Annotated in this window: 49 protein-coding genes and 1 pseudogene (2 of these 50 running past the window's edge); 25 read left to right on the forward strand and 25 right to left on the reverse strand. The window is 43.3% G+C overall.

What is annotated here, in order from left to right; all coding sequences use genetic code 11:
- From rnr to BROSI_RS05730, 3 genes and pseudogenes are all read right to left on the reverse strand, one after another.
- A protein-coding gene (gene rnr, locus BROSI_RS05725; protein ID WP_082059067.1) for a ribonuclease R crosses the window boundary here: on the reverse strand, window positions 1-428 show its 5' portion. Its footprint begins 1,765 nt before the window's first position; the window shows 428 of its 2,193 coding nt (coding positions 1-428); its start codon is at window positions 426-428; the stop codon falls past the left edge of the window.
- A gap of 27 nt (window positions 429-455) precedes the next feature.
- Window positions 456-815 (reverse strand): annotated as a pseudogene (locus BROSI_RS20740) (four helix bundle protein).
- 59 nt (window positions 816-874) lie between these two features.
- Window positions 875-1,819 (reverse strand): 3'-5' exoribonuclease YhaM family protein, encoded by a 945-nt coding sequence (locus BROSI_RS05730; protein WP_052562802.1) that lies wholly within the window; start codon window positions 1,817-1,819, stop codon window positions 875-877.
- A gap of 249 nt (window positions 1,820-2,068) precedes the next feature.
- On the opposite strand from BROSI_RS05730, the gene BROSI_RS05740 reads away from it, so the two are divergent.
- The 3 genes from BROSI_RS05740 to BROSI_RS20280 all read left to right on the forward strand — a co-directional run bounded on the left by BROSI_RS05740 (window position 2,069) and on the right by BROSI_RS20280 (window position 5,979).
- A complete protein-coding gene (locus tag BROSI_RS05740; RefSeq protein WP_052562804.1) occupies window positions 2,069-3,367 on the forward strand; it encodes a nucleotide sugar dehydrogenase in 1,299 nt (432 codons plus the stop codon).
- A gap of 1 nt (window position 3,368) precedes the next feature.
- On the forward strand, window positions 3,369-5,504 hold the full coding sequence (gene glyS / locus BROSI_RS05745) for a glycine--tRNA ligase subunit beta (protein ID WP_052562805.1): 2,136 nt from the start codon (window positions 3,369-3,371) through the stop codon (window positions 5,502-5,504).
- Window positions 5,505-5,802: 298 nt separating this feature from the next.
- On the forward strand, window positions 5,803-5,979 hold the full coding sequence (locus BROSI_RS20280) for a hypothetical protein (RefSeq protein WP_164468390.1): 177 nt from the start codon (window positions 5,803-5,805) through the stop codon (window positions 5,977-5,979).
- 121 nt (window positions 5,980-6,100) lie between these two features.
- Here the strand turns inward: BROSI_RS20280 and BROSI_RS05750 are convergent, their stop codons facing one another.
- On the reverse strand, window positions 6,101-7,330 hold the full coding sequence (locus BROSI_RS05750; protein ID WP_052562806.1) for an ISL3 family transposase: 1,230 nt from the start codon (window positions 7,328-7,330) through the stop codon (window positions 6,101-6,103).
- Window positions 7,331-7,712: 382 nt separating this feature from the next.
- Between BROSI_RS05750 and BROSI_RS05755 the strand changes: the two genes are divergently transcribed.
- From BROSI_RS05755 to BROSI_RS05765, 3 genes are all read left to right on the forward strand, one after another.
- On the forward strand, window positions 7,713-8,294 hold the full coding sequence (locus BROSI_RS05755; protein ID WP_200891698.1) for a hypothetical protein: 582 nt from the start codon (window positions 7,713-7,715) through the stop codon (window positions 8,292-8,294).
- On the forward strand, window positions 8,291-9,247 hold the full coding sequence (locus BROSI_RS05760; RefSeq protein ID WP_102046786.1) for a DNA-methyltransferase: 957 nt from the start codon (window positions 8,291-8,293) through the stop codon (window positions 9,245-9,247). Before BROSI_RS05755 ends, BROSI_RS05760 begins: the two co-directional genes overlap by 4 nt.
- A 76-nt stretch (window positions 9,248-9,323) precedes the next feature.
- Window positions 9,324-9,965: a DUF4145 domain-containing protein gene (locus tag BROSI_RS05765; protein WP_200891699.1), complete on the forward strand. Its 642-nt coding sequence runs from the start codon at window positions 9,324-9,326 to the stop codon at window positions 9,963-9,965.
- A 198-nt stretch (window positions 9,966-10,163) separates the two neighbouring features.
- Here the strand turns inward: BROSI_RS05765 and BROSI_RS05770 are convergent, their stop codons facing one another.
- Window positions 10,164-11,150, reverse strand: a complete 987-nt coding sequence (locus BROSI_RS05770) for a glycosyltransferase family 2 protein (protein ID WP_052562807.1) — start codon at window positions 11,148-11,150, stop codon at window positions 10,164-10,166.
- A gap of 334 nt (window positions 11,151-11,484) precedes the next feature.
- Here BROSI_RS05770 and dapF point away from each other — a divergent pair, with 334 nt between their 5' ends.
- From dapF to BROSI_RS05795, 6 genes are all read left to right on the forward strand, one after another.
- Window positions 11,485-12,324, forward strand: coding sequence for a diaminopimelate epimerase (gene dapF / locus BROSI_RS05780; RefSeq protein ID WP_052565673.1), 840 nt, complete (start codon window positions 11,485-11,487; stop codon window positions 12,322-12,324).
- A 79-nt stretch (window positions 12,325-12,403) separates the two neighbouring features.
- Window positions 12,404-15,580 carry a helicase-related protein gene (locus tag BROSI_RS05785; protein ID WP_200891700.1) on the forward strand — a complete coding sequence of 1,059 codons (3,177 nt, stop codon included), beginning with the start codon at window positions 12,404-12,406 and terminating at the stop codon, window positions 15,578-15,580.
- A 22-nt stretch (window positions 15,581-15,602) separates the two neighbouring features.
- Window positions 15,603-15,746 carry a type II toxin-antitoxin system RelE/ParE family toxin gene (locus BROSI_RS21265; RefSeq protein ID WP_420886068.1) on the forward strand — a complete coding sequence of 48 codons (144 nt, stop codon included), beginning with the start codon at window positions 15,603-15,605 and terminating at the stop codon, window positions 15,744-15,746.
- A 19-nt stretch (window positions 15,747-15,765) separates the two neighbouring features.
- Window positions 15,766-16,098 carry a helix-turn-helix domain-containing protein gene (locus BROSI_RS05790; protein ID WP_052562809.1) on the forward strand — a complete coding sequence of 111 codons (333 nt, stop codon included), beginning with the start codon at window positions 15,766-15,768 and terminating at the stop codon, window positions 16,096-16,098.
- 106 nt (window positions 16,099-16,204) lie between these two features.
- Window positions 16,205-16,381, forward strand: coding sequence for a hypothetical protein (locus BROSI_RS18975; RefSeq protein ID WP_200891701.1), 177 nt, complete (start codon window positions 16,205-16,207; stop codon window positions 16,379-16,381).
- 84 nt (window positions 16,382-16,465) lie between these two features.
- Complete coding sequence (locus BROSI_RS05795; protein ID WP_052562810.1) at window positions 16,466-17,773, forward strand: hypothetical protein; 1,308 nt, start codon at window positions 16,466-16,468, stop codon at window positions 17,771-17,773.
- A 32-nt stretch (window positions 17,774-17,805) separates the two neighbouring features.
- On the opposite strand, the gene BROSI_RS05800 is transcribed toward BROSI_RS05795, so the two are convergent.
- On the reverse strand, window positions 17,806-18,201 hold the full coding sequence (locus tag BROSI_RS05800) for a hypothetical protein (RefSeq protein WP_052562811.1): 396 nt from the start codon (window positions 18,199-18,201) through the stop codon (window positions 17,806-17,808).
- Between the two features lie 178 nt (window positions 18,202-18,379).
- Between BROSI_RS05800 and BROSI_RS05805 the strand changes: the two genes are divergently transcribed.
- The 5 genes from BROSI_RS05805 to BROSI_RS05830 all read left to right on the forward strand — a co-directional run bounded on the left by BROSI_RS05805 (window position 18,380) and on the right by BROSI_RS05830 (window position 22,043).
- Window positions 18,380-18,610, forward strand: coding sequence for an EVE domain-containing protein (locus tag BROSI_RS05805; protein ID WP_052562812.1), 231 nt, complete (start codon window positions 18,380-18,382; stop codon window positions 18,608-18,610).
- 212 nt (window positions 18,611-18,822) lie between these two features.
- Window positions 18,823-19,494 (forward strand): TIGR04255 family protein, encoded by a 672-nt coding sequence (locus tag BROSI_RS05810; protein ID WP_052562813.1) that lies wholly within the window; start codon window positions 18,823-18,825, stop codon window positions 19,492-19,494.
- 135 nt (window positions 19,495-19,629) lie between these two features.
- Window positions 19,630-20,310, forward strand: a complete 681-nt coding sequence (locus BROSI_RS05815; protein WP_052562814.1) for a hypothetical protein — start codon at window positions 19,630-19,632, stop codon at window positions 20,308-20,310.
- Window positions 20,307-20,738: a hypothetical protein gene (locus BROSI_RS05820; protein ID WP_052562815.1), complete on the forward strand. Its 432-nt coding sequence runs from the start codon at window positions 20,307-20,309 to the stop codon at window positions 20,736-20,738. Before BROSI_RS05815 ends, BROSI_RS05820 begins: the two co-directional genes overlap by 4 nt.
- Window positions 20,739-21,200: 462 nt before the next feature.
- Window positions 21,201-22,043 carry a LolA family protein gene (locus BROSI_RS05830; RefSeq protein WP_052562817.1) on the forward strand — a complete coding sequence of 281 codons (843 nt, stop codon included), beginning with the start codon at window positions 21,201-21,203 and terminating at the stop codon, window positions 22,041-22,043.
- A gap of 27 nt (window positions 22,044-22,070) precedes the next feature.
- Here the strand turns inward: BROSI_RS05830 and BROSI_RS05835 are convergent, their stop codons facing one another.
- From BROSI_RS05835 to BROSI_RS05860, 6 genes are all read right to left on the reverse strand, one after another.
- The gene (locus tag BROSI_RS05835) at window positions 22,071-22,505 is read right to left on the reverse strand and encodes a hypothetical protein (protein WP_052562818.1); all 435 of its coding nucleotides are present in this window, start codon (window positions 22,503-22,505) and stop codon (window positions 22,071-22,073) included.
- A gap of 15 nt (window positions 22,506-22,520) precedes the next feature.
- Window positions 22,521-22,997 carry a YMGG-like glycine zipper-containing protein gene (locus BROSI_RS05840; protein WP_200891702.1) on the reverse strand — a complete coding sequence of 159 codons (477 nt, stop codon included), beginning with the start codon at window positions 22,995-22,997 and terminating at the stop codon, window positions 22,521-22,523.
- A 60-nt stretch (window positions 22,998-23,057) separates the two neighbouring features.
- The gene (locus BROSI_RS05845) at window positions 23,058-23,669 is read right to left on the reverse strand and encodes a PqiC family protein (RefSeq protein WP_052562819.1); all 612 of its coding nucleotides are present in this window, start codon (window positions 23,667-23,669) and stop codon (window positions 23,058-23,060) included.
- A gap of 111 nt (window positions 23,670-23,780) precedes the next feature.
- Window positions 23,781-24,566, reverse strand: a complete 786-nt coding sequence (locus BROSI_RS05850) for an MlaD family protein (protein ID WP_052562820.1) — start codon at window positions 24,564-24,566, stop codon at window positions 23,781-23,783.
- Window positions 24,563-25,336, reverse strand: coding sequence for an ABC transporter ATP-binding protein (locus tag BROSI_RS05855; protein ID WP_052562821.1), 774 nt, complete (start codon window positions 25,334-25,336; stop codon window positions 24,563-24,565). The genes BROSI_RS05850 and BROSI_RS05855 overlap by 4 nt, the downstream gene beginning before the upstream one ends.
- Window positions 25,337-25,338: 2 nt before the next feature.
- A complete protein-coding gene (locus tag BROSI_RS05860) occupies window positions 25,339-26,484 on the reverse strand; it encodes an ABC transporter permease (RefSeq protein WP_082059346.1) in 1,146 nt (381 codons plus the stop codon).
- 278 nt (window positions 26,485-26,762) lie between these two features.
- Between BROSI_RS05860 and BROSI_RS19765 the strand changes: the two genes are divergently transcribed.
- Complete coding sequence (locus BROSI_RS19765; protein WP_157842404.1) at window positions 26,763-26,903, forward strand: hypothetical protein; 141 nt, start codon at window positions 26,763-26,765, stop codon at window positions 26,901-26,903.
- Between the two features lie 51 nt (window positions 26,904-26,954).
- Here BROSI_RS19765 and BROSI_RS05865 read toward each other — a convergent pair whose 3' ends face one another.
- A complete protein-coding gene (locus BROSI_RS05865; RefSeq protein ID WP_052562822.1) occupies window positions 26,955-28,787 on the reverse strand; it encodes a tetratricopeptide repeat protein in 1,833 nt (610 codons plus the stop codon).
- Window positions 28,788-28,837: 50 nt separating this feature from the next.
- Complete coding sequence (locus BROSI_RS05870) at window positions 28,838-30,283, reverse strand: phospholipase D-like domain-containing protein (RefSeq protein WP_052562823.1); 1,446 nt, start codon at window positions 30,281-30,283, stop codon at window positions 28,838-28,840.
- Between the two features lie 187 nt (window positions 30,284-30,470).
- Between BROSI_RS05870 and BROSI_RS05875 the strand changes: the two genes are divergently transcribed.
- A complete protein-coding gene (locus BROSI_RS05875) occupies window positions 30,471-32,021 on the forward strand; it encodes a DegQ family serine endoprotease (protein ID WP_052562824.1) in 1,551 nt (516 codons plus the stop codon).
- A 135-nt stretch (window positions 32,022-32,156) separates the two neighbouring features.
- Here BROSI_RS05875 and nifS read toward each other — a convergent pair whose 3' ends face one another.
- The 11 genes from nifS to BROSI_RS05930 all read right to left on the reverse strand — a co-directional run bounded on the left by nifS (window position 32,157) and on the right by BROSI_RS05930 (window position 49,033).
- On the reverse strand, window positions 32,157-33,356 hold the full coding sequence (gene nifS / locus BROSI_RS05880) for a cysteine desulfurase NifS (protein ID WP_052562825.1): 1,200 nt from the start codon (window positions 33,354-33,356) through the stop codon (window positions 32,157-32,159).
- Window positions 33,353-34,207, reverse strand: coding sequence for a Fe-S cluster assembly protein NifU (gene nifU / locus BROSI_RS05885; RefSeq protein WP_052562826.1), 855 nt, complete (start codon window positions 34,205-34,207; stop codon window positions 33,353-33,355). Before nifU ends, nifS begins: the two co-directional genes overlap by 4 nt.
- A gap of 313 nt (window positions 34,208-34,520) precedes the next feature.
- Window positions 34,521-35,063, reverse strand: coding sequence for a hypothetical protein (locus BROSI_RS20745; RefSeq protein ID WP_052562827.1), 543 nt, complete (start codon window positions 35,061-35,063; stop codon window positions 34,521-34,523).
- A gap of 17 nt (window positions 35,064-35,080) precedes the next feature.
- The gene (locus BROSI_RS05895; RefSeq protein WP_052562828.1) at window positions 35,081-35,350 is read right to left on the reverse strand and encodes a hypothetical protein; all 270 of its coding nucleotides are present in this window, start codon (window positions 35,348-35,350) and stop codon (window positions 35,081-35,083) included.
- 41 nt (window positions 35,351-35,391) lie between these two features.
- Window positions 35,392-38,202 (reverse strand): excinuclease ABC subunit UvrA, encoded by a 2,811-nt coding sequence (gene uvrA, locus BROSI_RS05900; RefSeq protein ID WP_052562829.1) that lies wholly within the window; start codon window positions 38,200-38,202, stop codon window positions 35,392-35,394.
- A gap of 239 nt (window positions 38,203-38,441) precedes the next feature.
- Window positions 38,442-39,947, reverse strand: a complete 1,506-nt coding sequence (locus BROSI_RS05905; protein ID WP_052562830.1) for a leucyl aminopeptidase — start codon at window positions 39,945-39,947, stop codon at window positions 38,442-38,444.
- A gap of 226 nt (window positions 39,948-40,173) precedes the next feature.
- Window positions 40,174-40,401 (reverse strand): hypothetical protein, encoded by a 228-nt coding sequence (locus BROSI_RS05910; protein ID WP_052562831.1) that lies wholly within the window; start codon window positions 40,399-40,401, stop codon window positions 40,174-40,176.
- A gap of 197 nt (window positions 40,402-40,598) precedes the next feature.
- A complete protein-coding gene (gene gspE, locus BROSI_RS05915) occupies window positions 40,599-42,260 on the reverse strand; it encodes a type II secretion system ATPase GspE (RefSeq protein WP_052562832.1) in 1,662 nt (553 codons plus the stop codon).
- Between the two features lie 156 nt (window positions 42,261-42,416).
- Entirely contained in the window at window positions 42,417-42,854 is a 438-nt protein-coding gene (gene gspG / locus BROSI_RS05920; protein ID WP_052562833.1) for a type II secretion system major pseudopilin GspG, read from the reverse strand.
- 479 nt (window positions 42,855-43,333) lie between these two features.
- On the reverse strand, window positions 43,334-44,005 hold the full coding sequence (locus tag BROSI_RS05925; protein WP_052562834.1) for a pilus assembly FimT family protein: 672 nt from the start codon (window positions 44,003-44,005) through the stop codon (window positions 43,334-43,336).
- 369 nt (window positions 44,006-44,374) lie between these two features.
- The gene (locus BROSI_RS05930) at window positions 44,375-49,033 is read right to left on the reverse strand and encodes a Kustd1514 family S-layer glycoprotein (RefSeq protein WP_052562835.1); all 4,659 of its coding nucleotides are present in this window, start codon (window positions 49,031-49,033) and stop codon (window positions 44,375-44,377) included.
- Window positions 49,034-50,248: 1,215 nt separating this feature from the next.
- On the opposite strand from BROSI_RS05930, the gene dnaA reads away from it, so the two are divergent.
- From dnaA to BROSI_RS05960, 6 genes are all read left to right on the forward strand, one after another.
- A complete protein-coding gene (dnaA, locus tag BROSI_RS05935) occupies window positions 50,249-51,628 on the forward strand; it encodes a chromosomal replication initiator protein DnaA (RefSeq protein WP_052562836.1) in 1,380 nt (459 codons plus the stop codon).
- Window positions 51,629-51,879: 251 nt separating this feature from the next.
- The gene (gene dnaN, locus BROSI_RS05940) at window positions 51,880-52,980 is read left to right on the forward strand and encodes a DNA polymerase III subunit beta (RefSeq protein ID WP_052562837.1); all 1,101 of its coding nucleotides are present in this window, start codon (window positions 51,880-51,882) and stop codon (window positions 52,978-52,980) included.
- Window positions 52,981-53,116: 136 nt separating this feature from the next.
- Window positions 53,117-53,464, forward strand: a complete 348-nt coding sequence (locus BROSI_RS05945) for a DciA family protein (protein ID WP_052562838.1) — start codon at window positions 53,117-53,119, stop codon at window positions 53,462-53,464.
- The gene (gene gyrB, locus BROSI_RS05950) at window positions 53,448-55,907 is read left to right on the forward strand and encodes a DNA topoisomerase (ATP-hydrolyzing) subunit B (RefSeq protein WP_052562839.1); all 2,460 of its coding nucleotides are present in this window, start codon (window positions 53,448-53,450) and stop codon (window positions 55,905-55,907) included. The genes BROSI_RS05945 and gyrB overlap by 17 nt, the downstream gene beginning before the upstream one ends.
- 29 nt (window positions 55,908-55,936) lie before the next feature.
- Window positions 55,937-56,422: a TraR/DksA family transcriptional regulator gene (locus BROSI_RS05955; protein ID WP_052562840.1), complete on the forward strand. Its 486-nt coding sequence runs from the start codon at window positions 55,937-55,939 to the stop codon at window positions 56,420-56,422.
- Window positions 56,406-57,671, forward strand: the 5' portion of a protein-coding gene (locus BROSI_RS05960; RefSeq protein WP_052562841.1) for a class I adenylate-forming enzyme family protein. Its footprint extends 207 nt past the window's final position; 1,266 of the gene's 1,473 nt are visible here — the first part of the coding sequence; its start codon is at window positions 56,406-56,408; its stop codon lies beyond the right edge, outside the window. The genes BROSI_RS05955 and BROSI_RS05960 overlap by 17 nt, the downstream gene beginning before the upstream one ends.

Below are 57,671 nucleotides of genomic sequence, written 5' to 3' on the forward strand. Positions count from 1 at the left end.
TCATTTACGCGTTTTATCACGTTAACGATTTGTCCTGATGCGCTTCGCCTCTTTTCTTTCCATTTTCCGGGGATCTGGACTTTTGTGGGAAGTCGGACAACCACGAGGTCTCCGTGCATGGCGGAACCCATGTCTTCTTCGCTGACATAAATGTCTTCCCCGCTGCCTTCTTTGACCGGGACAACGAAGCCAAATCCCCGCGGATTGCATTCCAGGGCGCCCACCAACAAGTGCACCTTTTCCGGATCAGCATACTGTTTTTGCTTGATCTTTACAATCTCACCGGAAAACTCCAACTCCTGCAAAAGGTTACAGAACTGCCGGTATTCTGCATCACTGATCTCAAAATGCTCTGCCAGTTCAGCGGCCGTCATGGGGCTGTATTTTTTGCTGTGAATGAATCTGAGGATATCGACAGGGTTGATCATGGTAATTTTAGATTTACGATTTATGAATTACGATTTATAATTTGTTTTTGAAGTCTTTACTGCGGCAGTAAAGATAGCTACGAATTCGTTTGCTTCTTTAATTAACCCTTCTAATAATTTTTTATCCATAAGTTCTAAGTCTACGATAAATTCAAGCCAAAAAAGAGACTCGTCTGATTCTTCTTCCACAATTTTCAGTTTATTAATAAAATCTGCTTTTGATTTAGCTCTTCATACTGCTCTGTAATTAGCAGCAATAGAGGTAGATGCTTTTATAAATTGATTCGCAACTACTTCAATTCCTCTTGACCTAGGCAGCTTTTCGACTATTTTAAAAACCCTGATCGCGAAGTTTTTTGTTCTGTTTTGTAATTGAACTTTATCCATGCTCTTTTAATTAACGATCATAAATCGTAATTCATAAATCGTAAATCTAAAATATTCTGCTATTTTTTATACAGCCTCCGTTCAAACATCTTAACGTATTCAGTCCACGAGCTGGTTGTGTCTTTATGCTCGGTTATTGCCTTTGTTGCAGCATGCACCTTTGCATCCAGATTGTCCAGGTGGTGCAGGGCAATAGCCTCGGGTGTGCCTGGCTTTACCGGAGAACCCCATTCATATTCCCCGTGATGGCTTAATATGAGGTGGAAAAGGACATTGAGCAGTTCCGGGGGAAACCCATCTATTTTTTGGACCTTTTCATAGACCATAAGGACACCCGAGATGAGGTGCCCGGTAAGTTGTCCCTCATCGGTATATTGGAAACTACGTTCATAGGACAATTCCCGTGTTTTTCCGATATCATGTAAGATGACACCCGTAAGTAACAAATCTCTTTTTATTGTTGGATACTGATTTGAAAAGCTGATTGCCAACTTGGCAACGGAAAGGATATGCTCCAATAATCCCCCTAAAAAGGCATGGTGGTATTGTGTAGCAGCCGGTGCGGTGGAAAACATCTTACAAAAGGATTCATCTGCAAAAAATGCATACAGGAGTTTTGAAAGATAGGGGTCTTGAACCGTTTTGATAATCTGTTTGAGTTCATTCATCATCACAGAAATATCTTTTTCCGTGCTCGGTATGAATTCTGCCATCTGCACTTGTGCTTCTGCGATAGGGAAAATTTCGTTAATGCGGATTTGCAGGGTGTTGTTGAAGGTCTCGACGACACCTTTTATCTTTATGAACGCATCTTTATTGAAGCTGTCGCAAAGTTGGGGTGCCGCATCCCATTTCCGTGCTTCAATAGAGCCGGATTTGTCGGCCAGTTGCAGGTTGAGATACGGCTTTTTTTCCCTTGTTTCCTTGACTTCTTTTTTCAAGACAAGAAATACGTCTTCCACAACCTCACCGGTTTTTAAGCTGGATATATATTTTCTGGACATTTGTACGGATTTTACGCAAGTAATGAATCAATGTCAAGGAGTATAAGTGGTTATCCTGCATTTTTTTATTGCAATACGATGTTCAACTGATTAATATTTGGTGGAATATTTGCAATCTTTTTAAAGATACTGTTTGCTGATTCATAGCTCAGCACTGCCGCAACCAAAAGCCTCCCTCTCTTTCCCACTTTGCAAAGGGACAGAAAAAGGGTAAAAAAACTTTCCCCATAAGGGTAATACGGTAAATGCATGGGTGATTTACTAGAAAAAATTAAAACAAAGAAGGCGAAAATAGGTGTCATTGGACTCGGTTACGTAGGACTCCCCCTTGCGCTTGAATTTGTGCGAAGCGGATATTGCGTAACAGGGATCGATAAAAACAAAGAGCGTGTCGAGTCCCTTAACAAAGGCGCTTCATATGTAATCGATGTAAAAAGTGAAGATATCGCACAATTTATCGAAAAAGGTCTTTTGTGTGTAACTGACGATGTCAGTGTCTTATCAACCCTTGATGCTATGAGTATCTGTGTTCCGACACCGCTGACAAAGACAAAAGACCCCGACATGTCGTATATCATCAATGTGGGCCAGGAAGTGAAGAATTACATGCATAAGGAACAGCTCTTCATCTTGGAAAGCACCACATATCCGGGTACGACGGAGGAACTGGTATTACCGATGTTAGAGGAAGGGGGTCTAAAGGTCGGTAAAGACTTCTATCTTGCCTTTTCTCCGGAGCGTATCGATCCCGGTAACAAGCGGTATTCAGTAAAAAACATTCCCAAGGTAATCGGGGGTGTAACCCAGCAATGTACGGAATTGGCGAGTTGTTTATATGGCCATATTATTGAGACGATCATACCCGTTTCGTCTCCGAAGGTGGCAGAGATGGTAAAACTCCTTGAAAATACCTTCCGGAATGTCAATATTGCATTAGTCAACGAAATTGCCATCATGTCGGAAAGACTGAGTATCGATGTATGGGAAGTTATCGACGCTGCAAAGACAAAACCCTTTGGTTTTATGTCATTTTACCCGGGTCCCGGTCTGGGGGGACATTGTATCCCCATCGATCCACTCTATCTTTCCTGGGTTGCTAAAAAGAACGGTTTTGAATTGCGATTCATTGCACTTGCAGACCAGATAAACAGCTCTATGCCTGAATTTGTTGTGGAAAAGATTACGGATGCATTAAACGATGTAGAAAAAAGCGTAAAGGGCTCCAATATCCATATCCTGGGTGTTGCGTATAAGAAGGACGTGGATGATCTTCGGGAATCACCTGCCCTTGAAATTATGAATATCTTACGGTCAAAGGGCGCCAGGATAACATATACCGACCCTTATATTCCCGAGATTAATTACCAGAAACTCAGTATCAAGTCAAAACCCCTTTCTAAAGAGGTCTTGTCTAAGGTCGATTGTTCTGTGATCGTGACAGACCACAGCAACTTTGATTATAACCTGATTGTGTCCAACTCTAAACTGATTGTCGATACCCGCAATGCCTTAAAAGGTATTAACAAGAAACATATCGTGCGACTCTAACATGACTGACCTGCTTTTTGAAATCGGCACGGAAGAGATTCCCGCCAGCTACATTACTCCTGCACTTAACCAGATGGAAGCATTGTTTACAGAATATGCAAAAAAACACCGTTTAGAGATGCAGTCTCTTTATTGTACAGGTACGCCCAGGAGATTGACCATGTTTGTAAAGGGTCTGCCACAAAAGCAGGAAAGTGTCACGGAAGAAATCCAGGGACCTGCCGCATCAATTGCCTTTGATAAGGCTGGAAATCCCACAAAGGCAGGTCTGGGTTTTGCCAGGTCTCAGGGTGTGGATATACATAACCTCCAAACAAAAAAGACTGCTAAAGGGGAATATTGTTTTGCGATCAAAAAGGTAGAGGGGCAAGAGACTTTACATATTTTGCCCGAGATTCTTACTGAGATTCTCAAAAACATCTCATTTCCAAAGTCGATGAAATGGAAGGGGAATAATTTGTTCTTTGCCCGTCCCATACGTTCCCTCCTTGCACTCTTTGGGGATAAGGTTGTTCCTATGGAAATCAATGGGATTAAGGCAGACAGATTTGTCTCCGGGCATCCTTTCTTATCCGGCAAAAGAATTGAAGTTTCTCAGGCAGATTGGGACTTATATAAGCGGTTACTAAAGCTGGAGAAGGTTGTAGTCGATATGACTGAGCGGCGTGAGGCGCTGAGGACGAAGATAACTCAACTCATGGTACCCTATGGCACAACCATTGACGATGAAGAGTTGCTGGATGAAGTAACCAACCTGGTGGAATACCCCAATGCCATTGAATGCAATTTTGATAAAGAATTCCTGGATATCCCTGCCAATGTCATAGAAACGGCTATGAAGGAACACCAGAGATATTTCCCCATAAAGAAAAAAGATGGTAAGCTTTTCAATAAATTTATAGCGGCGCTTAACCGCGACGAAAATAATGCCGATACTGCCGTTCAGGGTAATGAACGTGTATTGAGGGCGCGACTCTCTGACGCCCGGTTTTTCTGGAAAGAGGACAGAAAAGTTCCCTTGGGAAAACGGGTGGAAGATTTAAAGAACCTTGCCTTCCTTGAAAAGTTGGGGAATTATCGTGACAGAACAGACAGGATTATTAAACTCTCCGAGTATATATCACACCGATTAATTGCTTTTAATCAGTTACCGATAGAAGCTGATGCGTTAGTGAAACGTGCTGCGCTCTTATGTAAGGCAGACCTCCTCACTCAGATGGTAGGTGAATTCCCGTCGTTACAGGGAATTATGGGAAGGGAGTATGCCGAATGGGACGGCGAAGAACCATCCGTTGCCTTAGCGATTGCCGAGCATTATATGCCCCGCTTTGCTACTGATAATATCCCCAAATCAAAGGTTGGGGCTATTGTGGGTTTGGCCGACAAGTTTGATACGATATCCAGTTGTTTTACCCTGGAATTAACCCCGACCGGTTCACAGGACCCTTATTCCTTACGACGACATGCCTATGGTATTATCCGTATTATAGAAGAGCATGGATTTGCCCTGGAATTCAGGGAAGTGCTTTCCAAGTCATTAAGCTTGCTTCCCATGTTTCCACAAAGAGAATCTCACTATTATCCGGAAATACTCAATAAGTTAATACCGGATATAAAAGAGTTTTTCAGAGACCGATTATTCCACATAAACGTTGAAAGGGGACATCGCTACGACCTGGTAAATGCCGTCTTGAATGCCGATGTTGGATTTGACGACATCTACGATTTTTTCCAAAGGTTAAAGGCCTTATCGAATGTCTCAAAAGAGGAGTGGTGGCCGGATCTGGTTACCGTTGTCGAAAGGACATTTAACATCGGTAAAAAGGCAAATAGCAGTGGATCAGTAAATGAACGCCTGTTTACTGAAGCCGAAGAACACAAATTGTTGGAGATTTTTAAAGGGAATGAGACGGCCATCCGGAAACAGGTAGATGAAAAAAAATACGAAGAAGCCTCCCATACGTACTATGAGGTCTTTGCCAAACCCGTCCATATCTTCTTTGACCGGGTATTCGTAAACGTTGAAGATGAAGCCGTTCGGAACAACCGGTTGTTGCTTATCAAGTCGATCAACGAATTATACTCCGGAAAGATAGCTGACCTTTCTCAAATGGACATGTCCGGAGAAAAATCTTAGGGGAGTTTGATTCCAAAGACATGTTACTGGTAAATTGATTATGACTTTTGTTCTGTTTTGATGATAAAATTTTCAGGTTAAATTTATCGTATAGGAATTTTCATTTTATTCAAACGAGTTTCAGGGTGGCACGGACAAACTTTGTTTGTCCGTGTTCGTGCCCAGCTTGACTGTCAAGAAATTTCAAAGTTGCGATTGTAGAGTAAGCGAACTGAAGTTCGCTCTACTCTGGAAAAGTAGCCGAAGGCCTATTTTATTATAAAACTATTCATTCTTTTAAGAGAGCGAGGTTTCGTATATGAAAAACGTAGAATTTTCTGTAGAAGGAAACATGCTTACCATAAAGATAGACCTATCGAAAGAATTCGGCCCCTCTTCGTCCGGCAAGAACATCATTGTCGCATCAACGGAAGGAAACGTCACCATCCCTAATCGCGAAGAAAAGATCGGTCTGAACGTTTACCGCAAGAAATAGGGGAAATCTCTTGTATAACATACCGTGACGATTTCATTCATTTCAATTAATTCTATCCTTTTGGGTTAATTTTAGCACAAAATTAGTACAAATTATGATACAAATTTTGTGTCTTTCGTATTTAAGTTGAAAGCTTAGGGTCAAGAAGTCCGCAATGTTGATGAATCTTGAGTAAGAAGTATTTGACGTCTCGATAACCGTATGCCATGCGCTTGAACCTCTTTATTTTGTTATTGATTCCTTCTGATATAGCGGACGTTATTTTGCAAACAAAATAGTTCAGAACATAATGCCTCTTCCGGAAAAATTTGTATCCTAGCTCTACAAATGATGCTATCCCAGACCTTATTGCTGTCCCTATCCACGCCCTCAGATTTGCATATGCTACCCTTCGATTACTTGCTACATAAAGAGAAAGAAACTGCTCCTTTAAAAGCATTGCCTTATATACCTTCTCATTGAGCGTTGAGAGTTTATCTAAAATATCCTTCTGCTTATTTGTAACCTTATTTTGCATCAATATAAACCTCTTGTTGCAATGAAGAATTCGACTCAAGTCTTCCTGGTTTTGTTGCCTGGCTTTTCTGAGTTCTTCCTTCCTTACCGCATCTACTGCCTCATTGAGATACTTCTTTACATGAAAATGATCCAATACTATCAAGGCATTCTTCAAATGCTCTTTCGTAGACGTAAGAAAACCCTTTGCTCCATCACTTGCCACTGCCTTTATCCTCTTACAACCTTCCTTGCCTATCTTACGATAAAATTTATCCAGCGTTGTCTTGCCCCGCCCATCGTGATTCCAAATCACCTTGCGCTTTTCCACATCAACAACATTGGTAACATACTTGTGCCACTTCTGCCATGCAACCTCATCCACACTCATATGACGCGGCGCCTTCACTTTCTCAATTCTCTCCAGTGATAACTCCTCTAACATCTCCTTATCTATCCGGTACACCGTCTCATCGTCTATTCCAAGAAACCATCCTGCTTCCTTATTTGTCGTTATTGAGGTCAGTCGATACACCTGTTCCACAAAACGCTTCGTAAATCTCCCCCTTATCCACTCGTGCTCCTCTACCCGAATACTCCCATCTTCAAGGCACATCGATTTCCTCTTCGGTACGTGCAAATATACCCTCCTACCACTCATCGGTAGGTCTTCTACTGTTATTCTTCCCACACTATGCACTGCCGTATTGTGCACTTTACCGCAACCTGAACATACACTCGCTCTTTCTTCCTCTTGCTCCAATAAAAACTCTATACTGCTTTCCGTGCTGGATATCATATGCGTTACTTTAAATCCTGGAATTCGTAATAATTCTGTGATAGTATCTAACCGCATCGAATTTCTCCTCGTGTAGTATGATCTTATCTCTCATAAAACCATATTACATACGGATGAAATTCGATGCTATCCTTTTACTCTCATCTTTTACCCTATCTTCCCTACTTATATTTTCCTGTCTTCAACTTTTTTACGAATGAACCTAAATTTTTTATTCAACTGTATGCTGTATTCAGTGAATAAAGCGGCAGGGATATTGAGCATGAATACTTATCCTGTTTTCTTGATATCACTCAATTTGTAATGTTAACAAGTTAGAATTGTAGTAGTGAGAATTTTATATGTCAATATTTATGTCAATTATTTCTTGACTTACGCTGCACTATTTGTCAAATTGAAGAAAACTTGTTAATAACTTTGTTAGACGAGAAGGAAGACCATGACTGAAGCACAACTGCACGAACTTGAACGGGAGTATGGGCTGTTCAAGGATGAAATCCTGGATGCGATCAACCGTCGCTTCCGAGCGAAGGTAACCCTTGAGGGTGCGGTCGCAGAAGTCCACCTTGGCAAGCATATACAGGCATTAAAGGACGCAGGCATCATCGAGCGCTTCGAGGTTCACGACCAAGACGGATACCCAGACTACTCACTCTGGCTGCCTGGGTGGACCGATGCTCTCCGGGTAGAGTGCAAGAATGTCCGGGATTCCGAGGAGGCCTACCGTCAGGGCGGTGAAGTCACAGCCTACAAGGTCGAAACACAGAAGACACGCGCGTCGAAGGGTGACAGGAGCAGTCGTTTCTACGGGTACGACCAGTTCGAGATACTTGCCGTCTGCATGGGCAAGAAGACCCATGATTGGCACCAGTTCATGTTCATTCAAAGCAAGCACCTGGCTCGCCACTCGAAGCACAAAAACAAGATGGCCGTCATGCACCCTGTCCCCCTTCCGGGAGGCGACGTCCGCCCCCCATGGTATCCCGATCTTGGTTCGCTCTTGGAGGGATTAGCGCGATGAAACCCGCTTACTCCACGGTTTACGGCAACGCCTACTGCGCAGATTCGCTGGCGCTGATGCGGGATATGCCGCCGAACTCCATCGACTTGGTGATCACTTCTCCACCCTATGCGCTACATTTCAAGAAGGAATACGGCAACGCTGACCAAGCGAACTACATCAACTGGTTCTCTCCCTTCGCTGAAGAGATCAGACGGGTACTCAAACCAACGGGCAGTTTCGTTCTGAACATCGGGGGAACGTGGACGCCCGGAAACCCCACTCGGTCTTTATACCACTTCCGACTTCTCCTCCATTTGTGTGACGAAATTGACTTCTCGCTCTGCCAGGAGTTCTTCTGGTACAACCCGGCGAAGATGCCGGCACCCGCCGAATGGGTGAACGTGCGTCGGATACGGGTGAAGGACAGTGTCGAGTACATCTATTGGCTGGGTAAGACGCCCAATCCTAAAGCCAACAACAGACGAGTGCTGCAAGCGTACAGCAAGGACATGCTGAGACTGATAGACCGAGGGGTGAAAGCCACTACTCGGCCTTCCGGACACAACATCAAGGAGTCTTTCGCCCAAGACAAGGGCGGATCGATTCCCGGCAACCTGATCGCCTGCGGCAACAACGAGAGCAACAGCAACTACCTTGCCCTGCTGAAAGAACACGGACGGAGGATTCACCCGGCTAGGTTCCCTGCTGAGTTGCCTAGGTTCTTCATCAACTTCCTGACGGACCCGGACGACCTTGTACTCGATCCGTTCGCTGGGTCCAACACGACAGGATTCGTCGCCGAGTCCATGAAGCGTCGCTGGATTTCGGTCGATGTGTGCCCCGAGTACGTCGAGGATTCGCGGCTGCGATTTGCGGTCACAGAAGTCTCCCCGCAAGCCGCGTACGGCAAACCGGCCGCGAAGCCGGTTCAGGCACAGTTGCCCTTGTTTCTGAAGATCAAGGCGGTCTAACGAGTTGGTAGGCCGACCCTCGTACCTCGGGCGGCACATCATAGCGTTATGCAAATTGAAGAAATCGGAGAGTAAATTGAAAGGAAAGTATATCGCACCAAGTCTGGAAGCTGACGCTTTCAATTGTGTTAACTGCCATGTATATACAAAGCAACATTGGTATTACATGCAAGGTTCAACGCAGCCAGATGGTTTCGGAGGACAAAAGCAAGATGAGCGCTTTATGGTTTCATATTGCGAACACTGTGGCTTTCCAACCATATGGCATGGTGAATCAATTATTTTTCCCCTCAATATGTCAGCAGAGCCTCCAAACCAAGATTTACCCGAAGAGATAGTTGAAGATTATGAAGAAGCAAGAGCGATAGTGAATTTATCTCCAAGAGGTGCGGCTGCATTATTGAGATTAGCTATTCAAAAATTATGTGCTCATCTAGGTCAACCTGGGAAGAACATTAATTCTGATATTAAAGCCCTGGTAGCGGCGGGCTTGCCACCAAAGGTTCAGGAGGCACTTGATAGCGTCCGAGTGATTGGTAACGAAGCCGTGCATCCTGGAACTATAGACCTAAAGGATAACCGTGATACAGCTAATCAGTTATTTCGTCTGGTTAATTTTATTGCTCAAAAGATGCTAACCGAACCACGAGAAATCGATGAAATCTATAATGGATTACCCGCTGATAAACTTAGGGGTATTGAGGAACGAGACAAATAATGCACAACAGCACATCCAGCCGATCCACAAAAGCGCCGCTGCGATCTGCTTTTGCGTTCGGCTGATATGAGGCGCTAGGCTCTTGGTGGAACTGGAGGAAATCATGAACAAGCAACTTATTTGGATGATGTTGTTATTAAAAAGAAAAAGAGTTATATCTTGATTTGTGATTTAGCGTGTCGTATTTATTTTTAATCTTTAAAAATTCTTCTTTGTGATCGTAACACTTCTTTTATTTAGTTTGTCATGAGACTTATCAATAATGCTATCCAGATACTGGATACTCACCGACCTCAATCTCTGGACTTCCATTCGTTTTCTGAATAGTTTCGGAATGTTTTTATAAATAAGCCAATTGGCAATGAAAGGAGATAAGAAAAAGCCATCTTTAAGGTCTGTCAGGACGGTCTTGATTTCGCTGAGACCGTATTTGAAATAATATTTGAACAGGTAGTAAGCCGGATAATTCTTGAATATCACCCATTGCTTGTTGCGGTAGCCTGTATAATGAAGCTTCAAACTCTTCCTGCTATGGCTGGCCGTCCCGATGTGATAAACAACGGCAATTGGAACATAGAGACACTGAAAGCCTGCCAGTTGCGCCCGGAAGCTCAGGTCGACGTCCTCGAAAAATGCCCAGAAGTCTTCGTCAAAAAGTCCGATCCTCTCAAACAGCACCTTGCGATAAATAGCTGCGCCAGCCGATGCGCCAAAGATGAATGAAGGCTGTTTATAGTAATCAACAGCCTCTCCCTCGCCCCTTTTATAAGCCCTGCCCCAGGATGAAAAACCGATCCCGGCACAATCAACAAGGTTCCGATGGTTGTAATTAATCATGAGGGAGGCGCAAAAACCAACGTCTCTGTGACAATCCAGCGCCTGATTCAATTCCAAGAGCCAGTTTTTATCAGTCTCTGTATCGTTGTTGAGGAGGGCGATATATTGTCCTCTTGCCTGTCGTATACCTTCGTTCACGGCCGATGCAAAACCAACGTTCTTTTTTAGCGCGATTATCCTTGTCTGTGGATAATGAGTTTGAACAAAGGACAGGGAATCATCGGTTGACGCATCATCCACGAGCACCGTTTCAAAATCAGTATAGGTCTGTTTATTTAAAGAAGACAGGCAGGCTTCCAGAAACCGCCTGCCATTATAGTTGGGAATAATGACGGATATTTTTGGCATTTAAAAATATTATACCCTGAGAAGGTTATCTTGTTTTTCCCTCTTTTTACCTTTTCCAATAAGAAATTTTTTTTAAAAGAAGTATTTTTCTCCCCCTTTATCTCCTGGTTGCGAAGGAGGGGATTGAGGGGCGGTCAACCTTGTCCCTGTATTGAACAGGGATTGGTTGTGGTATGTAAAAGCTATTTCGTTATTATAAAAGACTATGAGAATTTAGAAAAGCGAAATAATAACAACATTGACTTGAATCGTTTGAAATTACAGGTAAAATAAGCAATGATAAAAGAATGTAAAAACTTCTAAAAAACACATGACAACCCTTTGGGATACTCCTATGAAATTTACAAAAATGCACGGTATTGGCAATGACTATGTTTATATAAACTGCTTTGAAGAGGAAGTTAAAGACCCGGCAAAATTAGCCCCAATCATAAGCGACAGACATTTTGGCGTGGGGTCTGACGGGCTTATCCTCATTTTGCCATCGAAGGTGGCGGACTGCAGGATGCGTATCTTTAATGCCGATGGCAGCGAGGCGCAGATGTGCGGTAACGGTATTCGATGCGTTGCGAAGTATGTGTATGACCACAAAATCACCCAGAAGAATCCACTCACCGTAGAGACCCTTGCAGGTACTAAGACGATTCAAGTTTTCACGGAAAATGGGAAGGTATCTAAGGCAAGGGTCAATATGGGAAAACCCAGGCTCATGCGGTCTGAAATTCCTATGCTCGGCAAAGAAACCCAGGTGATCGATGAAATCCTGGCAATTGACAAAGAAGTATCGTTTCGGATTACGTGTGTCTCGATGGGAAACCCCCATTGCGTTATCTTTGTTGATAATCTTAATAAGATCGATATACAAAAATACGGTCCGGAAATTGAGAGACATCGGGTATTTCCAGAACGGACAAATGTCCACTTTGTCCACGTCCATAACCCCAAAGAGGTCACCATGAAGACGTGGGAACGCGGTTCAGGAATAACGATGGCCTGCGGGACAGGTGCTTCGGCGGTTTGTGTTGCTGGTGTCCTCAATAAAAAGATCGAGCGCAAAATCCTTGCCCATCTCCCGGGCGGCGACTTAGAACTGGAATGGGCAGGAGATGACAATGTCTACATGACAGGCCCGGCAACGGAGGTGTTTACCGGGGAATGGACAATAAGTAAATAAAGGCATTGCTTTTCTCAGGTCAAATTTACTATGAATACACTTGAACTTCTTATTTGGTGAGCCAAGATTTATTAAAGCTATGGATCCCAATAAAACCGATAAAAAATCCTTTAAAATCGAAGACGAAGAAATAAAACTTAGCAATAGGCTAGAGCAAAAGAGGATTGCTAAAGAATGCGCCGAATGGATCAAACAAAAGGTCAATATAAAATCAATAAACAACACAAACCTACTTCATGGTAAGTTATATCACATTGATAATAACGGCGTAGAAGAGGCTATTATGGGGAGTTCAAACTTTACCGTAAAAGGACTTGGGTTAGCTTCAAATAATAACATAGAATTAAACCTTGAAGTAGACAGCAAACGGGATAGAAATGACCTGAAAGACTGGTTTTATGAAATCTGGAATAATGGCGAAATCGTAGAAGACGTGAAAGATGAGGTGCTGGCATACTTAGAACAGCTTTATACAAACCACTGTCCTGAATTTATCTATTACAAGACGCTTTACCATATATTTGAAAAACTCCTTGAAGATCAGTCCAGAGAGGGATTGTTTACTGAAAAAACCCAATTAACTGAGACAGAAATCTGGAAGACATTATTTGGGTTTCAGAAAGACGGTGTTAAGGGCGCAATTAACAAAATACTCGTACACTATGGGTGTATCATTGCAGATAGCGTCGGTCTGGGTAAAACCTATGAGGCATTGGCTATTATCAAATATTTCGAATTGCTCAATTACAGGGTTTTAGTGCTCTGTCCTAAAAAATTACGGGAAAACTGGACTGTTTACCAGGCACATATCAACAGTGAACTGAATCCCTTTATAAACGATAGATTTAATTACACCGTGTTATGCCATACGGATTTGAGCAGGGATAGAGGCAGATCAGGAGATATTGACCTTGCTACCATAAACTGGGGCAATTATGACCTTGTGGTAATTGACGAATCTCACAATTTCCGCAATAACACGAAGGGAAAAAGAGACGAAGATAACAATATCATCCGTAAAAGCCGTTACGAACGGTTAATGAGCGATATTATCAAAAAAGGGATACAAACAAAGGTTTTGTTAATCTCTGCAACGCCCGTCAATATAAATCTGCGCGACTTAAGAAACCAAATTTACTTTATAACGGAAGATAAAGACGACACATTTAAACAATCCATGGGCATCCATAGCCTGAAAGAGACCATTGCGGTAGCACAGCGTGAGTTCACACACTGGGCTGACCACAGGAAAAACCCAGAAAGAAACGTAAAAGATCTGTTGGAAAGGCTTCCCTCATCATTTTTCAAACTGCTGGATGAACTGACCATTGCCCGTTCCCGCAAACATATCCAAACTTACTACAAAGAGGAAATGAACAAGATTGGGTCGTTTCCGGAGAGAGGAAAGCCTATTTCAATCTTTCCTCAGATAGACACAAAAGGCTGGTTTATGTCCTATGACAAGCTCAATGACGAGATATCCAATTACCAGCTTTCCCTGTTCAACCCTTCAAAATATGTAAAAGCGGAGTATAAGGATTTCTACGAAGAAAAGGCTGGAACGAAAAAGACCACTCAACTTTCGCTATTTCCTTTTACGCAGTCTGAACGCAAGCATTACTTAATTGGTATGATAAAGGTAAATTTCATGAAGAGACTCGAGAGTTCTATAAAGTCATTTGAGATAACGATGGATAGAACTATCAAAAAAATTGAATATTTGGAGGATAGAATCAGAAGATTCAAGCAGTTTCAAAGCGAAAATCCAGAACTAGACTTTGACGACTTAACTATTGACGAAATTGAAGATGAAGAATTAAAGGAGGCAATGGAAGTTGGTAAGAAGCTGATTTATAAACTGGCGCATTTAAAATTAGACGAATGGCTTACCGATTTACAAAAAGACAAGTCACAGTTAAGCATTTTACATTCAACCGCCCAGGGTATAACCATCGAAAGAGATGTCAAGCTCAAAGAGTTAAAAAAGCTTATTGAAAATAAAGTTAAAAACCCCACCCTGACCAGAGATAGAAACCCTAACAAAAAAATCATTGTATTTACCACCTTTGCCGATACGGCAGAATATCTCTACGATGCCTTAAAAGATTGGATTTCCGGTGAGTTAAAGGTGCATATAGCTTTAGTAACAGGCGGTACCAGTAATTGCAGAACAACCTTTATGCCCAAGGGTTACAAAGGACAATCTGAGTTTAACCATATACTAACAAATTTCTCGCCGGTTTCCAAAAAACGCAACAAAATTGCTTCGATGCCGCAAGATGCTGAAATTGATATTTTAATCGCCACTGATTGTATTTCAGAAGGACAGAATTTGCAGGATTGTGATTACCTTATCAACTATGATATACACTGGAACCCTGTAAAAATAATTCAACGCTTTGGAAGGATTGACCGCATTGGCTCTATCAACGAAGCAGTCCAATTGGTCAATTTCTGGCCTACTGACGATTTAAACAAGTATATCAACCTCAAGAATCGTGTGGAAGCACGCATGGCGCTGGTGGACATTGCAGCTACCACTGAGGATAATATCCTGAACACAGAGGCAATCAAGGAATTGATCAAAGATGACTTAAAATACAGGGACAAGCAATTGCTAAGATTGAGGGACGAAGTGCTCGACCTCGAAGACCTGGGTAAGAGCGTTACCCTGAACGAATTTACTTTAGATGATTTCAGAATTGAGTTGAGTAAATACATAGAGGCAAATAGACAGGTATTAGAGGATGCCCCACTGGGGCTCTATGCTGTTGTGCCTTCGCCGTCCGGTGACAATACCCATCTGGCAGATTATTCCAAATTAGATAAAATAGCAAAAGACCTTATCAGTAGGGGGGTAATTTCTTGCTTAAGGCAAAAGGGTGATAGCTCTGGTTGTGAGAAGGTAAACCCCTTACAACCATACTTCCTGGTCTATGTGAGAGACGACGGCGTTGTACGGTATACATTCACCCGGCCAAAACAAATACTCGACATGTATCACCTGCTCTGCACCGGGAAAACAGTGCCTTACGAGACTTTGTGCCGTTTATTTGACGAGCAGACTGACAATGGCAATAATATGAAGGCATACAGCAACCTGCTTGGAAAGGCTGTGGATGCTATTGTAAGCACATACAGGAAAAGAGTAATGCACCATTTATTATCAGGAAGAAACGCCATATTACCTGATCAGCAATCACAGGTGTCAGAGACAACGGATTTTGAATTGATTACGTGGCTGGTGATAAAATAAATGCCCTTTATGGGGGATCAAAATTTCGCAGACCAGAATATTCTATGTAGTTATTGAAAAAAACACAATGGTTCTCCTCCATGCCTATAAAAAGCAGAGCCAAAAGGCGCCGCAGCATGAAATTGAAACTGCGCTTTGTCGCATGAAAGATATACTTGAAAATTAAATATTAGGAGGTTATTTCTATGAAAACCCATACTCACAGAAAAGATATTTATTGCCTTGAAGATGCCATTAACAAGCAGGAAAAAGACCACGAATTTAAGATCCTGCTGGACAGAGCCAGATTGAGGGTTGCAATTGCAAGACAAATTAAAATCGCCAGAGAAGAAGCGGGACTCTCACAATCAGAACTCGCAGATGCCCTCGGCATAAGTCAGCCCATGATAGGCCGTCTTGAGGGGTTAAAAGACAATCGCCTGCCCAGTATTGAATTACTGGCAAAGATTGCCTCTATAACAAAAAAGAAGCTGGTAGTAAATCAGCCAGGATTTCATCTGGAATTGGCATGTATGTAGGGGAGGCTATAAAATATGAAATTTAATGTAGTGGGTTTTGGGGTGGCACGGACAAACTCTGTTTGTCCGTGCATGACTCGAACCTGAGAAAGTTGAAGGCAAATGTATGAACTTTATAGGAACATGGTATATCTACGAAATGGAAATGTGGGATGAGGACTATTTTAATATGGAAATGATGAATGTGACCCGGTCAGTGGCAGTGGCTGGGCTAGAGTTAAGGGGAAAGACGTGCTGGAGGGTGAAATCAGATTTCACAATGGAGATAGTTCCACGTTTTTAGCACGAAGGGCAAAGAAATAAATTTGCACCCTATGGAAAAATATTGTTTAGACATGGTAGAATCCGGCCCGATTGAACGTTAAATATGTCAAAAGAACATAAAGAAAGAATCCAACAACAAATAACTACCTTTGCCACAGGCAGCCTGGCTGAAAATGCCATTGCCTTATTCAAAGAACTTGGCTATAGCAGCAATAAAAGAATAGCCATTGGCAAAGATGAATTTGGGGGTTTATTTGCAAAACACCCAGCGGCAAATATGCAAAAGGCATTCTTCGACAACTGGCTATCCGTTGACTATCTATTCCAATTAACCGAAGAAGAAATCACCCGTCAGAAATCACTCTTCTCAGTAAATCAATATAACCCAAATGAATATCAATCATACTCCTTCGTGGCAATTGAATTGAAAAACAAACACTACGACAGAGGAAGACTTTCTCAAATTACTCGTGAGGTAAATAAGCTTTTCCCCATGCCGGTAATGATCCTGTTCAAGCACGGCAACACACTAACCCTTTCAGTAATTAATAGACGCTTACACAAACGGGATAAATCAAAAGATGTCCTGGAAAAGGTCACCTTGATTAAAGATATCCGCATATCCACCGCTGGCGGGGGTGTCCGCAGGACGGGGGTGGAAAATGAACCTGTCACCCACCAAGCACACATCGAAATCCTCTTCGACCTTTCATTTGATGGACTAAAGAACAAACACGGCTTCACCAATTTCGTAGAATTGCACAATACCTGGCAGAAGACATTAGACACTTCCGAACTCAACAAACGCTTCTTCAGGGAACTTGCCAACTGGTATTTCTGGGCAATGGGCAATGTGGAGTTCCCCGGTGATTTGGAAAAGAAAAAAGATATCCGCAATGCTACTAACCTCATACGCTTAATTACAAGACTGATATTCATCTGGTTTATAAAAGAGAAGGAACTTCTTCCGGACTTACTGTTCAACAAAAACTACCTGAACACCATCCTGAACGACTTCAATAAAAACAATACCTCAAATGTATATTATCACGCTATTTTGCAAAACCTTTTCTTCGGCACACTTAATCAAAAAATGGGTGAACGCGGCTTTGCCAGAGAAGGCTCTTTTTCAGAAAACAAAAACGAATATGGCGTAAAAAATCTGTTCCGCTATGCCGACAAGTTCTCGATAAAAGAAAAGGAGGTTATCGAGCTGTTCAAAGACATCCCCTTCTTAAATGGCGGACTTTTCGATTGTCTCGACAAGCCGAATGATGAAGGGAAAGTTGTATATGTAGATGGATTTTCAAGAAACCCTAAAAAGCAGGCAAAGGTGCCCGACTTCCTGTTCTTCAGCGATGAACAGGAAGTTGATTTAAATGAAATATTTGGTACCGGAAACAAGAAGTAGACGGCAAAAGGGCTTATCAATCTGTTGGACAGCTACAAATTCACCGTTGCTGAAAACACGCCCATTGAAGAAGAAATAGCAAGCCTTTGGTTAACCATATTGAAAAAATCTTCGCGCTTATCCGGGGCGCCGCCCTGGATTTTAAAACGGCTGTAGAGCTGATCGAGGAGCTTTTGATTGACGGCGATTTCTTCTTTGTACTGCTCTGCGTTCTGTTTATAGATGGCTTCTTTGATTTTGGCGGCGACCAGTAGAGACGCAAGATTTTGCGTCTCTACGTTCTGGATGCCGAGACCTTCGACGGCGGCATGGGTGAATTGTTTTACCGTATCATCTGACCAATTGTTTTGTTTTGCTATATCCTGAATTTCAGAGGCATCAGCCTGAGAGAGCTTGTTGGTGTCAACGAGCTCCTTCAGGGGAGACATGAGGATTTGTTGTATCTGTAGGAAAGTCCAGGGTCAGGCCTTCATATTTCAATTACAGGATGCAGAAGAGCTTTGTCCTCATGTAAATGGGGATATGTCAGACCAAAAAAAATGAGTAGCACGAAGAACTGAGAAATTGTTGTATAGAAAAATAATTAATTGTTGAATATTGGTAACAATGCAGGTCTCAAAACCACCCTATCAAGACCCTCCAATTAACGCTGCACATTGGCTTGCAATAGACTTTAAACCAATAAAAACCTTTAAAACTCCAGTCTCATTAAGGCAAATCAAGGCAGAACCAACTTTGCAAAGCATTGGACTCATCAAACAACCAAGATTATCAGTAATAAGATTATCAAAGAATGAATTTGAAAAGATCATAAATTTAGCAAATTTTAAATCATAGAATCTGAGTTTACGATGACTGAGGAAGAGTATGATACATTTGAAGTAAGATAAAGACTAGTAATGTTAGATGCTTGTTGACAAAATACTTGGTTTTATTATACATTTACAATATAAACTTTCGTGACAGCCGTCATATAAGAATGACGTAAAGGAATATTTTTATTATTATACCCTGTGTAGATTTCATAAATTATGAGATAACGTTATTTTATGACTGACCCAAGCAAAAGTTCCTTTTTATCAGGCGCTCTTCCAAGTTATAAGAATCCGCCTGTTAACGAAGTTGTTTGTGGGATGCGATTTCAAGTTCCCGACAAGCTCCGTATACCCCATATCGGTTTTCTTTGGGATAAACTTCGCGCTGATTATCCGATTATCCAACATGCACAACCGATAACATCAGTTAAAGGTGGAATTTGGTTAGATGAGGCAACAGGCCTGCCTTTACCAAGAGTCTGGTTTATAAACAAATCGGATGATCAATTGGTACAATTTCAGCTCGATCGGTTTTATTTTAATTGGCGACGCAGACAAAACAATTACCCGCGATATGACTACGTCATCAGGAATTTTGAGAGTGTATTAAATACTATCGTAAATTTTTTTGGAGAATTTGAATTAGGTGAGCTTAAACCAATCGAATATGAACTTAGCTATATCAACCATATTCCAAAGGGGCAAGGATGGAATACGATTAATGACCTTCCAGGAATATTTCTGGATTTTGTTTGGAAACAAACAAAGGCGCGTTTTTTAACGAATCCTGAGAAAGTTGCCTGGCAGACAGAATTTCCCCTGCCGGAAAAGAAAGGGCATCTGATCGTTAATTTAAAACAATCTATACGAACTGAAGACAAAGTTCCTTTGTTTGTCTCGAATTAAAGACGAGGGCAATTGGTGAATCAGCGAGTAAAGAAGCTGTTCGTGAATGGTTTGACTTAGCACATGAATGGATAGTCCGAGGTTTTACGGATCTAACAACCCCTGAAATTCAAAAAATTTGGGAGCGAGAAGATAATGTCTGAGCTGATTTTATATGAGGAGACAGTCCAAGAAGCTACCATAGCATATGGGAACAAATCTCTTACAGACTATTCTTCAGTCGCTGAGTCAGATGATGAAGTGTGGAATCGAGGAAATCGCTTTCCCCAAAAACATCGAAAAGTGCCTAGGAACACATATTTTTTGACAGCTGCAAGCCAAGAGGGTCGCACGGCTCCTATAAGACCTTGGCCTGAAGACCCCTTCACTCAAGTGGATTTACTTGATAGCGAAGAAGAGCAGGTAAAAGAATTAATTTTCCGGATTAGAACATCGAAATCTATCTCCTTTCGACAAACTTTGGCAAATAGACTTCTTACATTGTTTTATGATGCAAAGGAGGAAGATTCTGCCAGTCTTGGGATATCGGCTGGATCGCTTCGCAATTTTTATAAATTCCTTCTCTTGCACAGCAATCTAAAATACCCAACCATTTCTCTAACGCCTGACTATAATATCTATGCTTCATGGAGGGGTGAGCAGAAGCGAATTTTCAGCGTACATTTTTTGCCAACAAATGGAGATGCTCGCTTTGTTATTTTCATACCGAATGTTAGGCATCCGGAACGACAAATTAGGATTTCCGGAGCAGTAACAACTGATATTCTTATAGATACTGTGGCACTTTATCATGTATGTGATTGGATTTCACAATGAAAGGTGATAAGATACCTGACAAAAACCACATTGCCCGGTATTGCAAACCTACGCAAGTCTCAGATGGACAAATTCAGGCTACCGCTTTCATGTTGAGAACAGATGAAGAAAGTTTATCGGTAAATTGGTTAGAATTTCTCAACTGCTCAAGCAGAGGGAGCGAAATTATTGAGATTAGAAAAATTTATTCCAAAAAAGTGAGAGTAGGAGGATTACACGCAAAGATAGCTGTCCTAAATGTTGGTGAAGTTCGTAAGAAAGTCCTAGAAGAAAGCCCCGATAGACGAAAACTTGAAGTCCTCCATGATCCCGCACCAGAAATGAATGACCCATCACACAGTGGAATATATAACTTGAAACAAGATGATGAACTGATAGCCGAGCTGATTCTTGAGACAGTCCGTGAGGTATATTCCGCCCGTGCGTAAACAGGGACAGGAACATACTTTCATATTTCATTTCGGATGCAGAAGAACTATGTCATACCAAAATAATGAAAGTAATAGTTCGCCGCAAAGAACGCAAAGAAAATAATGCAAAGCATAAAGAATCTTTAAAATCTTGTTTATCTCAGACTCGCACGCCCTGCAATCTTTGTGATCCCTGCGGTGTGCTGAACGGAACAAATGCAACGATTTTGTTACAGAATAGGATTATCAGTCTTTCAGAAGCACTTGTCAATTATACGACCTTTCGGTGATAAAAATTAGCATCGTGGAAGAGAAAATTATGGAGGTGGTTTTAAATGAAATTGCTTGATTTGGTTCCCGAAAAGGAACTTAAAGAAGTCGTACTCAGCGAGTATGAACGGTGGCTTGTTTTATCCAAATTTACCGACAAACGGTTTAAGAAAAGTACGGAATAAATTTTATGGAATTTGAAATTTTCTGATGAAGACATACGTAATTTGCAGTTTCATTTTGTTGGTTGTTCTCTCATCCGGTTGTGCAACCTATAAGACCCCGGCCCCGCAAAGGCCAATTTGGGAAGATACCTCAGCTATTTTGAGGAATATCCAGGGGGAGATCCAAAATCTTTCACTGCAACAGATACGAGACACTCTAACTTCCAATACTTCTAAACTTACCACCTTTCGCGCAAACGTAGACTTAACTCTTACCACGCCGGACGTCAAAGGACCCATCCGCTGTACCGGATTGATATTATACCAGAGCCCCAGGAGTTTCCGGGCACTGGGCTCTAAGTTTGCAACAACACTCTTTGATATGTCTTCTGATGGTAACAGGTTCTGGTTACATATTCCCTTGGAAAACACGGTTTACACGGGTCCGTCCAATGCCTTTCACCGGATTGAGGCGCTTGGTATCAACATCTTTCCCGGTGATATGGCGAGCCTGTTCAATTACCGGGAAATTTTGGAAGGGAAAAAACCTACGTTAGAGACCTGGCCTGCCTATTGGCTGGTTCATATGTTAGAAGTGAATAAAGAGGATGTAAATCTGAAAGGAAACCTGTTGATTGACAGGGTCAATGCAGAGGTTTTCCGGTGTGAATTGTTTAATTCAGACGGTTCAGTACGGTTACAAGCGGTATTTACCGATTATACAACTCTCAATGGGTGCAGGATACCTCAAAGAATTGATGTTCGCTGGCCTGCCTATAATACTACCTTAAGTGTAATGTTTTCTCAGATTACTGTGAATGGACTGCTCGATCCAAAACTGTTTACCCTTTCACTACCTAAGGAGGCACAGGTAATTACCCTGAACTAGCAAGACCTTCGCAATTCTTTAAAGCTTCTAACGGGGCAGACAGGCGCCAAAAATGACAAAACCCACATCATCGCCTGATGCCGTTACTACAGCCCTGCCCGTCTCCTCTGAAATTGCCGCCGTCCAGCCCACACCATCCCGGACATGCTCGATACCATCGTCCGCCCCCTGCAGGATCAACTTTCCATCAATATGTTCCAGGCGCTTGATTACGCCATCACGCCTGCCTGGAATCGGAGGGAACGGGCTAATCGTCATTTTCTTGCAATCAATGATGAGAAACTGTGGCATCTCCATCTCCTCTGCCGTTACGATATTGGATTGACCGTTTGGTGCGCATTCAAGAACCGTTTTTACAGAAAAGAGCAGTGGTTTAGACCCATCAAAATCACCTGCACGGGAAACATGTGAAACAAGGCATGCAAATAAAAAAGTTACCATCGCGAATTTTATCACTTTCATAGTTTTCTCCATTCTCTATTTAACTGTATATCCTTTGGCCTCAAGACATGCGCTGTATGCGCGGTTATACTCGCTGATCCTTTGATTCGTTTGGGATACCTGCTGTCTTTGTACCTGCTCTGCCTGCTTTCTCTGACTCCGGCTCCTCAAGCCACCAAAGGCGCCACCAGAAGCTGCGCCAATCGCAGCACCCTTGCCTGCATCTCCCGCAATAGCGCCAATACCAGCTCCTACCAGTGCGCCTTTAGCCGCTCCTTTTACTGCCCCACCACCAGTACTACCCTGGCTCGCAGGTGTTTGCTGGGTGGATACGACCATAGGATCAAATCCCGTCTGTTGTTTTGCCCAGGAATAACACTCAAATTTATCCTTTTCCATCTGCTCCTGGCTCTGGCCTTTTGCAGGGTAGATAATCAGGTTCTGGGCAGGCACCGACCCCATGGTACAAGTTGTTACGAATAGCATGCCCCATGCATAAATCATTCTCTTCATAGCTTTTCTCCGCTAAAAAACCTTTTAAGAAGACATTCATCGACACCCATCAGGATTCACCTATTTTAACTTCATAATCTCTGATGCGATTTCGTGGCTCAATTTTTCAAATGTCCGGCTCATGGCTGCTACCATCATACCATAACTATTTTCGCTTACTTTTTCTGTAAATTCTGAGGTACGTGTTATAAATTCTTTTTTTCCATGATCGCCTAATATTGTCCAAAGCGCCTTCATGGTAACAGCATCACCAGGTATGACGTCTAAACGGATTATTTCAACATGGATCCAGTAATTGACAGAATCATCAGGAATCCACAGATGGGCAAAAACACGATCCGTCGAAAGCAGGAGAGAGAGGTTTTCGGCGAGAACCAAAGATATATTTTGTTTCAGAGAGCCTGCCCACCGGTTAAATTCGTCAACCTTCAGTTCGCTGCGGCTGCTCCGGGTTACCATTTGCGACCTGTCCAAATAGTCAGGGATTTCAATGGAACCTATTCCTATGGTAACATGCCGCATCGAATCTGAACCCTTCTGTTGTGCCTCCTGCTTTTCTATGGAATTCAGGATATAAAAGTTTGATGGTGGAGTGCTCGCGCACCCAAAAATAACCGCAAGCGCGCCTATCAGGATGAAACGAGCAAAATATGAAACGGCATACTTTTTCATTGAGAAACGCCTCCAAATAAAACCAGTATTGTCAGAAATATAACCACAGAGGGCACAGAGAAATATTCTGTTCCACGGTAATCCGTATTACAAATTTATAAAACCCTGACATTATCTTCGAGGCTTTCCTTTGATAATGGAATCGGGGTGCTGCTGGAGATACTCTGTTAAGGACTTCATAGAACGGCCTGCCTCGGAAAAAGTAGTAAGGGTTTTTTCTGTTTGCTTTAAAGTAGCTTGCATATTCTCAAGGGTGTTCTGGGTAATCTCGGACGTCATTGTGACATTCGTTATAAGTGGATCCATCTTTTTATCGATGTGCTGGATGAGTTTTCTTACCGAATTCAGGGTAAGATTTAGTTTCGTAACAATTTCCTTAATAGGAAGATCATGGATTGTCTTTTTTAATTCCTCGAAGGGAGTGGAAACTGTTGGAATTTCGGGATATTCTTTTATGAAACTAACATATCTGGCAGGCTTATCAGGGAAAAAATCAAGCGCGATCATGAGCTGACCGGTAACCATACTCTGCATCTGAAGTTGTGCTCTTAGTCCCCTTTCTATAAACAGTTTTAAATTTTTCTCCGGATGCCGTTCAGCAATGTCAGTCCTTTCGATTTTTTCCGGTTCAAGTTCAATGATCACCGGTATCCGAAGAGAGTCGTTAGCAGCGTCGTAAATCAAACGGATTTCTTTCACAGCACCTACCTTCACCCCTTTGAAAATAACCGGTGCGCCTTCATTGAGGCCCTTAATAGAACCCTCAAAGAACACCACTGTATGAAACGTCTTTTTCAGGAATTTGCCAGAGCCAAAAATAAGCACCGCTATAACCAGCAAGGCTATAGCCCCTATTACAAAGGCGCCAATAAGTGTTTTATTTGCCGGTTTACTCATTTTTCCCCCCTTGTTAAAAAACTCATTACTGTCGGATCCTTTGATTCTGCAAGCAGTCTTTTCGGGTCGCCTGATGCGATGATCGTCTTTGTATCGGGGTCGAGAAAGACCGAGTTGTTCCCGATTGCGAAGATACTTTGCAGTTCGTGGGTAACAACTACTACGGTAGCGCCAAGGCTATCACGTAGTTCAATGATAAGATCATCAAGAAGTCGGGCGCTCACCGGGTCGAGACCTGCAGAAGGTTCATCAAAAAAGAGGATATCCGGATCCAGCGCCATTGCCCGTGCAAGTCCTGCCCTCTTTCGCATTCCCCCACTTATTTCCGAGGGATAAAATTCTTCAAATCCTGCGAGTCCTACCAACGCAAGTTTTAACGATGCCAGCTCACGGATCTGGCTTTTGCTGAGGTTTGTATATTGTTCAAGCGGGAGTGCAACATTTTCAGCCAATGTCATGGAACTCCATAATGCACTGCTCTGGTAGAGGACGCCAATCTTCCTCATAATGCGGTCTTTTTGCTGAGGATCCCCTTCCCAGAAATTTTCGCCGTCATAAAATACCTGTCCGCGCAAAGGCTCCAGGAGTCCTATGAGCACCTTCATAAGCGTGCTCTTCCCGCAGCCGCTCCCGCCCATAATGATAAAAATATCACCCTTGCTCACCGTGAAGTTCATATCACGCATCAGCACAAAACTGCCGTATCCCATATCGAGGTCGCGCACCACGATCTTTGCTTCGGGTAATTTACTTTCTCCTTTTTTGTTCATGTTCAAATACCAAGCACTTCACAAACAAGGGTAATGATTGCCGTTGAGACGATGATACTCACAATGCCCGTCACCACCGCTGATGTTGTGGCAGACCCGACCGCAGACGCGCTTCTTCCGCACTGCATTCCTTTCAGACACCCGGCGAGTGCGATAAGCACGCCAAATACCGCACTGTGAAACAGTCCTACCCAGAGATGGGTCAGGGCAACTGCCGCTTTTGTCTGATTGTAGTATTCCATAAAATTCAGATCGAGCATGAACACGCCCACAATCATCCCGCCTATGATACCCATGAGGTCTGCATACAGGCACAGGAGCGGCATCATAAGGGCAAGGGCAAGCATGCGGGGTAATACCAGGAATTCCATCGGTGATATACCCAGTGTTTTGAGCGCATCAACTTCTTCATTCACCTGCATTGTTCCAATCTGAGCGGCAAACGAAGCGCCTGTCCGGCCTGCCATGATGATGCCGGTCATAATCGCCCCCATAACCCTGACCATGGCTATTCCCACAATATCTGCAACGTAAATCTGCGCACCAAACAGCTTCAATTGTAAGGCGCCTACAAATGCAAAAATCAAACCTACCAGGGCACTGATCAATGTAACAATGGGGAGCGCCTGTGCTCCACTCTCCTGGATGACATTCATAAGGTCCGTGCGGCGGAAATTCGCCTTGCCACAGAATAGCTTTCCGAAGGCAAGCGCTGCCTCGCCAATGAACGCAAACATTTCCTTTGATGTCCGTACGAACTCAAATGTTGTATCAGCCACCCTTACGAGAAAAGATTTTTTCTCTACCTTCCTGGTTATTCCTTTCCGCTGACGTTTTAGAGATGCAAGATCGAGAAGCGTCCTCACTCCCTGGGGAATGCCTTCCATCTGGATATGAATGCTGTGTTTAGCGCAGGTATCAAAGACCTTTCGTAAGAATATGAGCAGACTGCTATCCCAACTGGTAAGGTTTTTTGTGTCAAAATTGACCGTCCGGACTGTTGTCGTCGATTGTATCTCATTTTCAAGTAACTCAATGGACGGTAGCGATGTTTCCAAAAGCCAGCTTCCACCAATATGGACCATAAGGGTATCCTGTGATGGATGACTAAAACGCATCTCCGAATTGTTCTGCTGTTGTGTAATCATGAAGAACCTCGAATTTATCCAATATTTTAGACAAACTGTTCTATACTCGTGGATTTGTTTTTCTTTTAAGTCCCCTTCCAATTTCTTTATAATGATTACGGAAAAGTCATTTCTCTCATGATTAAGCACACTTACAGAAATTCATTTGCCATAAACGCATATGCAAATCCAATGCTTATACCCGTTATATTGATTTAATCAAGCACGGAAAATGCCAATAAAGGAAGAAATCAACTGGAGAGTATTATTGAAAAAGATAGCGGAACGGCGCGTCTTATATGCAAATCGGGATTTACCGAACCGATTCAGGGAACAGATTACAGCGGACAAGCACGGCCATGAGCCGTACCCTTGAGATGCTCGGTCAGGATAGTGCCAGGACCATTACCTCTCTTTTGGACACAAAAACATCAGAGTAAAAGCCGCAGGGGAAACATATTTTTGCTGCTATAAAAATACTTCCTTGCCATTTATTCACCTATAATCTTTTGAAAATCAGCGTCTCCCCTTAACTGTGCAAAATCAGGATTATTCTTTGCTATATTCTTATATCGCGGATTTAATCCAATGGCTTTCTTTAAAGAATCCAGCCCCCCGGACTTATCCGATAACAGGGCTTGTGCGCAGGCCTTGTTAAACCACGCCGCATCAAATTTAGATTCTATTTGTAAAGCCGCATCATAAGACTCGATTGCTTCTTTATGATTTCCCATTGCATCTAACAGAAGACCCTTATTATTGAAGGCCACAAAGAAATCCGGTTTATTCTGAATGGCCTTATTATACGCGTCAAGCGCTTCTTGTCTTTTTCCCATTTCCTCGAACACATACCCTTTATAATTCCATGCCTCGTGTACATTGCCATTCAGGGTCGTCGCCTTGTCAAGTGCATTCAATGCCTCCGGATATTTTTTTAATTGCAGAAGGGAAAGTCCTTTGTTTATCCATACAACAAAGTCGTCAGACTTGATTTTTAATGCCCTGTCAAATATCTTTATGGCCTCTTCGTAATTCTGAAGTTGTACGAGCGCAAGACCTTTATTGCTGAGGGCTTCGCTTTTAATCTTTGCCTGACGTGGTATACTTGCAGCTTCCTCATCGGTAACTATCTGGGTCACCTTGTCAAAAGATTTCATCGCCTCCATAAACCTTCCTAACCGCAATAAGGCATTTCCTTTGTTATTCCATACCTGCGGGTAATCGGGCCTCAGCTTTATCGTACTGTCAAAAACGTTGATTGCTTCTTCATATTTTCCCAGTTTAAATAACTCACACCCTTTATTTGCCATAGTTTCATATGAATCAGGCTGGATCTGGAGCGCCTTTTCATAGGCGGTAACAGCCTCCGCATGTTTCCCAAGCCGGGATAAGGCCAATCCCTTATTGGTCCAGGCACCGTAAGAATCGGGTTGTATTTCAATTGTCTTCTCGTATGCAACAAGGGCTTCCTCGTACCGGCCCAAAGCATCCAGGGCAAGCCCCTTCCCGTTCCAGGCTGCGTACGAATCGGGTTTTAGTTCAATGGCCTTATTGAATGCTTTAACCGCCTCCTCATGTTTTCCCAGATCAGCAAGGGTAAATCCCTTATCAGCCCATGAAGCATGTTCAGAAGGTTTTATTTCAATTGCCCTGTCATAGGCATCAACGGCCTCTGTATACCTGCGAAGTCTGACAAAACAATTCCCTTTATTAATCCACGCTTCATAATATTTCGGATTAATCGCAATAGCCTTATCGTATGCCTCTAATGCCTCACTTCTCCTTTCAGGCATCCTTGCCAGAGTCAGTCCTTTATTATTCCACGCCTCATACGCATCAGGTTTTACCTGGATAATGCGGTCATAGGTCTTCGCAGCAGCATCGATATCCCCAAGATGGTCCAGCACATTCCCCTTATTGTATAAGACCTCAAGAGAATCCGGTTTGATCTCCAATGCCTTATCAAATGCCGTAATCGCTTCATCGTATTTCCCCGCATGATCCAGAGCCCTCCCCTTCATATACCACGCTTCATAATAGTCCGGCTTGTACTGAATTGCCTTTTCAAACGACTCAACGGACTCAGCATATGTACCCAGGTAATCAAGCACAACTGCCTTATTGTACCAGGCCTCAAAGGCATCGGGTTTTAACTGAATAGCGTTCTCATAGGCGCCGAGCGCTTCCTGATACATCTGTTTCCGAACAAGGACGTTTCCTTCATGAATGGCCTTTTCATAACTTTCCGCTGCGATTACTATTTCTTTCAAGCCAACGAACACAACAAGAACAATAATCAGTATAAACATCCCTCTTTTCACCATGACTACCTCCTTCCGCTTTCGGCGAAATATGGCGAACAAACTGCACGGCATCACATACCACCTGACCCACTGTTCGATTCTTTCATCGTTATGATATCACCGTCGTCTAAAATGTAAGGAGAAAGGATTCCCCGTCTCTCTGCCAATTTCCCCGTATAGAGTATGGTTTCACCATCCTGAAATTTCAACACCTTATCTTTTTTTGCCATACCGATCTTTAGCTCCACATCCCCGCTTTCCTTTTGCATTATCCCTATCCGCCAACCTGCCGCAACATTTACATTTTTATACATAATCTGTCCCATCCAGCTGACATATTTCCCCTTATATTTTTCCCATGCCGTATCCTTTTGTGCATCCGACAAATTACTCCCCTTGCCAAAAATCTTGTCCAGATCCTCAAAAGACTCTATGAGAAATATTTTTTTTGGCCCCTGAGAAACAGGCACTGTGTCTGGATTTTCCGTCAATTCATTCGGGGTTGCCTGCGCCGGAATGGTATTCCTGATTTCAAGCACGTCGCCGTCTTCCAGTTTATACGGGAATATTCTCGTCACCCGTGAATCGAGCTTTCCTGTGTAGGTCACGGTGTTTCCATATTTCACGTGAGAAAAATGCTCCTTATGGGCAGAATTTAACTTTATTTCAACACTGGTGTCGCCATGGGTCACACTCATCATCCATCCCGTTACCAGTCCCCATCCAATATAAGTTACTTTTCCATTCCACTTGACCCTTTTCCCCGTGCATCGACTCCACAAATTCTCTTTTTGCTCATCTGATAGCTCACTCGCCACTCCAAAAATATTATTAAACTCTTCAAAACCCATGTTAATATACCCATCAGGCGTCTCTGCTATGACAACACCAAAATTCGACGCTATAACATTGTTTCCAGCGCCCGGTGCCTTTGGAATGATCTCTGATGATTTACCTTCAACCTTTTCACCTTTTTTTCCTGCTGCCGGCACACCCTCTTTTACCCCGGCGGTTACTCCCTCATGAAACAGACGGTCAAATTCCCTTTGATACTTCACCAGCACTCTCGTTTCATCGGTAAAAATGGTGTTATAACGATTGAATCTGCCTGCGTCTTCATTCCAGTAGTACGTCCCGGTTGCCAGCAGTTTAGAATCAAAAATGGCAAAATTGTTATGCATTCGCCCTTTTTGAATCAACGCCTTAATTGCAAAATTCTTGTTTTTGGAAAGGCTTGACAACGGTCCTTTCGTCAAAGCGCTTTTTTTATCGACCACAATCCTGACATGAACTCCCCGTTCCTGCGCCTTGATAAGGGCGCTCACTATATCATTTGAGGTAATGTCCAAAACCGCAATATCAATGGATTCTTCACACCCTTCGATCGCATGTAAAATTTGTCCCTTAATCTCCTGTGACGTAAAATACGCATCTGACGAAAAGGCCTCATTATGCATAAAAAATAATGAAACCATGATTCCCATTATGAAAAATACAGACATCTTCTTCCGGCCCATAATTCCCCTCTTCACGATGTTTCTTGGAACAAATATAGATTTGATTTTTGTTTATTTTATCAATGCCAAAGAGAGAATGCAAGCATTATAGAAGTGTTATACAACTTTTGATTTGACAAAAAGTTATATCTGGAATAAAATTCGGGGAGGCCGTTAAGGATCTAAACTTTTTTGAAGGAGGTTCATCATGATTGACAAAGGAGAAAAATTATTTCTTCGTCTTCTTTTCGTTTTTAGCTTTTGTGCCGGAATCGGCATGAGTTTGCCCCGCGAAACAACGCTCTATGCAGCGAATAAACAGACAAATGAATCCGATAAAGACGCATTAGCTACGGCCCAGCATTTCGAGCACGTGTTTGAACAGTTAGTTGAGCAAGTTAAACCTGCCGTTGTATCTATTACGTCGGTAAAGGTTTTTAAGCATACCCAGCAAAAAAAGAAGATGCCGGAAGACCGATTTCATCGTCCATCACCAGGCCCCAGTCCTGATGAAGAATCTGACCCATTCCGGGACTTCAGAGATTTCTTTGGAGACGAATTTTTTGACCGGTTTTTTAGACCCCGGTACCCCGAAGGTGAATATAAAATACAAGGGCTTGGTTCAGGTGTAATTGTAGACAGTGAAAAAGGTTATATTATAACGAATAATCACGTGGTGGAAGATGCGGATGAACTCAAGATTACCCTGGGAGACAAACGGGAATTTGATGGAAAAGTCGTTGGCACAGATCCTCAGACGGATATTGCAATAGTAAAAATAGACGGAAAAAATTTACCTTCCGCAAAATTGGGAGACTCTGATACTATTCGGGTTGGACAATGGGCAATTGCCATAGGGAGTCCCTTTGGTTTAACACAAACAGTTTCTGTTGGTATTATTAGCGCCACGGGAAGGGCCAATGTAGGCGTTGCAGCATATGAGGATATGATTCAAACCGATGCAGCCATTAACCCCGGCAACAGTGGCGGCCCCCTCGTTAACATCAAAGGGGAAATTATAGGCATCAATACCGCAATATTTACCCGGAGCGGCGGTTATCAGGGCATCGGATTCGCCATCCCCATAAACATGGTAAAAATTATCATGAAAGACCTTGTTGAAAAAGGCAAGGTCACGCGTGGCTGGCTCGGGGTTGTTATTCAGGATATCGATCCGGCTTTAGCAAAGTCATTTAACGTCACGGTTACAGAAGGCGTCCTGGTAAGCGACATTCAGGAAAATTCCCCGGCAAAAGAAGCAGGCTTTGAACGTGGTGATATTGTGATTGAATATGAAGGAAAACCCATCAGAGATGTGAATCATCTTCGTAATACCGTTGCACAAACGGAAGTTGGCAAAAAAGTAAAGGTCAAAGTCCTGAGAGACGGTAAAGAAAAAGAATTAACCGTTAAGCTCGGCGAACAGCCATCGGAACTTTTCGCAGCCGCACCTGGCGCGGTGCCCACCGGGAAAGACCTCGGAATGACCGTGCAAAATCTCACAAAAGAACTCGCAAAGAATCTGGGTATCGAGGAAGATAGCGGGGTAATTGTCTCTGAAGTCCAGCCTGGAAGCCCTGCTGCCATGTCAGATATACGGGAAGGCGATCTCATTAAAGAGGTAAACAGAAAGAAGGTCGCTAATGTGACAGAATTCAAAAAGGCATTGAGCGAGGGAGATAAGGAAAAGGGTGTCCTTCTCCTTGTAAAACGGGGTGAGTTTTCCCGATATGTTATTATCAGGACAAAAGAAAAATAGTTTTTACGGTTCGATCCGTAACGAAAATTATCAATTATCTCACAGGGGGCGATCACAAGGATCGCCCCTTTTTTATTCCGGTCATACTTTGGATTTTGCGGTTCTTTAATAAAGCAGCCCCGCCCTTCACACCTACTATGCCCCTGCCTGTATCCTGGTGGACTGCTCCTTTACCCTCGTTTCCCGGCCATAAGGGGATATTTCCCTTAACCTTCTGATAATTGGCGGAAGGTGTTCGATAATGAAGTCAACGTCTTCCATTGTACTATACCGACTCAAACTCAACCTCACTGAACCATGCACCGCCGTAAAGGGAACGCCCATAGCCCTCAGTACATGCGATGGCTCTAAAGAACCTGACGTGCAGGCAGAACCTGACGAAGCACAAATTCCTTTTTCATTCAGGAGCAACAAAATAGCCTCCCCCTCCACAAATTCAAAGCTCAAATTGGTGGTATTTGGAAGACGGTGCGTTTTATGCCCGTTCACTCTTGCATCCGGGGCATTTTTCAGTATTTCATCCTCCAGCTTATCCCTTAATTGTTTTACCCCGGTCTGTTCTTCACCCATATATTTTTTTGCCAGTTCACATGCCTTGCCAAGACCGATAATTGAGGGAACGTTCTCTGTGCCACCACGGCGATTTCTTTCCTGATGCCCGCCGACGATAAAAGGCGAGAACGTGATTCCCTTTCGGATAAAGAGGGCGCCCACTCCTTTGGGCGCATGTAATTTATGCCCTGAGAGGGTTAACAAATCTATCGTACTTTTCTCGAGATTGAGTGGTATCTTACCGACAGCTTGCACAGCATCGGTATGGAATATAGAACCTTTCTCCTTTACAATATGGCCAATCTCCTCGATGGGGAAAATCACGCCGGTCTCGTTGTTTGCATACATAATGGACACAATTGCCGTATCCTCCCTTACAGCATCGGCCAATTCATTCAAGTCAAGCATCCCTTTGCTATCCACCCCCAGCTCCGTCACGTGATAGCCACTTTGCGCTAAATATTTACACAAATTATAAACGGCAGGATGCTCCACCCTAGAGGTAACAATGTGCCTCTTCTGAGGATTTGCCCGAAGTATACCCCAAATCGCAGCATTATTGCTTTCCGTACCACAACTTGTAAACAGAACTTCTGCGGGATCAGCGCCAAGAATGTCTGACACCTGTTGTCTGGCATTATCAATCTTTTTCGCTACCTGACCGCCAAAGGTATGCATACTCGAAGGATTTCCATAATATTCAGTAAAATACGGCAGCATAACTTCCACAACTTCAGGCGCAACCTTCGTTGTTGCGTTGTTATCTGCATATACAATTCTCATGAAGCCACCTCCTCGACGATAAGCGTATCTGTCACAAACTCCCTCAGTTTCGCCTCCACCGTGGATTTCAGTGTAACCTTTGAACTAGGGCACTCCACACAACTCCCCCGAAATGAAACCATAACCCGGTCACCATCGATGTCGATCAGTTCAATGTCACCCCCGTCTGATTGAAGGGATGGCCGAATATCTCTTTCCAGGGTCTCCTGTATCAACTTTATCTTTTGGATGTTTGTCATTTTCTTAGTGGGTTTCCTGACCTTTTCTATCATCGCCTTCTCTTTTTCTTTTTGCCATACCTCGTCTATAATGGCCTGAATTTGTGGATGACACGAGCGGCATCCACCGCCTGCCTTACAAAAATTTGTCACCTGCTCAATGGTGGTCAATTTATGCTCTCTCACCTCATGAGCGATCTTATTATCCGTTACACCAAAACACTTGCAAACGATCGTTCCCTCATCAACGGGTTTCTCTATTTTTTGCCCCCGGTAATTTGCGATAGCTGCTTCCAGCGCCTCTCGGCCCATTACAGAACAATGCATCTTCTGCTCCGGCAATCCATCGAGGTACGCTGCGATGTCGCTATCAGTGATCTTACCCGCCTCGTCCAATGTCTTTCCTTTAATCATCTCCGTCAAGGCGCTCGCAGAAGCAATGGCGCTTCCACACCCAAATGTCTTAAATTTCACATCCACAATACGGCCTGATTTATCCAGTTTCAGCATCAATTTTAAAGCATCTCCACAGGCCAAACTGCCCACCTCACCTACAGCGTCTGGATTTTGAATTTCACCCACATTCCTTGGATGAAAGAAATGGTCTTTCACTTTTTCAGAATAATCCCACACCCTATATTCCTTTCCAAACTAATTGTTGAAAAGCCTCAACGCCTTGATTCCTTAGTCAGTTCTTTCAGAATAACACGGATAATACTTGCAAAGAGTGCAATATGATTCAATATTATCATCATAAATATATTCTTTTATACCTTGAATGTCAAGCATTGCTACTGTTTGTTGATGCCTGGCATAAAAGAGAAATAGGGAGGAGATATGTGTAAAAATTTTTCAGGAATAGTGGGGAGCGATGGAAGGAAAAAGGCAATTTTCAAATAAAAAAGTAAACAAACAGACAAGAATATGACTTGCTTATTCACAGTCACTAACTGTGAATAATATTTTTATAGAAACCCAAAGGATAATTTAGTTTATGTGTTTCTTTTTTTAGCCATTGGATATTTCTCGTGATTTTTTCTGATACGCGCCCAAAAGCATATGCAATAATATTCAAGATGATTTCGGATTTCAAGAACGGAGTGTAAGCAAAAAAAGCGTAGAACATCGAAAAAAGAAACTTATTGTACAGTTTCTCGATCTGTTGATTCTGAGGTAATTCGAGCTTTTCAATTTCCTTGGCAGATGTTTTGAGATCCCTGAAATGTTTTAATAACTTTCTCATATCGAAAATAGCTGTTTTATATTCATTATAGTTATGAATTGTTGAATTAAGTATGGTAATTAAATTCCTTACAGAAAAATACTCGTCTCTGCTGAGATTAAAATTTTTTTCTGCTAAAATACTAATCGCTTCCCGTCTGAGCTGACAAAATTTATATAGAACAATATCGTGCTTTTTTAATTTACGTAAATAAATAATCATATAGAATAATAAAAGTAACAACGGAACCATAAATACATAAAACATACCCCCCTCCTCTTTTTCTATCCTTTTTCTTTCTCTTTCCCGTGCTTGCTTTTTGGCGGAATATAATTAAACTTTTCGTCATAAAAAGCAAGAAATCTTTCGCGATACTCCCTATTTTCCGCTGCAAGCCGATCAATTTCTTTTTGTCTGTCTTTTATCCTTCCTTTGTACAGTAAAAATATCCAAAGGTGCATAATGAAAAAGAAAGCAAAAAATAAGCCTTTTATTAAACCCAAGGCTAAGATAATATCTTTTGTGTTATTCAGGATTTGTTTGATAAAATCCATAAATAAATTAAGGACATTTAGGATAACTATACATTTTTTATCTAGCTTATGTTTATCGGTTTTTTCTCCACGATATTTAGGACTTTTTTTAAAAACAACCCCGTGTAGGACCGTTCGACTTTTGCAACCTGTTCAGGGGTGCCTGCTGCAACGACCTCACCGCCACTCACGCCGCCTTCCGGGCCTAAGTCGATCAGGTAATCTGCCGTCTTGATAACATCCAGGTTGTGCTCTATGACCAGCACCGTATTGCCCAAATCGACTAATCTGTGTAACATCTTTAACAACTGCTGTATGTCAGCAAAATGCAGGCCGGTGGTAGGTTCATCCAGGATATACAGTGTTTTTCCTGTAGCCTGTCTGGAGAGTTCTGCGGCAAGTTTGATCCTTTGTGATTCCCCGCCGGACAGCGTGGTGCTGGACTGCCCTAATTTAATATATCCCAGTCCGACATCGTTGAGTGTGCTTAAAATACGTTCGAGTTTTGGAACGTTTTTGAAAAACTGATGAGCCTCTTCGATGCGCATGTCAAGCACATCCGAGACGCTTCTCTCCTTATAGGTAACTTCCAGTGTTACTTTGTTATACCTTTTCCCCTTGCATTCTTCACAAACGACGTACATATCGGGCAAAAAATGCATTTCTACTTTTTTGGTACCTTGTCCCTTGCATACCTCACACCGTCCACCGCTGATATTGAAACTGTATCTTCCCGCAGTGTAACCACGAACCTTTGCCTCCTGCGTCTGCGCAAAGAGGGAACGGATCAGATCAAACGCCTTGGTGTATGTTGCAGGATTCGAACGCGGGGTTCGCCCAATGGGTGATTGATCGATTTCTATAACTTTATCGATATATTCCGCGCCCAGGATTTTCGTATGTTCCCCGGGTGTCTCATAGCTGCCATAGAACAACTTCGCAAGGGCACGATGCAGGATATCATTCACGAGGGTGCTTTTCCCGGAGCCGGAGACACCGGTAACACAGCAAAAGGTTTTTAAAGGGATTTTTACGTCGATGGATTTCAGGTTATGGGCACGGGCGCCTCGTATTTCAAGAGAGTTCTTCAGATTAATATCCCTTCTCCTGGCGGGAAGTTCGATTTTCAGGATTTGGCTGAGATACTGCCCGGTTAATGAATCAGGGTTATCAGTAATTTCTTTCAACGTGCCATGGGTAACAATACTGCCGCCACGTTCACCAGCCCCGGGGCCAATATCGATGATATAATCAGCATCACGAATGGTATGCTCATCATGCTCCACGAGGATGACCGTGTTTCCGTTGTCACGAAGTGTCTTTAAAGTCCTCAGAAGCCGTTCATTATCCCTTGGATGAAGCCCTATGGTGGGTTCGTCCAGCACATAACAGACCCCGACAAGACCCGATCCGACTTGTGTGGCAAGCCGGGTTCTCTGAGCTTCGCCGCCTGAGAGGGTGTCGCTGCTGCGTCCCAAAGTTACATAATGTAGTCCGACATCTATCATAAAACGAAGCCTGTTTTGAATTTCCTTCAGAATTTGTTTGGAAATGATCGCCTGTTGTCCTTCCAGTTTCAACGCTGTAAAAAATCCAAGGGTCTCTTCTATGGTCAGATCCATGATCTCATGAATTGATTTATGATTGATTTTTACCGAAAGGGAGTCTGGTCGCAGTCTGGCTCCGTTGCAGACAGTACAGGTCCTGTAACTCATGTATCCGGAAAGGCGTTTCAGGATGCGTTCGCTGGCCGTTTTTTCATAGATGCGTTTGAGGTTGGGAATCACCCCTTCAAAGTCCTTTGTGCCAAAGAGCAGGGCATCCATGATCTCTTTCGGTAATTTTATAAAAGGTGTGCCCAGAGAGATGGAAAAGATTTTTGAAAACATCTTGACCTGGTTATCATAGTGAGTTTGGGTTAATGACCCCCAACCTCGCCAGGCATCGATAGCCCCGTCCCTGATACTGATGTGTTTGTCAGGAACAATCAGGTCCGGATCAAAATCCAGGGTATTTCCCAGGCCATTACAACCAGGACATGCACCATAAGGACTGTTAAATGAAAACATGCGCGGCGTCAATTCTTCATAGCCACTCCCGCATTCCTGGCAGGCATACCGCTCGCTCAGGATATGGTCCGTCCAGCCCTTTTCGCATTCCTGACTTACCAGCATAACGCCTTCTCCTAATTTGAGACAGGTTTCGAGGGAATTGTACAAGCGTGTTTGGATATCCTCTTTTATGACCAGCCGGTCCACAATTACATCAATTTCGTGGGTTTTATATCTCGCCAATTTGGGAATGGTTTTAAGGTCTATAATACTATTGTCAACACGTGCGCGTACAAAGCCCCTTTGTACTATCGACTGAAATATCTCCCGGTGTTCACCCTTTTTCCCCTTAATAAGCGGTGCAAGAAGCATAATTCTGGTTCCCTGCGGGATTCCCGTGATTCTCTGTATCATCTGGTCAACGGTTTGGCGGGAAATGATACATTTACACCGGTGACAATACGGGGTGCCAATTCTTGCGTACAACAAGCGTAAATAGTCATAGATTTCAGTAACGGTTGCCACGGTGGAACGCGGACTCGGCGGACAAGTACGCTGTTCAATGGCAATAGTGGGAGGCAAACCCTCAATAAGTTCTACATCCGGTTTTTGTATCTGATCTAAAAATTGCCGTGCGTACGAGGAAAGACTTTCAATATAGCGGCGCTGCCCTTCTGCATAAACCGTATCAAATGCAAGGGATGATTTTCCTGAACCACTGACACCCGTAATAACCGTGATTCGGTCACGTGGAATATTGACATTGATCCCCTTAAGATTGTGTTCCCTGGCGCCACGAATGACGATGACATTATTATTCATGAATTCCAAAAGCCACAAAGACACAAAAAACACAAAGAAAAGGGAATTTATGATTTACAAAGTACGATTCGTAAAATCCTTCTTCATTTATAGTGAACGACTTACATTAGTCCTTCGGCAACTTAAAATATCTATTTTCACAATGACAGTCCACCCCCTTCACCTTCGCCGACGGGAGACAGTTGTTTGTCCCTCTCAATGAGGGGGATTAAGGGAGAGGAAATTTTTGTTTGAAATTTCTATGAAAACCTATTCCAATTCCGGATTAATTCCACAAGCAATCGAACCCCAATGCCTGACGCCCCTTTCTGGGTATATGCGCTGTTTTTTTCACACCAGGAAGTGCCCGCAATATCGAGGTGCACCCAGGGATATTTTTCGGTAAACTTACTTAAAAAGCAGGCGGCTGTTATTGCCCCCGCATACGGCCCCCCCACATTCTTTATATCTGCAATATCACTCTTGATCTGTTCCTGATATTCCTCCCAGAGTGGTAGCTCCCAGACCCTTTCCCATGATTTTTCACCGGCAATTTTAACCCTTTTTTTCAACTCTTCGTTGTTTCCCAACATGCCTGTAACGACAGTCCCTAAGGCTACCACACAAGACCCTGTCAGCGTCGCAAGATCAATTACAGCGCTGGGTTTATATTTCTCCGCGTACGCCAGGGCGTCCGCCAAAATTAAACGCCCTTCTGCGTCTGTATTTGCGACCTCGGCGGTCTTACCGGAATAAAACCGAATAATATCGCCGGGTTTAATCGCCGAACCGCTGGGCATATTTTCAGCACACGGTATGAGACCAACAACATGCTGCGGGAATTTCATTCCGGATATCGCCTTCATGGCTCCCATCACGGCAGCGCCGCCGGCCATATCACTCTTCATGATATCCATGTCCTTGGCCTGTTTCAGACAAATTCCTCCTGAGTCAAAGGTAATTCCCTTTCCAACAAATACAACCGTATCCTGGTTTTTCGCATGTGCATTGTATTCAAGTATGATAAATTTCGGGGGCTGGGCGCTCCCCTGCGCAACACCCAGCACCCCCCCCATCCCGAGTTTTTTTAGTTCCGGCAGGGATAATATCTTACACTGAATACCAGCTTCCCCACCCAATTTCTTTGCAGTATCAGCCAAAACTCCAGGGGCCTTATCCTGAGACGGCGTGTTGATAAGGTCTCGGGTAAAACAGACGGCATCAGCAATAATTTGCCCGTGCTTAACGGCCTCCTGGACAGGCCTCAGATCCTCCTTGCCGGACAAAAGAAGCGTAAGCGCCCTGAGTTCCTGCCGCTCTTCGGGCGGAATAGTTTTATATTTCTGGTACCGGTAAAGGGCGAGCAGGGCGCCTTCACTATAAGCCTGATACCATTCACTTATTGGAAAAGGAATATCAATCGGGTCCATCACGCTGGCGCCCTCACTGATGCCCATATCACGTATCGTACAGGCGGCAGTGCCTGCCGCCTGTCTTATTTTGTCAAGTGTTGCATCCTTTTTCTTTCCCAGGCCCACGAGCATGATGCGTCTCGCCGGAATCTTTCCATATGTAGGCAGGATAATTGTCTTATTCAGTTTAGCAACAAATCCCTTTTCTTTTATTATTTCAGAAACAATATTATCCAATACCTTATTACAACGGCCAAGCGATTCGCTCAGGGTTTTGACGTCTTCGTATAAATAAAAAACTACCACCTCTGCGGGTTCTTTTTCAACAGTTCCAATTTTGATATTAATATCCATAAATATCCTTAATTCAGGTAATACATTGTTTTGATAATAAGGTGTAATGTTAATCAATTAATTTAGCATTAACCTGTCAGGTGTGTCAAACGAATAATCAGGGGAGGTTAAAAATATTCTGTCTTATTCGAGAAAACAGAATAGTAACAAGAAAGACCCCGGAAGGGGAGATGCCAAAAGATTTATAGGGGAAAAACTGGGGAAATCCGGTACGCAAGGAGATTTACTAAACTTCTTTACATTGAAAGGCTATGATGTACTGGACGTATTCTTCCAGAATCTTTGTCTGCTCCTCTGTTGATAACAAACGGTAAGGCACAACGGCATCTTTTGTCCAGAAGCATGTATTTTTGATAATCATGCTGAGGTGGAGGATGCGAGGGAGATGCTCTGCAGGATATTTTTTCAAATCGATTCCATTAACACCAATAGATTCCAGAAATTTATTATTCATAATTACTCCTTCCTTAGATTCGCCACTGCCAGGAACAGCCGTTTGACCGCAATCCGGTATCAATAGCCATTTTTACGATTCTGTCTTAACATTCATAATTATCGGCACAAATGGTGATTAATTTAATAAAAAAGGGAGGGAGGAGCAGAGCATTTAGGGTGAATCCTTTCCTTGCGATGGAAAGGAAAGGCGGGTGGTTATATGTCTGATGATACGCGCAATAATTCTTCCAGTGTTGTTTCTCCCCTGCGAACAGATTCGAGTCCATCCTCCCACAAGTTCTTTGTCCCCCTCTTTTGAGCTTCTTTCATGATCTCACTGGAATCTTTATGGGCCAGGACAAGCCGCCGTATGGCATCATCCACACATAAAAACTCGGCAATACACTTTCTGCCTTTAAATCCCGCATTATTACAGTCATCACAGCCCCTGGGTTTATACAAATACTCCCCTTCTTTTAATCCTACCGTCTTGCGTATATCCTCCCCTGGCAAATACGGTTCACGACACTTTCCGCACATCTTTCGCACCAGACGCTGGGCAAGGACACCAATGACGCACGAAGAGATCAGATAGTCCTCCATCCCCATATCCATTAACCGGGTAAATGCAGACGCCGAGTCATTTGTGTGAAGCGTCGACAAAACAAGGTGCCCGGTTAAGGCGGCCTGTATGGCAATCGACGCCGTTTCCCGGTCTCTGATTTCACCAATAAGAATAATGTCGGGATCGTGCCGTAAAATGGAGCGCAGTCCGGAAGCAAAGGTCAAATCTATCTGAGGATTTACCTGGATTTGATTCACTCCATCCATGCTATATTCCACAGGGTCTTCCACCGTTACAATCTTTACCTCCGGTGAAACTACCTCCTTCAGCACCGCGTAGAGCGTGGTCGTTTTTCCGCTCCCCGTCGGACCGGTCACAAGCAACATACCCTCAGGCTTATTCACCATACGCCGAAACCTCCCCAAAAATTCCTGGCTGAATCCCAGTTTTTCCAAATCGAGCGTAACCGCAGTCCGGTCCAGGATCCTCATTACTACACCTTCACCATGGCTCATGGGAATAATCGAGACCCTCAAATCTACCTCCTTGCCTGCCACCTTCATCTTAATCCGGCCATCCTGAGGCAACCGTTTCTCTGCAATGTTCAACTTTGCCATAATCTTGATACGGGAAATAATGCCATTGTAAAGCTCCCGGGGAGGAGGCGTCAGCTCCCGCAAAACCCCATCCACACGGTACCGCAACCGTGCATTCCTCTCAAAAACCTCCAGGTGCACGTCGCTTGCCCCTATTTCGATCGCCTTCGTTAACGTGCTATTTACCAGCCGTATAACGGGAGCCTCGGAAGCCATGTCCCGCAAGTGCTCCACGTCTTCCATTACTTCAATACTGGATGTCGCCGTGTCTTCCTCTTTAACCTCACCCTCATAAATAGTTTCGAGAGAGGCCAGAATATCTTTTTCACAGCCGGCAAAAATCTGTACCTGTTTATTCGTGGCCAACGCAACGGTCTCCACCAGCAAAGAATCCTGCGGGTCCGCAAGGGCAATATCCAGGGTCCCATCACGCAGACTGAGCGGGAGCACACGGTTTGTCATCAGAAATACCTTCGGCATATTTTCCACCAGCGGATACCGGTCATCCTTTTTCTTTTCCCAAACCGGTATCTGCAGTAATTTACTATACGCGAGCCTGAGGTCTTCTTCTGAAACAGTTCCCAGATCGATCAGGATGCGGCCCAGCTTCTGCCCTGTTTGCCTTTGCACCTCGATGGCACGGTCCAAATCAGCGCGAGTCACTCTCCCAATATCGAGTAATACGTCTCCAATATTGTTAATCGTTGCTTGATCCATAATTTAACGCTTAAGAAATTTCCGATTTACGAATTACGATTTGAGATTGAAAAAATCGCAAATCTGAAATCGTAAATCTAAAATTTTAATTCAGTCCCTGTTTGGTTCTGACTCATCCAGGTTAGGAATATTCTCCTGACATTTCGAACAGCACTCTCACTCCCAACTTACCACATCCTTGTCCTCACCATCTCCCCCGGAATTACCATCTGCGCCGTATGAAAGGATATCGTAATCTCCATGCTCACCAGGATAGGTATAGACATAATTATTCCCCCAAGGGTCTTTGGGAATAATCTTTTTCTTTAAATACGGGCCCTTCCAGTTAAGAGCCCCCTGTGGCTCGGCTACCAGCGCCTCCAAACCCTGCTCCTGTGTGGGATATTTTGTCGTATCGAGTTTATACATCTCCAGGGCGCTTGAAAACCCTTCTATCTGCTGCTTGGCAACGGTTTGCCGGGATTCACCAACACGACCGATCATCTTGGGACCTATCAATGCGGCAAGCAACCCAATAATAATCATAACAATCAACAGTTCCAGCAAGGTGAAACCGCCTTGCCTCAACAATTTCAACTTCAGCTTTTCTTCCATTTTCAGTCACTCCATAAAATTTAATAAAAGGTTACACGTTCACAAAGGGGGGAATTCAAAAAGTCTCCCCTGGTTTTAATAATCAGGAATTTTATCTTGTATAATTCCCCTCTTTCTAGAGGGGATACAGGGGTGTGTAAACCATCCGTAACACACCCCCGGCCCCTCTTTTTAGAGGAGAGCTTAAAGGTTGCTGCCAAAGGCAGCCTAATTTAATGTATAGGAATTTCAAAGTTGTTGCAGATCGAAGAGCTTCTTCGCTCTCCATTGAAAAGAGGTACGCCGAATATCGAATATCGAACAAAGAATGTTGAATGATGAAGTATTTTTACTTCACTATTCGATATTCCTTGTTCTGCGGTTCGACGTTCTCTTTAAATAAGTCGCCGAAGGCCTAATTTAATAAAGGAGGTAAGATTTTTGCGCTTCATACTGCCTCAAAATCGCATAAACAAAATGAAAATTCCTATACAATCAAGTCATTCATCTTCCACATCCATATCTTCGTCACCTTCTTCACCATCAGAAAATTCTGTTTCGTCATCACCCTCTTCATAATCCTCCTCCTCATACTCAGCATCGTTTATATACGCCTCGTCAGTCTGCACGTCTTTCGTTAATGTATCAGAATCTTTCCATTTATCAATAACTTTTTCAATATCCTCATCACTCAGTTCCCCGCCGTTTCTTCCATAACGAACGACCTGTTCCATTTCTTCACCGATTTTATAATAAGCTAACCCACCCAGGGGTTCCACATGCAATACAGCCACCCTTGTATCACAGACAAATCCGATTTTTTCCGCCAAAGCAGTCCCATTTGGATAAAATGTAAATGTCTTTATCTGGTCGTCCCGCGCTTCAATCGTGTTAATAAACACCTCTATGTTGGCGGGTAATCTGAGTACCTTTCTATCGTCATTCCAGCAAAAACCTCTATACAGATCAATTGTCACATGCGCCGCCTGGGCGTTCGACATAGCCTTAATACGCGCCTCCCTGAGAAAATATACCAGTTCTGACATTGTTTTCCTGAATTTGATCGTGTCAAAAGAACCTGCGTATCTGGGTACGGCCACGCCGGCAATAATGCCCATAATCGCCAAAACAACGATCAACTCAATAAGTGTAAAACCTTTGTTACTTCGCAATGGAACTGACTTCCTGTATAGAATTAGGCCTTCGGCAATTTAAAATATCTATTTTCGCAATGGCAGTCCACCCCCTTCACCCCCGCCAGCGGGGGACAGTTGTTGTCCCCTGCAGTGATGGGGAATTAAGGGGGAGGCGCTTTTATCTGAAATTGCACATATAAACTAAAACTCTTATTTTACTACATTTTCTGATTGTTTACAATCATTTCAAAAAGAAAGGGGCGCCACGTCTTTTGACATGACACCCCTTTTTTATACTATATAAAATTCCTGATACAACGTGCATAAAAAACATGGGGGCGAACTTTTAATTCGCCCCCATGGGAACTACTCCTGTCCCTGCGTTTTTTTGCAGGACTACTTCTCTTACTTCTTCCTTACCTTCACGGTAATAGTGTCTTTCACTTCCTTCCTAGCCGCATCCCGGAATCTAACCTTTGCATTACCGGTCTTCTTCGTCGCAGTAATCGTAAACTGCGCCTGACCGTTAGCATCCGTTAATGCACTTGGAGGAGACACGACTATTCGTTTCTTACCACTTGTCGTCGTAGCAGTAATCAAGCGATTTGGGGATGCCTCGCCATTGCTGCATGTCACCGTTACCGTTTCCGTTGCGCTTTCTTCTCTCAACAGCTTCAGAGGCTCCGGTTCAGCATCTAATTCTACCGGTTCGCAAGGCGGCGTTGGAGTTGGAGTAACTCCAGGAGTTAATTCTATTCTTCCATCAGCGACGCCACCATCTGTCACCGTGACGGTCTTTGTGTTCGTGATGTACCCTGTCGCAGCCGCAGTTATCGTTCGGTCTCCAACAGCCACATCATTGAATGAATAAACACCATCCTGACCTCCAACTGTGCTAGTGACAGTCTGTTCGCCTGTATCGAGGGACACAGTAGCGCCGTTGATACCTGCACTTGTTTCAGAGTCAGTTACCTGACCCAGAATTCTACCAACTTGTGGCGGAGGTGTTGGCGAAGCCACAGGCGATGGCGTCACAATCACTTCAGGAGTTAATTCTATTCTCCCATCAGCGACGCCACCATCTGTCACCGTAACGGTCTTTGTATTCGTGATGTATCCTGTCGCAGCCGCAGTTATCGTTCGGTCTCCAACAGCCACATTATCGAATGAATAAACACCATCCTGACCTCCAACTGTGCTAGTGACAGTCTGTTCGCCTGTATCGAGGGACACAGCCGCGCCGTTGATACCTGCGCCTGATATAGAGTCAGTAACTTGACCTAAAATTCTACCAACCCCGGTTGGTGTCGGTGTAACGCCCGGCGTAGGCGTGACTCCTGGTGTTGGCGAAGCCCCTGGTGTCGGAGTTGGAACTGCCTCACCTACCAAAGAGGTATCCGTAACTGTAGAAACCCCTCCGTCTGCATTTGGATTATCAGTGAAAGTAGTTGTCAGTGTATCGCCTACTGCAGCTCTTATCCTCGTATTGATCAAGGTGCTATCTGAACTGACAGCAATTGTACCCAGGAACGATCCAGTATCGACACCCGTCTCTGTTAAACGCAATGTAGTTCCGCTTGAATCCGTCGTAGATTTAATATTTACGTTAACAAGATTCGCCGTTGCGATTGATGTATTTGTTTCTGGATCAAACAGCGATACAACTGCATTACCACCCAACCCAACATTGTCGGCTGCAAATTCCAGAACAGCGCCAAAGTTCTTGGTGCTTGCCTCTTTTGTGACATCCTGCAGCGGTGATGCATCATTATAGGTGGCTATTACTGTGCCATTTGCCACCGCCCTTATTACTTGAGGCGTGGCATTTTGATTTGTTGATGCTCCCGTGGAGAATGTCCCTTGGAATATACCAGAATTCCCGGTTGTTTCAGTTAAATTTAAATCAAATCCTGTTGTATCGGACGAAGATGTGATTTTAACCTGAGCGCCATCCAGCCCACCAGTAGTATTTAGATCATTATCCTCGAGTGTGACTACTGCTGAATCGCCATTCAAGAAAAGCTCTTGTTTGCTAAGGTTTAATGAACCAACACCACCGGCGCCTACCACTGACACCGTTGTGTATGAAGAAAGATTATTCTCTGTGGTGGCATTTGGCGAGTCATTGTAGAATACTGTGATATTATCTCCATTAGAGACTTTCAGAACAGGAGGTGACACTCCATTATTTGTCGAAGAACCTGTAACATTCGTAAGTTTAAATGTCCCTCTGAACGTGCCTGAATTTGCGCCTGTTTCTACAAGCTGGAGAGATACTGTATTCGCTGTATTGCTAAAATCACTGCCTGACACACTGGCGGCCCGGCTAGCAAAGATTTGCTTCGCGATGAAACCGTTCTTAAACGTTGAATTGTTCGCTGTGGTGCCAGTTCCCGGCAAACCTAAACCAACTTCATTCACGTTCGTTATACTAGCCGTATTATTGAAGGTTGTCTGCGGCGTTGAAACACTGATATTCAAATCATTATCAACCAACGTAACTTCGATCGTGCTGTTCAACCCAACAGTACCCGATGGAGACACAGACAGGCTTCCTGTATTTGTCTGGAAAGCAACATTAGATGCCGTTGTCGCCAGGGTAGCGCCACCACTATATTCGCCACTGGAATTTAATGCATCATTATAACGGATGCGATATGTGCCGCCTGTAAACCCACCAATTCTGAACAGCTCTGATCCCGATACCGTGTCAAGGCGTCCTGTGCTCATATCGTTGCCGATTACCTGAACGAATGTCTTCCAGGGCGTGTAAAAACCCGTGTTAGTCATCTTTGTTACTGTCAGCCTATCGCTAGCCACACCGGTAATTTCCCGGATATCACTGAAAGAGCCGTCCGATACCCTTACAACAGAACCTGTGCCAAATACACTTGCTAATGCGGGATAATCTGTGCCCGCAGTACCCTGGAATATAATGGTTGACGTTCCCGTAGAATCAGCAAAAATAGATGTGCTATTCAAAGTCGATGTATTCGTTGTTACCCGCGCAGCTGTGCCATCAAAACCAATTGTACCTACAAACGTGCTGGAATTTGCGCCGGTCTCTACTATGGGCACTGCAATCCAGGATGTGCCATCTGGTGATATTTCCACCGTATTGTCAACGGCATCCGTCGTTGCAGTAAAGGACGCTGTCGATGCAGTGCTAAGGAAACTATCAGCAGTGGATGATTGTCCTCTTACAAGAGGTATTGCACTCGTTGACTCAGTACCAAGACTAAACGTGGAACTACCAAGAGACAACGGACTTCCAAATCCAGAGCCTGTCAATCCACTCCCGCTTGTTGGGATTACCCATACGAGGGAGTTATCACTATTAGAGATTCTAACAGACTGTGTGCCAATCGCAGAACCATCCGGATGAGACAAGCTAACTGTATTGCTCCCAATGCTTGAGAGACCTGTCCTTGAATATGCTTTTACGGATAGACGATCTCCCCTGCTGTTAGTCGTTGTTCCGTTCCATGATCCTGATGCGATTGATTCCCTGGATGAAGATGTGGAATTCAAGTTTCCATCAACAACGGTAATCACAAGGAAGTCGTTGATATCCACTGTGGTATTATCTACCGAAACAACCCCTGTCTCACCTGTTAAACCAAAGACCGTGCTGCTGGTAACGGTGCCTAAGGAACCGCCGCTATTCAGCTCATCCAAATATGAGGCCCTGATTGTATCGTTTGTACGAGGACCGGTCAAAATGAAACTACTAATTGAGGTAGCTGTGCCCGAGATTTCTGAGCCTGCTGTGCCTGTCGTCGTAGAAGTGCCTAAACCAGTGATTTGAACAAGGCAGAAGTTAGAACCATCAATTAACTTTTGCAGACCTCCGATAGTTGTTCCCATGCTAGAACTTGATGCGAGATCGCCGAAAGCAGAGGTATTTGTTCCGATGGCGACAACCCTTGTGGGTCCTAAAGAAGACGTTCCAAAACCTGTAAAATCACTACTCGCAGTAAATGCCAAAGCTTCGCTGACACTACTTCCAGTAGCTGTTCCTATTTTTATAAGGCCCAATCTACCTGAAGCGGCGTTTGTTTCAATAACACGAAAGGAAACAAACGGCGAAGTTCCCAAGGTGATAGTGCTACCGCTATAATCGGGCGTGGACCCCACTGTCAGATTACCCTGAGTTGTCACAGTTGTTGACCCATAAATCTTACCTGAAGCTGAGAAGATACCCGTATTTAGTCCCGTCTCAACAAGAAAGATGTTTTGGGTGAACACATCGTCTAATCTATTGCCGGTGGAAGGGTCAATAGCCTCGATCTCCACACGAGACGTAGCGGTGCCTGTAAGACCCAAAGTAAACCCATCCTGAAGACCAATAACATCTTTTATCCTTGGGTTTAAGTTTTTATCAGGGTCATTAACGTTTATGATAACGTTTTCGGGAATGGTGCCATTGTCAGGCCAATTATCACCCCATCCGGCGCCTGTTGTAAATGTTATTGTAGAATTAGGGGCGCCATGATAACTAACAGAGGCCGTGTCAAGGGTGGTTCCGCCATAAAGAAGCGCCAACGTGTCGCCTTCAGATACCTGGAGTATACCATCTTCAGAAGTCGTTGCATTTCCACCCTGGTTGCCAAGGCTCTTCAGATTCAGCCCGGTGACCCCGCTAGCGCTGTTAAGGAAACCAAACGCCGGAAATACATAGCTGCCTTCATAGGCCTCTACATATCCGGTGCTTGTGCCAATCCCTGTTTGGGTAGGCTGAGCATTGCCACTCGTAGTAAATACCGTTGTCGTAGCGCCTGTCTCCCTTAAAACAAATGCGATTGAGTTTGAACCTGCTTTTGCTGTAACTGTGATGGTATCTCTGTCTCCGGAAGTAACAGAACTATCTGTCACAGAAATAAATGCACGATCAAAATCGTTTGTGTTATTTTTTGGGGGCAAATAACTTTCCCTATCAAAACTACCCGTCGCTGCCATCGCATTTGAGACTATACTCAAGGCAAAGGCAACCACCAGCAAAAATACGCTGGCCATACAAAACCAACTTTTCTTTTTGCCACTTAATATTTTCGGTCTTTTCATATCTGTCACATCTCCTTTTTCTATTAAGACCATCAAGACCTAAACCAGAAACACATCAAAACCTTTGTAAAATCTTTTTCTATTCTTTAAACATCGAAAATACTACAAAAATACCTTTAAATCTCCCAATCAACTTTGACCCCTATTCATCTCTCCACCAACTCCTTTCCCTGAAAATTGATAGAACAAGAGATGGGAAAAACCAGCGCTGACTTGCTGCAAAAATTGCCATTCACTACAGAGTGCAAAGGCATGAATGAGCTGTAGCAAACGCTATAAATAAGCTGACATTGAACGCTTATCATTCCGAGCAAAGCAAGGAATCTTAGGATTTCTCAGTCGCTCTGCTCCTTCAAAATGACAACTTTCTTTTGTCGCGCACTATAAATAGCCTGATACACTTCTTTCCTTCGAGCTTGCTTATGGCTACCTTTGCAGGAGAATCAAGTGTTGTTTTCCCTATAGATACCTCCTTTCTTTAATAATATTCCCTAACGATCTAAATAAAATTTTTCATAAATACTATGGTACAGGCTATAATTGGTCACGGAAATATATCATGCAAATATATTACAGTCAACAAAAAAATTAAAAATTTCCACAGTAATGAGTTATGTTAGTTTTCTTTTAGTATTGGCACTTCATAATAATATTATGGTTTGACTTATCCTCGTCTTCTTGGTATTATTCCCCCCGGAGTTTTTTAAAGGTAAGCGATCTTTTCGCGGGGAGTAAGGATTCTCTTCGTTCTCCGACTGCGGTTTTAAAACTCCTTCACGCCCACTCAGACTATTTTCTGACATAGGCCTTTTATTCGTTTATTCCAAAATTCTGCTTGGAAACAAGTAAAAAACGAGACCCATTTGTAAAGACAAATTATACATTAATATCTTTTCAAAAATATTTTAATATTTTCAGCAAAAACCGGAATACCAGGTAATATCAAGACTTATAAGCTAATTTGTAATGTGACGAACTTTTAAAGTTTTTAGAAGACTAATCCGAACGAATCGAAAGAAAACCTATTATAATACAGGAGATTCCGAAACAAGTTCGGAATGACAAAACACGATTCGGAATGACAAAAGCGGAAAATGTCATGCTGAATCCTGATCTTCATCAGGACATGCTTATTTCAGCATCTTCTATCAAAAATACTCTTCCGATTCGTTCGGATTAGGGTATTTTATGAACAATGTTGTATAACTTTGTACAATGTTAGACGCATCAGCACAAAAAGTAACCATCTCTGAAGTTGAGAAGAATTTCATACTTAAGGGAATATTGTCGGTAATAAAAAAGGTTGTCACTGCGCAGCAGTTTGATATATGGTTTTCCTGCCTCAGTGTATTTTCTCTTACAAACAATAGTATTACGTTTGTTGCGCCAAACAATTTTATCAGGGATTGGCTTAACAGTAATTACAGCGACCTTTTTTCCAGCGCCGTTTATAAGGTATTAAACTCTTCCCGGGAAGTAATTATTTCCACCGAAGACGAGGTCTTTGAACAACCGCCAGTACTTTCGTTTTTTTCAAATGGTTCTGTTCATGATGCTATGGGTATTTCTGATGAGCATTACTCGATACCACTAAACAAATACTATAGCTTTGAGAACTTTGTTGTGGGACCATGTAACAGGCTCGCACACGCTGCAGCAGTTGCAGTATCAGAGTCCCCCGGTCATGCGTATAACCCTTTATTTATTCATGGAGCCTCAGGTTTGGGAAAGACACACCTTCTTCACGCCATAAACAATGTATTAGCTTCCAAATATACCATGAAGACTCTTTTTTTGTCATGTGAACGCTTTGTAAATCATTATATATCCACGATACGGTCAAATAGCTGGGATTCATTCAGGGAATTATACAGAAATGCTGATGCGCTCCTTATAGACGATATACAGCTCTTTGAAAATTCGCAGGGAAGCAGGGAAGAATTTTTCCATACCTTTAATACCCTTTACAACGCAAAAAAACAAATAGTCATCACCAGTGACTGCCTCCCGGAATCTATAGCATCCCTTGAGGACAGACTTGTCTCCCGTTTTAAATGGGGGCTCCTCTGTGGCATAGATAGTGCAACCATAGAAACCCGCATTGCAATTGTAGAAAAAAAGGCATCTCTCTGGGGCATCAATCTATCTCATGAAGTTGCGTCGTATCTGGCAGAAAACCTGTCCGGCAACATCAGGGAACTTGAAGGCGCTATCGCACGGCTAAATAAAGAAGAAAAGGTAACAAAAAACAGTATTACGCTGGACCTTGCCAAAAAAGTTATTCAGGGACTTTCGGGAAATAAAAAAGCGGTTAGTATTGAGGCTGTTATTGAAGCTGTTTCCAGGAGGTTCCATGTAACTGTATCGCAACTTCAATCAAAACGCAGAACGAGAAGCCTGGCACTACCAAGACAAATAGTGATGTATCTTTCAAGAAAGCTAACAAATATGTCGCTTGTGGAAATTGGGGGTTATATCGGCGGAAGGGACCACTCAACCGTAATCCATGCAGATGAAAAGATAACACAAATGTTAAAAAAAGATAAAAATCTCCTCTTTATTTTACAAAAATTGGAAAATGAATTACAAAAGTAACAGGTTTATAACATGTAGAAAGTTCGTAATGTTTTCCGGAGACTAAACGCCGGGAATCGGATGCTGATAAAATCAAACCCTGTATATACGATACTTACAAACCATGGTTTCTACAGGTTTTCTACAGGTTACCAGGTGATTTATCTCTATGTTTTATTAGTTGTTATGACATTTAATTCTGGTTTTAGTCATCGTATAATAGTTTTACGATGTTTCTTTATATAAAAAAATATAAAACTTAGGAATAACATATGAATTTAATTTTTTCTGGAAATGATTTATACAATAATTTTAATTTAGTAACTGGTATAGTGCCATCTTCAACAATAAAAAATATACTGAAGGGAGTGAAAGTCGAAGTTAAGGATAACCGTGTAAAACTAACTGCAACTGATTTGGAGGTTTTGGTTAAGTGTTTGGCGCCAGTGAAGGAATGTGCCGGGGACGGTAGTATTGTTTTACCGGCGCTTCGCGTTAATAACATTCTGAGGGAATGGGCAGGTCATGATGAAGTAATAATGTCCATAGAGGGTAACGGTTGTGTGTTAAGGTCAAAAGGTGGACATTTTAAGATAGCTGGAGAAGATTCTGGGCAGTTTCCGGATGTCACCGTGACAGAGATAAGGGATTTTGTTGAGGCAGATGGTGCAGTTATTGGCGATATGGTGGGAAAAGTGGTTCATTCGGTGTCTACGGTAAAGGCAAGAAGTGTATTAAGTGGTGTTTTTGTAAGGATTTCCGGGGATGATATTATTATGGTGGCGGCGGATGGAAATAGAATGTCTTGTGTAAAACGTAAGGTGGATAATCCGGGTGGGGTCTCGATGGATGGTGTGATTGCGGTAAAGTGTTTGATGTTTCTGCAACGATTTGTGTCTGAATGTAAGGGTCCTTTAAGGGTGGGAATAGGGGAATCACGAATCTGTTTTGTTGGTGAAACGGGTGAGGTTATATCACAGATCATAGAAGGTCAGTATCCAAGATATGAGGATATTATACCAAAAAAGGATGGGAGGGTAGTGGAGGTAAATAGAGATGAGTTATTATCAGGGGTGAGGATGGCTTCGTTTATGACGAGTGAGGGATACCGGATTGTGAAGTTTGCCATTACCGGTGGAAAGCTGATGCTTACATCGAGGGCTGCGGATGTTGGGGAGGCCGAATTGGAGATTGTTGCCAGTTATGAAGGGCCTGATTTTGAGATAAGTTTTAATCCGGATTACGTCATGGATGCACTGAAGGTTTCTGATGGTGATACGATTGTTATGAAGTTCAGCGACGGTGAAGGGGCCGCTGTGTTCAAAACAGGCTATGAACAGATGGATGTTATTATGCCTATTGAGCCGAAATGATTAGTGATTATTGAAAAATAAAAAACAAGATGTAAGTTTAGTAAAATGGCTAATAAATGGTTATATGGTTAAGTGATTAGTTATTCAACATATAACTATTTAGCCATTTTACCATGCATTTAAGGAGACGCACACTATGGCGGAGGAACTACCAGAAAGATATTTTTACAACAGAAACAAGATTGTAAGAATCGGTCAGATACTGAAAGACGTGTTCCCAAAGAGGAGTATTACCGACAGAACTTATAATCAGGTTAGGGAAGCATGGCGACGTATTGCGGGTGACGATGTTTGTAAGTATTCTGATGTCACTGGCTTAAAAAATAGGGTGTTGTATGTGAATGTAGAATCCGCTGCGCTTATTCACCATTTGACTAATTTTGAAAAGCATGCTATAATTGCCCGAATTAATGAGATTGTTGGCACAAAATGTGTGGAGGATATTCGCTTTAAAGCAGGGATGATAGATGAAGGAAGAAGATAAGAGTTTAGTAGTAAGACAAGACACGTACGACGCAACGTCTATAAAGGTACTTGGTGGTATAGAGGCGGTCAGAAAAAGGCCGGCAATGTACATAGGGGATACCACCCTCAAGGGGTTGCATCATCTGGTGGAGGAAGTAGTCTGTAACAGCGTGGACGAGGCGGTGGCAGGTTTCTGCGAGAACGTGAATGTAAAAATACATGCGGATGGAAGTTTGTCGGTAGTGGATGACGGCCGGGGTATTCCGGTTGATATACACAAGGAAACGAATAAATCTGCGCTGGAAGTAGTTATGACCATGTTGCACGCAGGGGGCAAGTTTGAACATAAAAGTTACAAGGTATCCGGCGGTCTGCATGGGGTTGGTGTGTCGGTTGTGAATGCGCTTAGTGAATGGATGGAGGTGGAGGTAAAAAGGGATGAGCATGTGTACTTTCAGAGGTATGAAAAGGGTGAAGCAAAGTCGCCTGTAGAGGTAAGAGGTGTTACCAAGAAAAGAGGAACTAAGGTTCTTTTCAAGCCCGACCCTGAGATATTTGAGGATACAACGTTTTGTTTTGAAACGATAGCAAAAAGGCTAAGGGAATATGCCTTTCTGAATAAAGGACTAAAAATAACGCTCAATGATGAGAGGACCGATAAGAGCGATTCATTTCAGTATGAAGGTGGTATAAAGGCCTTTATAAAAGAGCTTAATGATGGGAAGGAAGTGGTCCATAAAGATATAATCTATTTTGAAAAGGAGAGCGACGGAACCATTGTTGAAGTAGCTATGCAGTACAATGATGGATACAGTGAGAATGTGTACTCCTTTGCGAATAATATTAATACCGTAGAGGGCGGCACCCACCTGAGTGGTTTCAGAGCCGCGCTTACGAGGACTCTCAATAATTATGCGAAGAACAAGGGACTTCTTAGTGAAGAGAAGGCGCCCACAGGGGATGATTACAAGGAAGGACTCACGGTTGTCATAAGTATTAAATTGCCAGATCCCCAGTTTGAAGGGCAGACAAAGACAAAACTTGGCAATCGCGACGTCCAGGGCTTTGTAGAAGCCGTGGTGAACGAGCAGTTTGGAATTTACTGTGAGGAGACACCGGCGACAGCAAAGGCTATCATCAATAAAGGGATTGATGCCGCCAGGGCAAGGGAGGCCGCGCGGAAAGCCAGGGATCTGACGAGGAGAAAAGGGGCGCTTGGCAACACAAATCTTCCGGGAAAGCTGGCGGATTGCTCTTCCCGTGACTTCGAGACGTCTGAATTATTCCTCGTGGAGGGTATTTCCGCGGGCGGGACGGCAAAACAGGGAAGGGACCGTACATTCCAGGCAATCCTGCCGTTAAAAGGTGTAATTTTAAATGTGGAAAAGGCGCGCATTGACAAGATGCTAAGCAATGAAGAGATCAGAACACTGATATCCGCCCTGGGAACGGGTATAGGAATGGATGAGTTTAATGTGAGCAACCTGCGGTATGGCAAGGTCATAATAATGACGGATGCCGATATCGATGGGGCACACATCAGGACGCTTCTGCTGACATTTTTCTTCAGGCAGATGATAGATTTAATAGAAAAAGGGCACATCTACATCGCGCAACCACCGCTGTATAAGGTGACAAAGAATAAAAGGCAAGAGTATATCTACGACGACAGGGAGTTACAAAAGAAGCTTATCTCACTTGGGGGTGAGGGGACCGTTATGGAGATTAACAGGGGTAAAAAAGAGGGCCTGGATAATGCAAAACTGGGAAAGTTATTACAGATCTTGGTACAGATGGAAGAGTATACAAAAATGTTAAGAAAAAAAGGGATATCTCTGGACAGGTTTTTGGGGTTACGACACAAGAAAAGTGGAAACCTTCCATTCTATAAAGTGACTTATAGGGGAGAGGTATTTTACGTCTATTCGGAAGAAGAACTGGAAAAGCTCATAAAAGAGAAACAGCAGGCAGAGGGAAGGGAACTGGAGATATTAGAAGAGGACGATGTAATCGAGACCAGGCAGAGAAGGGAAGAGGGGGTAATAGAAGTCATTGAGTATCATGAAAGCAGAGAAATAGAGAAGACTATGAGGATAATAGAGAACTTTGGTTTTTCAATAGATGAGTATTTTGACGGGCGCGACAGTAAAGAGCCACAATACAAGTTGGCATCAGGAGATACGGAAATGTATGCCAATTCCCTGGGAGAGGTTTTATCAAAGATACGTGAGATTGGGAGAAAAGGGCTGGAGATACAGCGTTATAAAGGTCTGGGCGAGATGAATGCGGAAGAACTGGCGGAAACTACCATGAATATTAATACAAGAACGCTATTAAAGGTAAAGGTGGAAGACGCAGCGAAAGCCGATGCGATCTTCAGCACCCTTGCGGGAAAGGACGTTCAGCGGAGAAAAGAATTTATAGAGAAACATGCATTAGAGGTAAGGAATTTAGATGTTTAGTTTTTTGGAATGGGAGTTACGGTGATTTCATGCAGAAGAAAGAATTAAAACAGATGGAAAATGTTCTTTTGAACAGAAAAGAAGTATTGTTGCGGGAACTTGAAGAACGGGTCGAGAAATATCGAGACACCAATAGCGGAAAGATGACAGATATTGCAGAAATCGCATCAAGCTCTTCAACCGATGAGTTGGAGATTACCGTTGCGGAAGAAGACGCACGGGAGCTGAAACAAATAGAAGATGCCCTGGCACGGATTCGGGCGGGTCATTATGGAGTTTGTGAACAGTGCGGCCAAATGATAAAAAAGGCGAGACTGAAGGCTATCCCGTTTGCCACTTTGTGTGTAAGCTGCAAGGAGGAAGAAGAAAGGGAGTATGACGAGAAAGCTACGCAGATGCGATATGATGCCGAGGATATAATTGACAAACCGGAACACGGAGAGACAGACGAAATAGACCGCAGATACCTGGGAAAAAAGATCATAGAACTCGAACGCGATGATAACAGAAACTAGCGCATCATTCCATACACTGGTTGGAACTTTCCTAAGCACATGCAAAAAATACGCCTGGAAAACCGCCATTATAGATCAAAACGGGGCACTCACGTATAACGACCTCCGCCGGGAAGCTATAAAGTGTGCGGCACGACTCTTATCAGGGAAAGCCGGAAGGAACGTCGGAATACTTCTTCCCAACGGGAGGGAATTTGTAACCGCATTCTACGGCATCCTCATGACGGGGAAAACGCCCGTCCCATTAAATTACCTGCTTTCACCAGCGCAATTGCTTTATGTAATCCAGGATGCAGGTATCAACACCATCTTCACCAACAACCTGTTTGCCCCACTGCTGGGGAATCAGATAAAACAGATTCTTCCCGGAGAAGATGAACAGTCTCCCGCATCGTTTGATGAAAGGGATATTAGGCAGGGAGATGCGGATGAACAGGCAGCCTTGCTCTATACTTCCGGCACTAATGCCAACCCGAAAGGGGTAATGTTGACACACGGGAATTTTCTGAGCAACCTGGATGGATGTATACACGCCTTCCATTTTACCGAGAAAGACGTATTGTTAGGCGTTCTTCCCCTGTTTCATACCTATGCATTGACCACAACCCTGATCCTGCCAATCTGCATCGGCGCAACAATCGTCTACCTCCCACGGTTTTCAGGGCCAAAGGTCCTGGAAATGATTGAAAAATTTAAAGTCACGGCCTTGTTTGCCATTCCATCCATGTACCGGGCGCTTTTGCGAACTGCTGAATCAACCAATCACGACCTAAGCACATTAAAGCTCTGTACGTCAGGGGGAGAACCCCTGCCGGGAGACGTTTTGGAGGCATTTAATAAAATATTTCCGGTACCATTGACCGAAGGCTACGGACTAACCGAAGCCACGGCAATCGTTTCTGTAAATCTTCCTGAAAAGTGCAAACCAGGCAGCATCGGCCCTCCGTTGAGCAACCTCGAAGTGAAGATCGTAAACGATAACGGCCAGAAGCAGCCTGTAAATAAAGAGGGCGAGATATGGGTAAAGGGGCCAAATGTGATGAGGGGGTACTACAAACTGCCACGGGAGACGGCGGAGACCACTACTACAGACGGCTGGCTGAAGACAGGGGATTACGGCAAACTGGACGAGGAAGGATTCCTTTGGATTACGGGCAGAAAAAAGGAGTTGCTTATTATCAGCGGGGAAAACGTGTCTCCCAATGAGATTGAACACGTCATCAGCAGTTATAAGAAGGTTTTTGAGGTA

The organism is Candidatus Brocadia sinica JPN1 (assembly GCF_000949635.1).
In the GTDB taxonomy this organism is placed as follows: domain Bacteria; phylum Planctomycetota; class Brocadiia; order Brocadiales; family Brocadiaceae; genus Brocadia; species Brocadia sinica.

Coding starts and splice junctions, on each gene's coding strand:
- BROSI_RS05730 (WP_052562802.1), bottom strand. CDS start 1,819: ATGTCCAGAAAATATATATCCAGCTTAAAAACCGGTGAGGTTGTGGAA.
- BROSI_RS05740 (WP_052562804.1), top strand. CDS start 2,069: ATGGGTGATTTACTAGAAAAAATTAAAACAAAGAAGGCGAAAATAGGT.
- glyS (WP_052562805.1), top strand. CDS start 3,369: ATGACTGACCTGCTTTTTGAAATCGGCACGGAAGAGATTCCCGCCAGC.
- BROSI_RS20280 (WP_164468390.1), top strand. CDS start 5,803: ATGAAAAACGTAGAATTTTCTGTAGAAGGAAACATGCTTACCATAAAG.
- BROSI_RS05750 (WP_052562806.1), bottom strand. CDS start 7,330: ATGCGGTTAGATACTATCACAGAATTATTACGAATTCCAGGATTTAAA.
- BROSI_RS05755 (WP_200891698.1), top strand. CDS start 7,713: ATGACTGAAGCACAACTGCACGAACTTGAACGGGAGTATGGGCTGTTC.
- BROSI_RS05760 (WP_102046786.1), top strand. CDS start 8,291: ATGAAACCCGCTTACTCCACGGTTTACGGCAACGCCTACTGCGCAGAT.
- BROSI_RS05770 (WP_052562807.1), bottom strand. CDS start 11,150: ATGCCAAAAATATCCGTCATTATTCCCAACTATAATGGCAGGCGGTTT.
- dapF (WP_052565673.1), top strand. CDS start 11,485: ATGAAATTTACAAAAATGCACGGTATTGGCAATGACTATGTTTATATA.
- BROSI_RS05785 (WP_200891700.1), top strand. CDS start 12,404: ATGGATCCCAATAAAACCGATAAAAAATCCTTTAAAATCGAAGACGAA.
- BROSI_RS05790 (WP_052562809.1), top strand. CDS start 15,766: ATGAAAACCCATACTCACAGAAAAGATATTTATTGCCTTGAAGATGCC.
- BROSI_RS18975 (WP_200891701.1), top strand. CDS start 16,205: ATGAACTTTATAGGAACATGGTATATCTACGAAATGGAAATGTGGGAT.
- BROSI_RS05795 (WP_052562810.1), top strand. CDS start 16,466: ATGTCAAAAGAACATAAAGAAAGAATCCAACAACAAATAACTACCTTT.
- BROSI_RS05800 (WP_052562811.1), bottom strand. CDS start 18,201: ATGTCTCCCCTGAAGGAGCTCGTTGACACCAACAAGCTCTCTCAGGCT.
- BROSI_RS05805 (WP_052562812.1), top strand. CDS start 18,380: ATGCAGGTCTCAAAACCACCCTATCAAGACCCTCCAATTAACGCTGCA.
- BROSI_RS05810 (WP_052562813.1), top strand. CDS start 18,823: ATGACTGACCCAAGCAAAAGTTCCTTTTTATCAGGCGCTCTTCCAAGT.
- BROSI_RS05815 (WP_052562814.1), top strand. CDS start 19,630: ATGTCTGAGCTGATTTTATATGAGGAGACAGTCCAAGAAGCTACCATA.
- BROSI_RS05820 (WP_052562815.1), top strand. CDS start 20,307: ATGAAAGGTGATAAGATACCTGACAAAAACCACATTGCCCGGTATTGC.
- BROSI_RS05830 (WP_052562817.1), top strand. CDS start 21,201: ATGAAGACATACGTAATTTGCAGTTTCATTTTGTTGGTTGTTCTCTCA.
- BROSI_RS05835 (WP_052562818.1), bottom strand. CDS start 22,505: ATGAAAGTGATAAAATTCGCGATGGTAACTTTTTTATTTGCATGCCTT.
- BROSI_RS05840 (WP_200891702.1), bottom strand. CDS start 22,997: ATGAAGAGAATGATTTATGCATGGGGCATGCTATTCGTAACAACTTGT.
- BROSI_RS05845 (WP_052562819.1), bottom strand. CDS start 23,669: ATGAAAAAGTATGCCGTTTCATATTTTGCTCGTTTCATCCTGATAGGC.
- BROSI_RS05850 (WP_052562820.1), bottom strand. CDS start 24,566: ATGAGTAAACCGGCAAATAAAACACTTATTGGCGCCTTTGTAATAGGG.
- BROSI_RS05855 (WP_052562821.1), bottom strand. CDS start 25,336: ATGAACAAAAAAGGAGAAAGTAAATTACCCGAAGCAAAGATCGTGGTG.
- BROSI_RS05860 (WP_082059346.1), bottom strand. CDS start 26,484: ATGATTACACAACAGCAGAACAATTCGGAGATGCGTTTTAGTCATCCA.
- BROSI_RS19765 (WP_157842404.1), top strand. CDS start 26,763: ATGCAAATCGGGATTTACCGAACCGATTCAGGGAACAGATTACAGCGG.
- BROSI_RS05865 (WP_052562822.1), bottom strand. CDS start 28,787: ATGGTGAAAAGAGGGATGTTTATACTGATTATTGTTCTTGTTGTGTTC.
- BROSI_RS05870 (WP_052562823.1), bottom strand. CDS start 30,283: ATGGGCCGGAAGAAGATGTCTGTATTTTTCATAATGGGAATCATGGTT.
- BROSI_RS05875 (WP_052562824.1), top strand. CDS start 30,471: ATGATTGACAAAGGAGAAAAATTATTTCTTCGTCTTCTTTTCGTTTTT.
- nifS (WP_052562825.1), bottom strand. CDS start 33,356: ATGAGAATTGTATATGCAGATAACAACGCAACAACGAAGGTTGCGCCT.
- BROSI_RS20745 (WP_052562827.1), bottom strand. CDS start 35,063: ATGTTTTATGTATTTATGGTTCCGTTGTTACTTTTATTATTCTATATG.
- BROSI_RS05895 (WP_052562828.1), bottom strand. CDS start 35,350: ATGGATTTTATCAAACAAATCCTGAATAACACAAAAGATATTATCTTA.
- uvrA (WP_052562829.1), bottom strand. CDS start 38,202: ATGAATAATAATGTCATCGTCATTCGTGGCGCCAGGGAACACAATCTT.
- BROSI_RS05905 (WP_052562830.1), bottom strand. CDS start 39,947: ATGGATATTAATATCAAAATTGGAACTGTTGAAAAAGAACCCGCAGAG.
- BROSI_RS05910 (WP_052562831.1), bottom strand. CDS start 40,401: ATGAATAATAAATTTCTGGAATCTATTGGTGTTAATGGAATCGATTTG.
- gspE (WP_052562832.1), bottom strand. CDS start 42,260: ATGGATCAAGCAACGATTAACAATATTGGAGACGTATTACTCGATATT.
- gspG (WP_052562833.1), bottom strand. CDS start 42,854: ATGGAAGAAAAGCTGAAGTTGAAATTGTTGAGGCAAGGCGGTTTCACC.
- BROSI_RS05930 (WP_052562835.1), bottom strand. CDS start 49,033: ATGAAAAGACCGAAAATATTAAGTGGCAAAAAGAAAAGTTGGTTTTGT.
- dnaA (WP_052562836.1), top strand. CDS start 50,249: ATGTTAGACGCATCAGCACAAAAAGTAACCATCTCTGAAGTTGAGAAG.
- dnaN (WP_052562837.1), top strand. CDS start 51,880: ATGAATTTAATTTTTTCTGGAAATGATTTATACAATAATTTTAATTTA.
- BROSI_RS05945 (WP_052562838.1), top strand. CDS start 53,117: ATGGCGGAGGAACTACCAGAAAGATATTTTTACAACAGAAACAAGATT.
- gyrB (WP_052562839.1), top strand. CDS start 53,448: ATGAAGGAAGAAGATAAGAGTTTAGTAGTAAGACAAGACACGTACGAC.
- BROSI_RS05955 (WP_052562840.1), top strand. CDS start 55,937: ATGCAGAAGAAAGAATTAAAACAGATGGAAAATGTTCTTTTGAACAGA.